Below are 56,577 nucleotides of genomic sequence, written 5' to 3'. Positions count from 1 at the left end.
GTAGCCCCAGAAGATGGGCGTAACGAAAAACAGGACGCGGTTCATCAGACCAAGGGCAAAGCGGAAGTCTTTGAACACCAGCGTGACGCTGCTGAGAAGGAAGGAAACCAGCACATCCACAACCAGAATCAGGAGATAGGAGAGCAGCATGAAGCCGATTGCGGGAAGACCGCCAACGATAACCAGGACAAGGCTTAGAAAGAAGGTCGCTATGAAATGGCGTGTGAGACGGTCGACGGTACACCATACGAAGAAGTCGACAAGCGACCAGGACGGACGCTCCAGATGCACCCTCTGGGTCCTGAATTGATCGGCACCATCGCCCAGAAGCATCGAGAACCATTGCCATATCCAATAGCCCGCGCACAGGTAAAGCAGATAGTCCGTTGCCTTGCCTTCAGATGAACTGAACACGAGAAACAGGAACAGCACGACAAAGCTGACCGATATCGGTTGCCAAAGCACCCCGATCGTTGTGCCTGAATATGCCCCTTTCAGGCTCAGGAAAGAAGCGCTGGCAAACTTAACAAGCCGCATGACAGATTGTTTCAACTCTTTTGGCCCACGTATTGTTCTCGATATAGGTTCGCGCCTTCGACAAAAACGTCTGCCGCGAGAACGTGGACAGGTACCTGTCCATCTCTTCGGATAGGCTTTGCTCCTCGGATATCGTGAATCCAAGATCATTCTGCTCCACGATCTCTCCTATCTCCGTATCCTTGAAAGCCACCACAGGCATGCGTTTCGTGACGTAGGACATGATTTTCACAGGAAAGGCGCTCTTGATATAAGGTATGGGCTCCATCAATATGCTTCCAAAGAAAATCCTGCCATCTGGCTGAAATTCATGATCAAAATTCTTGTCGAACTCAATTGAAGCACCGCTCTGACGCACTGCTTCTTTGAAAGCAGGCATCATACCATCAAACTCTTTTCTTCTTATATAGAAAACCTGTTCAACACCGCCTTCCAGAGACCAGAGCAATTGCCGCGTGAGGTCGTAGAAGGGACCAAGACCGCCCGTATAAACCAGAACAGCCTGGCAGTTGGCAGGCTCATTCTGTTCATCTCGATAATTCAGAGCCGCATCCTCAAATCCCGGCGGCAGCAGAATACAGCTGGAAGGTTCAATTCCGGCCATCTTCGCGACGCTCATCGTCGGCAGCGCGAGCGTGAGCATAGGGTTTTCTTTCGCTAACTTGATGCGCTTTTGCGTCTGAATACGTGAGGATGCATATCTACGTATATTTTTATTCACAGAAAGATAATACAAAGAAGTAAGAGAATGATAATCTGAAAGGAAATTCACAACAGGAATTTCCATTTCCTTGATTTTATTATCAACCTCCTCATCAAAAGACGTATAATTCGATCCATGCTCTACATACGCGAACACGCCATCCTTGGATTTTATCTCCTTCAGGATGGAAGCCGCTGAATCTCCAATATTGAAAACCGGCAGAATGCTCGTCTTGATATCGAGCTCCCGGTAGATTTCCAGCGTGCGTTTCTGACGAGCCCCTTTGATGTCTCTCCGGCCTTCAAGGAGATGAAGGATATTTGCCTTAGAGACAAAGACCGGAGCCGTGCGGATTGTATCCGCCTCATCCGCTGCTTCTCCCTTCAGGGCCTCCACATAGCTTGCCGACCTCTGAGACCATGCGAATGTGTTTGCCCAGGCCAAAAGCTGTTCGTCTTTCGCTGCATTTCCAATGCAGCTGCGGATGGAGGTCCACAGATCTGAAAAATCGCCATAAGGGCAGGCATGCCCGTAGCGATAACCATCCGTCACGTCGCGGTAGCCTGGAATACCCCAGTAGACGGCAGGTTTCCCGCGCGCGAAACACTCCAGCAACGTAACGCCATAGCTCTCATATTCGGAGAGATAAAGCCCCCCGAGGGAGCCATCCAAAAGCGACGCCAACTCTGCATGAGTGGCAAAATCCAGGAACTGAAACCGGTCTGATACCCCCCTGTCTCGTATCAGCCCCTCCAGTTTTGACCTGTACCCGTCGCCCTCGCCTACAAAGACAAAACCGACATCAAGCCGCCTGAGCTCGTCCTTGTACTCGTCGACAAATTCAATGATGGTCTCGAAACCGTAGATCCATTTGAAATATTTTGCGGTGACGAAATACTTCTCAAATCGGACAACCGACTTGCTCACACGGGCTGGTTCAAACCAGATATCTGCAATTCCGAGGTTCCGAACATAAATTCTGGCGCTGTCCGCCTTGAAGAGCTTTGCCTTCTCAGCAAGATAGACGGATGGGCAAATCACGCTGCCGAATTTGGATATGGAACGCGCCATGTCCGCATCCCTGCCCACATGGAACAGAATTTCGGTCCCAAGGCAGACAAGGGCCTTCCGCTCCATGGGCGCATCGATGTCCGCAACAAACTGCCCATAAACGGCGGCAGATATCGCAATGTACCTGGAATAGCCTCCCCGCATGCGCTCTGCCTTCGCGAAGAGCGCCCCCAGAGAGCGCTCGAACACGGTTTCAGGAGCGATTATTCTTGTATTGATTTCCCCATAACGCCGGGACAGGTCTTCACACCCACACCCGTCAAGACTGACAAGGGAGCACTGAATCCCATTCAGATGCAGTGAGAAAATTATATTGAAAGTGTGAACTGACTTCGCATTTCCGAAAACCAGAAACTCTTTAACGGGGCCGTTGCTCACGCGTTTCTTCCTCATTTCAGGCCACTGGACCGAGGCGCTGCGCTCCCCCACGCCCTCACGTCAACCTCTTCCAAAAGGTGGGGCATGCTGGCGGATGCCTAGCAAGAGTCTTCACAACTCGCAACCAGATGCCCCTTGGCACATCAACCTGCAGTTTGATCGCACAGCAGAAAAGCGCAGCTTCATGAAGAGATGTGGGTGTTTCACCTACGCAGCTCTTAAGCTGCCACATCAAGACAATTTCACGCGAGGCAACAACCTCCCCTCCTGAAAAAACAACCCAAGATTGATCCCGGCAATTTCTTATCCGATCGCCCCCTTGATTTGCGCTCCTAAAAAGCCCAATCACGGAGCGCAATTCACATCGCAACACAGCTTCGACACAATAGACTGTTACTTCTCCGCGTGACAAAGAGCTCCTTCCGGACTGAAACAGGGAACGCCTGTTTCACGACCTTCACTCCTTTTCACATCACCCCCACCTCTTGAAACGCGTTGCAATCTAAAGTTAAACCGTCCGCGACGATTCACCCATCAGGGAAATACCTATGAACCTCCTTGAAAAACTGCGATCCAAGTCCGCACGCATCGGCATCATCGGACTGGGATATGTCGGCATTCCACTCGCAGTACGCTTCAGCGAAATTGGCTTCGGGGTACTCGGCTTCGACATCGATCAGGAACGTGTCTCAACGCTGAACGCTGGCAAGAGTCCGATCGAGCACATCGCTTCCAGCGACATTACGCAGATGGTGGCGAACAAGTTCGAGGCCACGACAGATTTCTCGCGCATTGGCGAGGCCGACGCGATCATCATCTGTGTCCCCACTCCGCTCAGCAAACATCGCGAGCCCGATCTCTCGTTCATCACCGGGACGATGGAGACAATCGCTCCTTATATCCGCAGCGGGCAGGTCATTTCGCTTGAAAGCACAACGTGGCCCGGAACTACGGAAGAGGTTCTGAAGCCGTACCTGACAAAACGCGACTTCCAGGTCGGCACAGACATTTACCTTGTCTACTCGCCCGAGCGCGAAGATCCCGGCAACCCGAACTTCACGACACGCACCATTCCCAAGGTTGTGGGCGGCACGACGCCGCAGTGTATGGAAGTGGGACTTGAGCTTTACGGACATGCAGTTGATCGCGTTGTACCGGTAACCTCGACGCAGGCCGCAGAGCTAGTGAAGCTGCTGGAGAACATTCACCGCGCCGTGAACATCGGTCTGGTCAACGAGATGAAGACCATCGCCGACAGAATGTCCATCGACATCTATGAAGTCATCGATGCGGCGGCCACGAAGCCGTTCGGCTTTACGCCCTACTATCCCGGCCCGGGCCTCGGCGGCCACTGCATCCCGATTGACCCTTTCTATCTGACCTGGAAAGCGCGTGAATTTGGTCTCAACACGCATTTCATCGAGCTTGCAGGCGACACCAACCGCAACATGCCCGCCTGGGTCGTCGGAAAGGTCGCAAACACGCTGAACGACCGGCAGAAGGCACTCAACGGCGCACGCATTCTGGCGCTTGGCATTGCCTATAAGAAAGACGTTGATGATGTGCGTGAATCCCCGTCCATCATGGTCATGGAGCTGCTGCGCGACAAGGGAGCGCTCGTGGACTACTCTGACCCGCATGCTCCGACATTCCCGAAGATGCGCGAGCACCACTTCGACCTCTCTTCGGTGGAGCTTTCTCCCGAAACGCTGGCATCCTATGACTGTGTCGTCCTGCTGACCGACCATTCGGAATTCGATTACGAGATGATTCTGAAGCACGCTCCTGTTATCGTCGACACAAGGGGCAAATATCGAGGCAGTCACGACAGCGTGGTCAAGGCCTGATCAGGTCGGATCACGGGCGGGCAAACCGGAAAGCCGGCTCGTTCATCGGGCCGGCAGAGACCAAACGATGAAAATCGCACATCTTACGTCTGTCCACCCGCGCCGTGATACGCGTATCTTCTGGAAACAATGCAAGAGCTTGGCAGCCCACGGCCATGATGTATCGCTGGTCGTGGCCGATGGGTTGGGACCAGAAGTCCATGGCGACATTCGCATCCACGATGTCGGCGCGTCTTCCGGCCGTGTCAGCCGTGTTCTCGGTTCCGCCCGACAGGTCATCAGACGCGCTTCAGAACTCGACTGCGATGTCTACCACCTGCATGACCCTGAGCTGCTGCCCTTCTCTCTCGGACTCCGGCGCAGAGGCAAGGTCGTCTACGACGCTCACGAGGACCTTCCTGACCAGATCCTCGACAAGCCCTACATAAACAGCAGTTTGCGCAAGCCGCTCGCGGCGGCGACGCGTGTCACACTCGAGCTTCTGTGTCGCAGAATGAATGGCGTGATCGCGGCGACCCCGCACATCGCCGGAAAACTGAAGAATGCGGGGATAGAGGCCGTAGACGTCAACAATTTCCCGATCATCGAAGAATTCAGGGGGCCGGACGGTGATGCAGCACAGAATGCCGCGATCTCCTATGTCGGCAGCATCAGCAGAACCCGTGGCACCATCGAAATTGTCCGAGCCTTCGAGCTGACAGGATCCGCAGCGGTCCTGAACATCGCGGGACATTTCCCCGACGACATTCGCTCCGAAGCGGCCGGGCTCCCGGGATGGGAGCGCGTCAACCTGTTGGGCTTTCTCGATCGCTGCGAAATCGAGAGCCTGCTGGCCAGATCTCTTGCAGGTCTCGTCACGCTGCACCCCACGCCAAGCTACCAGCGCTCATTGCCGGTCAAGATGTTTGAATATATGGCCGCTGGGATACCGGTCATTGCATCGAATTTCCCTCTTTGGCGCGAGATCATGGATGCGAACGATTGCGGGATTTGCGTCGACCCGCTTTCCCCCGATCAGATCGCCGGCGCCATCGACAGACTGGCAGGCGCCCCGGATGAGGCACGCCGCCTTGGCGCCAACGGCCGCAAGGCCGTGGAAGAACTCTACAATTGGAAAAGGGAAGAGAAAAAGCTGCTCGGTCTCTACGAAACCCTCAATGGGTGCGCGTAAACCGGGCTGCACAGGATGGGTTGTTGAGCTATAGCTTCCAATCATAGCAGCGCAATCACGCCGCGCTTTTTTTTACAAATGGCAACGGCCTTTTCACTCAGGACTTACAGGAGATTTCATGCCATCGATCGCCCACGTAGGCTACGGTTACTGGGGCAAGAACATTGCCCGCAACCTGGCCGAACTTGGCCACCTCAAGGCCGTGGTAGACCCCAATCCCGCAGCAGCGGAGAAGGCTGCCGAGGCGCTTGGCGTGACGGCCGCTTCACTGGATGAGGTTCTTGCCGCACCGGACATCGACGGGGTTTCCATCGCCTCGCCTGCGGAGATGCATTTTGCCCATGCCGCTGCGGCGCTGAAGGCTGGCAAACACGTATTCGTGGAAAAGCCGCTCGCTCTTAAAACGGCTGATGCGGAGAAACTCTGCGCTCTGGCTGAAGAGAAAGAGCGCATCCTGATGGTCGGGCACCTTCTGCAGTACCATCCGATCTATGTGAAGCTGCGCGAAATGGTGGAGAAAGGCGAACTCGGTCGCGTGCTCTACGCCTATTCCAACCGCATGTCTCTGGGCAAATTCCGTACGGAAGAGAATGTGCTCTGGTCCTTTGCGCCACACGATCTCTCGATGCTTCTTGGCCTTTTCGATGAAGAACCATCTCATGTATCGGCACAGGGCAATGTGTCATTCACCGAGGGCGTCGCCGATATGGTGACGGCACAGATGCACTTTCCCGGCGGTGGAAGCGCACATGTGCAGACCTGCTGGATGCATCCGTTCAAGGAACAGCGCCTGACCGTCATCGGCGAAAAAGCCATGCTCGTGTTCGAAGACAGTCATCCGGTTTGGGAAGAAAAACTCAGGCTCTACCGGCACGGTTTTGACAGGAGCGGGTCAGTGCCTGTTCCGGAAAAAGCCGAGGTCGAATATGTGCAGGTCGATCGCGCCGAACCGCTGAAGAACGAGTGTCAGCACTTCGCGGACTGCATCGCAAACAACGCCACTCCAACCACGGATGGCGAAGAAGGACTGCGTGTGCTGCGGGTTCTGGCAAAGGCCGAAGCAGCACTTCAGGAAAACCTGGCACACCAGAAGTTTGTAGGTTCAGAGCAATGAGCAAGGAAGCATTTGTACATGAAAGCTCCTATGTCGACGACGGCGTTTCGCTCGGCGAAGGAACCAAGATCTGGCATTTCAGCCACATTCTCTCAGGAACCCGTATCGGGGAATCCTGCTCAATCGGCCAGAATGTGATGATCGGACCCGACGTCTCGGTCGGCGACAATTGCAAGATCCAGAACAACGTCTCGCTCTACAAGGGCATCCATCTCGAGGACGATGTTTTTTGTGGTCCGTCCTGCGTCTTCACGAACGTGATCAATCCGCGCGCATCGGTTGAGCGAAAAGATGAATTTCGCGCAACAATCGTAAAGCGTGGCGCAACCATCGGCGCAAATGCCACCATCGTCTGTGGCAACGAGCTGGGCGAATACTGCCTTGTGGCGGCAGGAGCCGTTGTCACGAAATCCGTTCAGCCACATGCGCTTGTTGCCGGTGTGCCGGCGCGCCGTATCGGTTGGGTTTCGCGCTCGGGAGAAATTCTCGACGATACGCTGACCTGCCCGAGAACGGGTGAGCGCTACATGGTCAACGATGAGGGCAACCTCATCATGGCCCCCTGAGCAAACCAGCTCAGACTACCGCGTGCTCCTGTCGGCGCCCTGGATTGCTTCAAGGTAGTTCCGGGCGATCCGGCCATAGTCATGCACCTCGGCGGCATAGGCACGGCCTCGCTGTCCGATCTCCGCCCGTTCTTCTGCGGTCGCAGTCTCAAGCGACATGATGGAACGGGCGATATCGGACGGTTGGTCGCTCCCCGTTACAATCCCGCATCCTGCTTCCGACACCGGGTCATGAGAGGCTTTCAAAGGCAGGATTATCGGCAGGCCTGCCTGCATGAAATCCATGATCTTGTTGAAGCTGATCCCGTATCGATAAACGCCCGGAATGTTCCGTGCGCCTGCATACCCGACGTCGGAATTCTGTATCAGCCACATGGCCTCGTGATACGGCACCGTCGGGAAGAATGCGACGTTGCTCAGCTGCAGATCATCGGACTGTCGCTTGAGCGCCTCTGTGGCCCCGCCCTCACCGACAAGCAGAACGCCAATTTTCCCGGCATTTCCATCCCCATTCAAGACGGATACCGCATTCAGCAGACGGTCTAGCGCGTTTGGAATGCCCTGCGCGCCGGGATGAATCAGGATGAGACGCCCCTCCTTCCGCCAGGTTTCCAACTGCGCACGCGCAGCCACACCTGAAACACTGGACGGCGCTTTCGCCTCGCCGGCTCCGGGGTTGGCTCCATTCGGCACGTAAACACAGGGCGGTGGTTTTCGAACCACCTGCTTCACATGTTCGCGCGCGCCCGCCAGCAACGTCCCCACAAGGTCCGAGACCCTGTAGGCGAAACGCTCTGTCACGCCACACAACAGAACGAAGGGGTGCCAAGGGCTTGTTCCGTTGATTTCAACGACGGAGAGCGGCCAGAGATCCCGGATCTCGAAAACCAGCTTCGCCTTGTAACGGCGCGCCAGCCACCAACCAGGAAAGATTGCGAAGGGATGAGGTGATGATACGATCACAACATCCGGCGCAGCCAGGTCGGACCGTGCTCGAAGGCGGAAGGCCGAGACACAATAGTCCGCCATATTCAGAACGCGGCCTACACCATTCCCACTGTAGCGCCGCGCCCGCAGACCCACATATCTAACCCCATCAACTCTCTTGTCTGAAGGAAGAGGCTCTGGCGTTTCCAACTGGTGATGATATGCGGCCACGAAAACGGTTGTCTCGTGCCCTTCTTCGGCCCACGCCTTTGCCAGATGAAAGGCGCGCATGAACTTTCCAATACCGGGGCCGCCTGCATAGTGATTCAAGTACCAGAGTTTCATGCCAGGAAACCGACCTCTTCCGCGCAACCATCCACTGATACCGGCATCTTCTTCGCCTTTCCTGAAGGTTTGTGGGGCAACACTTCGGGAATCAATGGATCAGCCGTCTTTCCCTCTCGTTAGTCGATCTCTGCAAATAAGTCAGTGCTACCGCGAACGCGCGCTTGCTGGTGTCATATTCGCGGTCTAAACACGCACGCATCCGAACCACGCGCCTTCACCCAGCGTCGCTGCGGTGGGCAGACGTAAAACCCCGCTTTTGGAGACCTCACAGAGCATGTCCATAGCATTTATCGATCTTCCGGCACAGCAGGCCCGGATTCGTACACGCCTCGAAAGCGCTATCGCGCGCGTTCTGGATGAAGGTGCCTACATCATGGGCCCTCAGGTAAAAGAACTTGAGAGCCAGCTGGCCCAGTTCTCCGGCGCAAAACACTGCCTTTCCTGTGCCAACGGAACGGACGCCCTTCAGCTTGCCCTTATGGCGCTGAAGATTGGCCCCAACGATGCTGTGTTCGTGCCGTCTTTCACATTTGCTGCGACCGCTGAGGTGGTGCCCTATGTTAACGCGACGCCGGTGTTCGTCGACTGTCTTCCCGACACCTTCAACATGGACCCTGAAAGCCTGAAGCGTGCAATCCTCCACGCGCGCTCCGAAGGTCTCAGGCCAGCCTGCGTGATCCCCGTCGATCTGTTTGGCCTTCCCGCCGATTACGATGCAATCATGGCGATTGCCCGCGAAAACGACATGTACGTCATCGGCGACAGCGCGCAGGGTTTCGGCGGCATGTACAAGGGCCGGATGACCGGTTCGATCGCCGACGTCACCACCACGTCCTTCTTCCCGGCAAAACCGCTCGGATGTTACGGAGACGGCGGCGCAGTCTTCACCGACAATGATGAAGTCGCATCCCTGATCGAGTCGTACCGCGTCCACGGCAAGGGATCGCACAAATACGACAATGAGCGCATCGGCTTGAACAGCCGTCTGGACACCATTCAGGCAGCCATCCTGATTGAGAAGCTTGCTCTCTACGCAGAAGAGATCGAGAAGCGTCAGGTGGTAGCGAAGACCTATAATGAAGCCCTGTCCGCACACTACGCGGTTCCGGTCGTTCCGGAAGGCCTCGTCAGCGTCTGGGCCCAGTACACATTGCTTCTGGCGTCCGAGGCTGACCGGGCTCCGCTGCAGGCGCGTGCAAAGGAAGCGGGTGTCCCCACCGCGGTCTACTACCCGCTGCCTCTGCACCAGCAGACGGCATATAGCGCGTTCCCGCAGGACCCGGCTGGCCTGAAAGTGAGTGAAGACGTAGCAAAGCGCGTGCTCAGCCTGCCCATGCACCCCTATCTGGAGCGGGACACGCAGGAACACATCATCTCGGCAATTACCCCGTAATTGCCGGGCTTCTGCCTCGTCGTTTCGAACGAAACGGAGCCAGCTGCAAGTTTGTTCAACTGGTGAGACTTGAAGAGAAAATGCAAAAGCTGCGCGTCGAAAGGCGCGCAGCTTTTTGCCTAAAGCGCAGTGAACTTTTTGCAGCCCCCGCATAACTAATCAGAATTGGGTTTCCAGAATTCCAGGCCCCGCCGCCTCAGGCGCACATGGCCCTGAGGGCGGCTTCGTCGACCACTTCCACCGTGCGCGTGTTGGCCAGGCGGACGAGGCCCTTGCTCTTGAACTTCGAGAAAGTGCGCGAAACCGTTTCGATGGTCAGGCCCAGATAATCGCCAATATCGGTGCGTGACATGGGAAGCTGCACCTCGCGGGCATTGTCCTGACGCTCCATCATGTCGAGAAGGAAGGCGGCGACGCGTTCGGCGGCGTTCTGCCGGCCAATCACCAGAAGATGCTCCTGCGCACGAACGAGCGCACCCAGAGCGGCGTCCAGCGTCTGGCGCCAGTTGCCTTCATTGGCAGGCTGACGGAACACGCGAATGCCAGCCGGGCCAACGGCTTCAGCAAAGAAATGATGATGGCCGTCGGCTTCGAAACCGAACACTTCGCCCGCCACATGGAAGGCGCTGATCTGACGGCGACCGTCCGACAGGAGGCGATAGAGGCGAACCGCACCGAACTCGACCTGATAGAGCGCATTGGCGCGCTCGCCCTGCGCATAGACCTCTTCATTGGCCTCGAAGAAGGCAATCTGGTGCGGCTGGTCGGGAGAAAACGACGCAGGCGCCGGGCGCGCCTCGGCAAGACGCTGATGCCCCCGGAAAGGAGCTGTCGGTGCGTGTGCGGTTGCGGCCTGTGCAAACATGGGTGCCTCCGTCGTTTGGATGCTCCATTACTGCCGCAATGCCCGCACGCGCGAAATTCGGTTTTGTCCCTACGGGATTCTACGTAGCGCCTCTCAGATCGCGATGCCGGGCCTGCTCCAGAAGGTCGTGAACCGCGTTGACGACGGCGCTCCCAAGGAGCGGTTTTTCTATGGTTCTTATGTGCCCGGCCTGCGGCATCTCATCCAGCGTATCGGCCAGAAGAACGAGTGGCCCGGCCCCGCCAAGCAGCCGTTCAAGCGGCACCTTCATGTCGGCAAGGACTTCATGATCCACAATCGTGCAGGCAGCCGTGCGGCGCAGCCGTTCAACCTCTTCCAGATTGCGCGGCACGACAACGTCGTACCCCTCCGATTCAAGCATGAATCGCAGTGACAATCGAAAGGCTGAATCGGGCGCCACCACGAGAATCATTGCATGCACATCCCGGCATCTCCTCACTGCCGGGCAACGCAAATCAGTCACCGCGGCAGTGTACAATCTCTGCCGTCGGTCGCCATCGTGCTTTGCGTTGGATCAAAACGCCCAGTGAAAGGCGAAATCAGTCGACCGGATCACCGGCCTGCAGGACCATGCGAACCAGTTCCGGCAGGTTTCTGGCCTGCATCTTGGACATCACATTGGCCCGGTGAACCTCGACCGTGCGCGGGGAAATATCGAGTTCAAAGGCGATCGTCTTGTTGGGCATGCCCGCCACGATCCGGCGCATCACCTGCTGTTCGCGCTCCGAAAGCTGCTCCACCCGTCCCCGCACCAGCGCCGCATCGGCGGCGGCGGGCGGCCGCTTGTCGAGTTCGCAGATCGCGCGGGAAAGCGCCTCCATGAGCGTGTCGTCGGAGAACGGCTTTTCGATGAAGTCCAGCGCGCCCGCCTTCATCGCCTCGACCGCCATCGGCACGTCGCCATGGCCGGTGATGACGATGGCCGGCAGCATGGCGCCGTGCTCGTTCAGCCGCTGCAGAAGCTCGACGCCGCTCATGTCTGGCATTCTCAGATCGGTGATCAGGCAGGCACTCTGCAGCCCGGGCGCAACCTTGAGAAAGGCCGTTGCCGATTCATGCACCCGCGCCACATGCCCGGACATGGTGAGCAGAAAAGCCAGCGATTTGCGCACCGGCTCTTCATCATCAACGATATGGATCACCACATCATCAGGCATTCTGCAATTCCTGCTCTTCCATTGCGGGCAGCGTGAAACGGAATGTCGTCCCCTCGCCCGAACTCACGATCAGTTTCAACATGCCGCCATGGGCCTCGGCAATCCGCTTTGAGATCGCAAGCCCCACGCCCATGCCGCCCCTCTTGGATGAGACAAACGGCTTGAAAAGGTTCTCGGCGATCTCCTCGGGAACTCCCGTTCCCGTATCGGACACGTCAATGTCTATGGCATCGCCTTCCTCGTTGAAAGCCACGGTCACCTTGAGCTCGCGACCGTCACTCTCGCGCATCGCCTCCATGGCATTGCGCATGAGATTGATCAAGATCTGCTGTATCTGCACCCGGTCCACGAAAACCCTGCCAAGCCCGGCTTCGAACTCGAAGACGGTGTGCACGCCGAGCTCGCGTGAGCCCATCAGGGCGAGTGCGGCGGCCTCCTCGACCAGTTTTTGCAGGTCTTCCGGGTGCTTCTCGCTCTCACCACGCGAGACGAATTCACGCAGATGACGGATGATCTGTCCGGCATGAAGCGACTGCCGCGCCGTCTCTTCCAGCGCATCGCGCATGCGCTCGGCCACGGGGTCATCCAGATCGTTCAGGAGCCGCTTGCAGCCCTGCACATAGTTGGAGACGGCCGAAAGCGGCTGATTGAGTTCATGCGCCAGGGTCGAGGCCATTTCCCCCAGCTCGTTGAGGCGGGCAAGACGCGCCAGTTCCGCCTGCACCTCTTCCATCTGCGCTTCGGTTTCCGCACGCTCGGTCAGGTCACGGATGAAACCGGTGAAGAAGGTGCGCCCGCCACTCTTCATCTCGCCAACAGCGAGCTTCATGGGAAAGGTGGAGCCATCCTTGCGCTGACCGACGACCACGCGGTCGATGCCGATGATGCGGCGTTCACCCGTGGTCTTGTAGCGCTCGATATAGCCGTCATGCTGCCCGCGATAGGGCTCGGGCATCAGCATCTTCACATTGTTGCCGCGCGCCTCGTCTTCCGTATAGCCGAACTGGCGCACTGCAGCGCGGTTGAACGACACCATCGTTCCCTTGTGGTCGATGACCACGGTGGCGTCTGGAACCGTGTCGAGAATGGAGTTCAGATGCGCGTCGCGCGCCGCAAGCTGCTGGCGCACCAGCTTTCCCGCATCTTCGGCGTTGAAATAGGCAGCGCCCACATGGGCGATAAGGATAAGAAAGGCGATGAGCGCGGCAAACACGGGAAGCGAGAGCGGCAGCGTGTCCACGACGCCGACCAGCGCCACGGCTCCGGCAACCAGCGCCACTGCGACAATTCCGGCAACACGCCCGCCAAGGATCGCGGCGTAAAGCGCCGTGAGCGATGCAAGGAAGATGATCCAGATGCCGCTGAACGCCGGCCCCATCCACAGGCGGGCGGCCAGAAGGATCAGACTGCCGCCCATGGCAACGACATAGCCCGGCACCCCGGTGCGGCGCGCCGGTTCAGCAATATCGAAATCGTGACCCAAGATTGCCCCTTCCGCAACGGGTTCGTTTGTGGTGCGCATTATTTCCGCACGTGCGTGTCACTGCAAGCCTCGGCCATGGCACAATTGCCAACTGTTTGATCCAGCGCAAAGCGCACTGTATCGTAACGGGTGATAGTCTCCGATTAATGTTTGGAGTCGGAAATGAAACGCTTGTCCCAGAAAATTGAAACGCATGCCAAATTGATGGGCAAGATGATGGACCGCTGCGATGTGGATTTGCAGCGGCTCGCTGCCGATCGCCTTGGCCTGACGCTCGCCTCGGCCGTTCGCACCTGCGCCCGCTGCCGCAATGCCGATTCCTGTCAGGGCTGGCTGGCGGCAACTGCCGGAGAAACAAAACGCCAGCCGCCGTCCTTCTGCCCGAACGCAGTTCTCTTCGATAAAATGACACGCCTTGAGGAAGAGCCTCAGGACGAACGCCTCGCCCTGAGCAGCGCCGGGCTGTAGAGCAGCGCAAACCCGAGAAACGCGATCATCCAGGCCGTTCCGGAAATGTGAACCCAGGCCAGTCCCGGCTCGAAAGCAGCCCAGACGCGCACGATTGCGGCCACGCAGACAGCACCGAAGATCACGCCTCCCGCCAGTCCGGCCTTCAGCATGCGCCCGGTGTGCCCCAGCGTCGCGCGCATCATGACCGCCAGCGTCATCGCGCCAATGGCGCCGCCGCCGAGCGCATGAAACCCGGCGGCCTGCGGCACGCTCTCGGGCAACAGCGCCGAGAGCGCCAGCAGCCCGAGACCGAAGGGCACGAAGGCATAGGCGATGTGCAGCATGAGCACCAGCGCGTCCCGCACGGTGCGCTCACCGGCCCAGCGCGTCAGGCGCACGGCCTGCGAGACTGCGGCGATTGCAAGCAGAACGCCCGTCAGCAGCGCCTCGGGCAGAAACACCCACAGGGTAAGCGCCGCCGTTGAAACGACGAGCGACGCGACGTCATATTGCCCGAACGGCACGGGCAGACGCCCGGGATTTTCGCGCACCAGCCAGTTGCGGGTGAAGCTCGGAATGATGCGCCCGCCGATGATCATGATCAGGACAATGGCCGCGCCAAGGCCAAGCCGGCGGCTCACATCGGAGATCCCGGCCGTCTGCACCTCGACATGAAACAGGATGTTGGCGAGCAGAAGAACCGCGAGCGGCATCAGCACCTTGAGATTGCGCCAGTTGCGGCCGGCAACGATTTCGCGCACAGCCGCCAGCGTCAGCGCCACGAGAAACGCATTGTCGATGATGGCGGCCTCCCACCATCCAAGCGATGCGGAATAATAGATGGCCACCCGCCCCGCGATCCACAGCGCGACCAGAACCGCGAGCGGCGTTCCCTGCACGGGCAGCCGCCCGGTCCAGTTGGGAATGGCCGTGAGCAGAAAGCCGGCGACGACAGCCGCCAGAAAGCCGAACAGCATCTCGTGCACATGCCAGTCGACCGGCAGGAAAAGGCTGCGCGTTTCAAGAAGCCCCATATAGATGGGCAACCAGGCGAGAATGGAGAGGCCCGAATAGGCTGCACCCAGAAGGAAGAAGGGTCGAAACCCATAGGACAACACCGCCGGCCCCTCATAGGCCCGCAATCTCGGTACAGCCATCGCCAACTCCTGAAAAGGTAGGGCCGGACGGATGCTTCCCCCATTCCGTCCGGCCGGCTGCTGCGTCGACGCTACCGGACTGGCCGGTGCGCACCGCCGCTGGTTGTCGCAGCAGCATCTCATGAAGAGCCGTTGGATATCCTTTTGGGTGGCTCTCTGAGTGTTTTTCTAGCGGCTTTCGCGCCGCGAGAATTTGCGCTAGCGCAAAGACGGTCTAAAAAAAGCGCGATTTTGAACGCGGAGTTGCAAATGCCGGGCCTCGACCCTTCGCTGATTGCCGATCTGCCGAGCTTTTCGGGGCTGGAGCGCCGGGAGCTGGAGACGCTTCTGGGCTATGCCCAGCCCCTGCGCTTTTCCGAAGGCGCGACAGTCTTCGCCCAGGGCGATGAAGCGGAATCGTTTTACGTCCTGCTCGATGGCCACATTCGCGTGGTTCGCTCAACGCCCGAGGGGCAACAGGTGATCGTGCGCTATATCAGCGTCGGCGAACTGTTCGGCATCGCAGCCGCCCTTGGCCGCAGCACCTATCCGGCGTCCGCAGTCGCCGCAGCAGAATGCGTGGCGCTCGCCTGGCCCAACGCGAAATGGGACGAACTGACCGCACGCTTCCCCTCGCTTGGCGCGAACACCTACAAGACCGTCGGCGGCCGTCTGCAGGACGCGCACACGCGCGTTGTCGAAATGTCGACCGAGCAGGTCGAGCAACGGGTGGCCCATGCTCTCCTGCGCCTCGTCAAGCAGACCGGACGCAAGACCGCCGAAGGGGTGGAGATCGATTTTCCGATCACCCGGCAGGACATCGCGGAGATGACCGGCGCGACGCTGCACACGGTCAGCCGCGTCCTTCAGGCATGGGAGAAGGACGGCATCGTTCGCGGTGGCCGCAAGCGTGTCGTGGTGATCAGCCCGCACCGCCTGCTCCTGAAAGCCGAGGCCCGCAAGGAGAGCTAGGGTCAGGACCCGTCAGCCCTCCGTGATTGCCAGTTCCAGCTCACGCGTGAACGCCTTTTCGTCGATGCCATGTTCCTGGCAGGCGTCGCTCACCGAATGAAACGCAGTGATCGGGCACCCCACGCACAGCATGTGATGGCGCAGCATCACCGCGACCGTGTCCGGCCAGTGCGCCATGATCTCCTCAAGCGTCATCCCGGCACGCAAATGCGTCTGTCGCATCGTCGCCTCCTCCAGACCGAAACATCCTCCACTCAGGCATTCAGCTCGATGGCTTCGACACGCAGGATAGAGGCCTTCGGGCCACGGTTCATTGCGCTGACGCAACAAGCCGCGCGTCGGTCACACGGCAGCAGAGTGGCGCGCGCCGCCACGCTTCAGATACTGGTCGAACAGCGCAGCCGTCGAACGCACCAGCGGCCGCGCCTCGTCGCGCAGGCTGAAGGTGCCGCCATCTTCCACCAGTCCGGCCTCTTCATCCGCCTGACGCGCCTCGCTCACGATCCGCCGCCCGCATTCGCCGAATAGCCGGATCGCCTCTTCGCCCGAAAAGGCGAAGTCGCACATGAGCCGCTCGATCACCCAGGCCCGCGCCTGATCCTCGTCGCTGAGCGCGATGCCCCGCGCCGTGGCCAGACCGCCTTCGCTGACGATGCGCTCGTAATTCGCAGTCGCCGGCGTGTTCTGCGCATAGCCCTGCGGCAGGCGCGACACCGATGAAGGCCCGAGCCCGATCAGCGTCCGGCAGGCATCTTCCGTATAGCCCTGAAAATTGCGGAACAGCCGCCCTTCCCGCGCAGCCACCGCCAGCGGATCATCCGGCTTTGCGAAATGATCGAGCCCGATCACCTCATATCCGGCCTCGCGGATGATGCGCGCCGTTTCCTGCTGCTGCGCAAAGCGCTCTTCCGGCCCCGGAAGAAACGCCTCGTCGATCATCGTCTGGTGCTTCTTGAACCAGGGCACATGCGCATAGCCGAAAAGCGCGATGCGATCCGGCGAAAGCGTCAGCGCCTGCCTGATCGTATCGGCCACGCTTTCAAGCGTCTGGTGCGGCAGGCCGTAGAGCAGGTCCAGATTGACCGAATGCACGCCGCGCGCGCGAACGCCATCCACAACGCCCCTGGTCTGTTCAAAGGTCTGCTCGCGATTGATGGCCGTCTGCACCTTCGGGTCGAAATCCTGCACGCCAAGGCTGGCGCGCGTCATGCCGATGGCCGCAAACGCGTCGAACCGCGCATCGTCCATATCGTTGGGATCGAGTTCGACACTGATCTCCGCATCATCGGCGAAGTTGAAGGCGTCTTTCAGCGCCGCGCCCAGCCGCAGCACGTCTTCGGGCCGGAGCATGGTGGGCGAGCCGCCGCCGAAATGGAGCGCGCGGATGCGCCCATTGCCATCCAGCACGTTTCCCACAGTCTTTATTTCACTAAGGAGCGCGTCCAGAAACGCCGCGACCGGCTCGTAACGGCGGGTCATTTTCGTGTGGCAGGCGCAGAACCAGCACAGCCGATCACAAAAAGGGATGTGTACATAGAGCGACACGTCGTCGCTGCTGCCCGTCTGTTGCAGCCATCCACGGAAGGTTTCTGCGCCGATTCCTGCATGGAAATGCGGGGCCGTCGGATAGCTCGTATAGCGCGGAACCGCTTCTGAATAACGGGTTGCCGGCACTGTCCCGGTGATCTGTTCGCCTGCGCGCTGCATGTTGACCATCCCTCATAATGAACGGAAACTGTTTTTCATGGCTGGGGGCGCGCAGCTTTGACGCAGATCAAGGCAGTTCGGTTCCCGTTAAGAGATGCGTTGAATGTGGGAATCGGGGAACGGATTCCCGCGAGCTTTTCTGGATTGGGGAAACAGCAATGAGATTTGGCACCGAGATCGTATTGGTCGGCCTGGCTGCTTTTGCAGCTCTGGCCGCTGCGGGTCTGGCGCAGGATTCAGCTTTTCAGGCCCATATGTGGGTTCTGTTCTTTGTCCTGCTGGGATCGGCGATCGTGTTGATGCGCAACACCAGCTTTGCGCCCGAGGGCGCGGCATCGATACCGCTCAAGGCCGACACCGACGGCTATATGGACGGTCCGATACGGTACGGCGTCATCGCAACGACATTCTGGGGCGTTGTCGGCTTTCTGGTTGGCGTCATCGTGGCGCTCCAGCTTGCCTACCCGGATTTGAACATCGAACCGTGGTTCAACTTCGGCCGCACCCGGCCGCTGCACACCTCGGCCGTTATCTTCGCCTTCGGCGGCAACGCGCTGATCGCCACCTCGTTCTACGTGGTGCAGCGTACGAGCCGGGCGCGCCTCTTTGGCGGCAACCTGGCCTGGTTCGTGTTCTGGGGCTATCAGCTCTTCATCGTCATGGCGGCAACCGGCTATCTTCTGGGCATCACCCAGAGCCGTGAATACGCCGAGCCGGAATGGTATGTGGACCTGTTCCTCACCATTGTCTGGGTGGCGTATTTCATCGTCTTCTTCGGCACGATCATGAGGCGCAAGGAGCCACATATCTATGTGGCCAACTGGTTCTACCTGTCCTTCATCGTGACCATCGCGATGCTGCACATCGTGAACAACCTTGCTGTTCCCGTTTCGCCCTTCGGTTCCAAGAGCTACTCGCTCTTTGCTGGTGTTCAGGACGCACTGACCCAGTGGTGGTACGGCCACAACGCGGTGGGCTTCTTCCTGACCGCCGGCTTCCTCGGCATGATGTACTACTTCATTCCGAAGCAGGCCGACCGTCCGGTTTACTCCTACCGTCTGTCGATCATTCACTTCTGGGCGCTGATCTTCCTGTACATCTGGGCCGGTCCGCACCACCTGCACTACACCGCCCTGCCCGACTGGGCGCAGACGCTGGGCATGGTCTTCTCGATCATGCTGTGGATGCCGTCCTGGGGTGGCATGATCAACGGTCTGATGACGCTTTCGGGCGCATGGGACAAGCTGCGCACCGACCCGATCATCCGCATGATGGTTCTGGCCGTTGCCTTCTACGGCATGTCCACCTTCGAAGGTCCGCTGATGTCCATCAAGGCCGTCAACTCGCTGTCGCACTACACTGACTGGACCATCGGTCACGTGCATTCCGGTGCGCTCGGCTGGGTCGGCATGATCACCTTCGGCGCACTCTACTATCTGGTTCCGAAGCTGTGGCACCGCGAGCGTCTCTACTCGCTGCGGCTCGTCACCTGGCACTTCTGGCTCGCCACCCTCGGCATCGTGGTCTATGCGGCCGTGATGTGGGTCTCCGGCATCCAGCAGGGTCTGATGTGGCGCGAGTACGACTCTCAGGGCTTCCTGGTCTACTCCTTCGCCGAAACCGTGGCTGCAATGCACCCCTACTACGTGCTGCGCGCACTTGGCGGCGTGCTCTTCCTGCTCGGTGGCATCGTCATGGCCTACAACCTGGCCATGACCATCCTCGGCCACCAGCGCGAGGAAGAGCCGATCGGCGGCACTGTCGTACAGCCCGCAGCCACCATTCAAAACGCCGGTTAAGGAGCCCACACGATGGCATTGCTGGACAAACACAAGATCATCGAAAAGAACGCCACACTGCTCCTGGTGGGATCGTTCCTCGTGGTTACCGTCGGCGGCATCGTCGAGATCGTGCCTCTCTTCTATCTTGAGAACACGATCGAGAAGGTGGAGGGCATGCGCCCTTACTCGCCGCTGGAGCTGGCCGGACGCAACATCTATGTCCGTGAAGGGTGCTACACCTGTCACAGCCAGATGATCCGTCCGTTCCGCGACGAGGTGGAGCGTTACGGCCATTACAGCCTGGCGGCGGAATCGATGTACGATCACTCCTTCCAGTGGGGATCGAAGCGCACGGGCCCGGATCTGGCCCGTGTGGGTGGCCGCTACTCCAACGAGTGGCACGTCGACCATCTGATCGAGCCGCGCTCCGTGGTGCCGGAATCGATCATGCCGAGCTACGCCTTCCTCAAGGACACCCCGCTCGAGATCAACGATTTCTCGACCGAGCTCATCGCCAATCAGCGCGTGGGTGTGCCCTACACGGAAGAAATGGTGCTCAACGCCAATGCGGACATTCGCGCCCAGGCTGATCCGAATGCGGATACGTCCGGGCTCGAAGAACGCTATCCCAAGGCCGTTCTGGGTGACTTCGACGGAAACCCCAACGCGCTGACGGAGATGGATGCGCTGATCGCCTATCTGCAGATGCTCGGCACGCTGGTTGATTTCTCAACCTACGACGAAACGGCCGGATATCGGTGAGGAGGATAAATCATGGAAGCCTATACAGCGCTCCGACAGTTCGCAGATAGCTGGGGCCTACTGGCCATGACCGTCTTCTTCATCGGCGTGGTCATCTTCGCCTTCCGTCCCGGAAGCAAGAAGAGCGCCGAAGAAGCCGCACGCATCCCGCTTAAGGACGATTGAGATGAGTGAGAAGAAAGATATCGACGAGGTTTCCGGCGTCTCGACCACCGGCCATGAGTGGGACGGCATCAAGGAACTCGACAACCCCATGCCCCGCTGGTGGGTCTGGACCTTTTACGCCACCATCGTGTGGGCGATCGGCTACACCGTCGCCTACCCGGCATGGCCGCTGGTCAGCTCCGCCACCCAGGGCGTTCTGGGCTATTCCAGCCGCAGCGAGTTCTCCACCACCATGGACGTGGTCTCTGCACAGCAGGCCGATCTGCGTCAGGCCATCGCCGACAAGTCGCTTGAAGAGATTCTCGCCGACGAGACGCTGCGCCGCTTTGCGACCGCAGCAGGCGACGCCGCGTTCAAGGTCAACTGCTCGCAGTGCCATGGCTCGGGCGCGCAGGGTTCTGCCGGTTATCCGAACCTCAATGACGATGACTGGCTTTGGGGCGGAGACATCGAATCGATCCACCAGACCATCGCGCACGGCGTGCGCTTTGCTGGCGACGATGACACCCGCTTCGGCGAAATGCCGGCCTTCGGCGACATCCTGAGCGCTGACGAGATCCGTCAGGTGGCCGCCCATGTGGTGTCCTTCACCGGAACGCCGTCCGACCCGGCGCTGGCCGAGGCCGGTGCACAGGTCTTCGCCGACAACTGCGCTTCCTGCCACGGCGACAATGGCCAGGGCGACATCACCTTCGGTGCGCCGAACCTGGCCGATGCGATCTGGCTCTACGGTTCCAGCGAGCGGGAAATCGCCGCGCAGGTGCGTCAGCCGAAGCACGGCGTCATGCCAGCCTGGCAGGCCCGCCTTGGCGATCCGACGGTCAAGCAACTGTCCGTCTACGTCTACTCCCTTGGTGGCGGCCAGTAGCCGCAGCGCCATACGGAAAGCAAAAACCCGGCCATCTGGCCGGGTTTTTTGTCGCAGCGACGTAACGTCGACTTTCCCTGCGCGCAAAAAGGGCTTTGATCGGGATCAATGCACTGGTGCACCCTGAGAGACTAGAAATTTCAATACCGAGCAGTCTGCGAGCCGCCGAATGACCCTTGTTACGAACAATGCAGCCAGCAACGACGTCGAACGACTTGATGCCGAAGCTGTAAACTCCGCCGGCAAGCGGCAATCGCTTTACGCCGCGCGCAAGAAGATTTTCCCCAAGCGCGCCTCCGGGCAGTTCCGGCGGTTCAAGTGGCTGATCATGCTGGTCACGCTGGGCATCTATTACCTGACGCCCTGGATTCGCTGGGATCGCGGCCCCTACGCACCCGATCAGGCCGTGCTCGTGGATCTGGCCAATAGGCGCTTCTACTTCTTCTTCATTGAGATCTGGCCGCAGGAATTCTTCTATGTCGCGGGCCTGCTCGTCATGGCTGGCATCGGGCTCTTCCTGATCACCTCCACGGTGGGACGCGCATGGTGCGGCTACACCTGCCCGCAGACGGTCTGGGTCGACCTCTTCCTCGTGGTGGAGCGCGCCATTGAGGGCGACCGCAATGCGCGCATCAAGCTTGATGGCGCGCCCATGTCGGTCAACAAGCTCGGCAAGCGCTTTTCCAAGCACCTGATATGGCTTCTGATCGCGGTGGCGACAGGCGGTGCCTGGGTGTTCTACTTCGCCGACGCCCCGGCCCTGCTCATCGACCTCGTGACCGGTAAGGCGGCCCCCGTCGCCTACATCACCATCGCCGTTCTGACCGCCACCACCTATGTGTTCGGCGGCCTGATGCGCGAACAGGTCTGCACCTATATGTGCCCGTGGCCGCGCATTCAGGCGGCCATGCTCGACGAAAACTCGCTGACCGTCACCTACAATGACTGGCGCGGCGAACCCCGCACCCGCCATGCGAAGAAGGCTGCGGCAGCCGGTCAGACCGTTGGCGACTGCGTCGACTGTAACGCCTGTGTGGCGGTCTGCCCGATGGGCATCGACATTCGCGACGGCCAGCAGCTCGAGTGCATCACCTGCGCGCTGTGCATCGACGCCTGCGACGGCGTGATGGACAAGCTGGGTCGCGACCGTGGTCTCATCTCCTATGCGACCCTTTCCGACTACAATGCCAACATGGCGCTCGCCACCGCCGGCGGCGCCGACGCGATCAACCCCGACCGCGTGCGCAACGAAAACGGTCGCCTGACCGACAAGGTCGCGCATTTCCGCTGGAAGAAGATTTTCCGCCCGCGCACCTTCGTCTATTTCGGCGCGTGGTCGCTGGTCGGTCTCGCCATGCTCTACGCCCTCCTGACCCGTGACCGGCTGGAAGTGAACGTTCTGCACGACCGCAATCCGCAATATGTGCTTCTGTCCGACGGCTCCGTGCGCAACGGCTACACGGTCAAGCTCCTGAACATGATCCCGGAACCGCGTGTAATCGTGCTGTCGCTCGACGGCCTGCCGGGTGCTACAATGAACGTGGTCGGCCTCGATCAGGCGGAAGGCCGCTCGGCCTCCGTGCCCGTGGAGCCGGATCGCTTGCGTGAAGTGCGCATTTTCGTCACCCTGCCTGCGGACCGTCTCGACGAGGCCGGCGAAAGGTTCAGCTTTGTTGTTGAAGACAAGGCCAGCTTCGAGAGCGACGTTTACCGGGCCAGCTTCAACATTCCGGAGGCCTCACGATGAGCAGCGCACAAAAGCAGAAAGTCTTCACCGGGTGGCACATGCTCGCCATCATGATCGCTTTCTTCGGCGTCATCATCGCGGTGAACCTGACCATGGCCTTCTACGCCAATTCGAGCTGGACCGGCCTTATCGTCAAGAACAGCTATGTGGCGAGCCAGACCTTCAACGAGCGTGCAGCAGAGGGCCGCGCGCAGGCCGCACTCGGCTGGAACGGCGACCTCATCGTTGAGGACGGCGCGATCACCTATCGCCTGACCGATGCCAGCGGCAGCCTGATCCCGCTCGACGGCGTCAAGCTGATCATGCACCGTCCCGTGACGGCGGACGAAGACACGACGCTCGAGCTTGAGCGCCGCCCCGATGGCGCTTTCGGCGTCGACCATGGTCCCGGTGACGGCACCTGGGTCGTCAGCATCACCGCCGAAGCCGGTCTCGACCATCCCTATCGCGACGTGCGTCGCATCGTCATCAAGGACGGAGCACTGAGATGAGCTGTTGCGCCCCCGGCACCGAAATGGCGCTGGAAGCGGAACAGGCCCGCGATGCCGGGCCGCGTTCGGAAGAAATCCTTCTCGCCAGCCGCACCGTCGGCGAAGGCGTGAAGCAAACGGATCTTTCCGTGCCCGGCGTCCATTGCGGTGCTTGCATTCAGACAATCGAGAGCGCGCTCGGCAAGCTTGACGGCGTTGTCGGCGCGCGCGTCAATCTCTCCACCAAGCGCGTCAGCGTGAAATGGCGCGATGGCGAACTGCCGCCCATCATCGATACGCTGAACAGGCTGGGCTACGCCGCCCACCTGTTCGACAGCGTCGAATCCGGCAAGGACCCCGTCCTGTCGCAGCTGATCCGCGCCGTGGCGATCTCCGGCTTTGCCGCCAGCAACATCATGCTTCTGTCCGTGTCGGTCTGGTCCGGCGCGGAAGACAGCACGCGCGATCTCTTTCACTGGCTCTCCGCGCTGATCGCCCTGCCCGCGCTCGTCTTTGCCGGCGGCATCTTCTACAGCTCCGCCTGGAACGCGCTGCGCCACGGGCGCATGAACATGGATGTGCCCATCGCGCTCGGCGTATCGCTTGCCTACGGGCTCAGCATCTACGAGACCATCAACAGCGGCCAGCACGCCTATTTCGATGCCTCGGTCTCGCTCCTCTTCTTCCTTCTGATCGGACGCACGCTCGACCACGTGATGCGCGAACGCGCCCGCACCGCCGTGAAGGGGCTTGCCCGCCTTGCTCCACGCGGCGCGCTGGTCGTCGCCGAGGATGGCGGTCGCGATTATCTTCCGCTGCAGGAAGTCACACCCGGCATGAAGCTGGTCGTCGCCGCTGGTGAACGCATTCCCGTCGACGGCGTGGTCATGACCGGCGCTTCGGAGCTGGATTGCTCCATGGCCACCGGCGAAAGCGCGCCCCAGCCGGTCAAGCCCGGCTCGGATGTGCGCGCCGGCATGCTCAACCTCACCCAGCCGCTGGTGATGGAATCGACCGCCACCGCCGACACCTCCTTCCTTGCCGAAATGATGCGCCTCATGGAGGCGGCCGAAGGTGGCCGCGCGCATTATCGCCGGCTGGCAGACCGCGCCTCTGCACTGTACTCGCCGGTGGTCCACGCCACCGCCTTCATCACCTTTCTGGGCTGGATGGCGGCCAGCGGCGACTGGCATCGCGCAATCACCATCGCCATTGCCGTTCTCATCATCACCTGCCCCTGTGCGCTTGGCCTTGCCGTGCCGATCGTTCAGGTCGTCGCCGCCCGCCGGCTGTTTGAAAACGGCATCATGGTGAAGGACGGCGCGGCCATGGAGCGCTTCGCCCAGATCGACACCGCCGTGTTCGACAAGACCGGCACACTCACGCTCGGTATTCCCGAATTGCGCAATCTGGCAGACATCGACCCGCAGGTTCTCGCCATCGCCGCCTCCGTGGCCTCCCACTCGCGCCACCCCTTCTCCCGCGCCATTCTGCGCGCTGCGGGTTCGGCCCGCGCAACCACCGCCTTCGACAGTGTCGAGGAGGTGCCGGGCCTTGGCATCGAGGCGCGCTCCGGCGACACCGTCTGGCGACTTGGCCGCGCGGGCTGGTCGCTTGGCCGCGAAGATGCGCATGAGAATGACGCCGGCGGCACCGTCCTTTCGCGCAATGGCGAAGAGCTGGCCGCCTTCCGTTTCGAAGACCGGCTGCGGCCCGACGCGAAGAAGGCCGTCGCCTTCCTCCAGAAGAATGGCGTCAGCATCGAGATCATCTCCGGCGACAGCGAAGAACAGGTCCGCGACATTGCCGAGAAACTCGGCGTCGAGCGTTTTCAGGCGGGCGTCCTGCCCGGTGAGAAGCTTGACCGGATGCGCGCGCTCGCAGCCGAAGGCCGCAAGGTTCTGATGGTTGGCGACGGGCTGAACGATGCGCCGGCACTTGCCGCGGCACACGTCTCCATGGCTCCGGCCACGGCAGCCGACATTGGCCGCAACGCCGCCGATTTCGTGTTCCTGCGCGACAACATGCTGGCCGTGCCGCTCGCCCGCGACGTATCGCGCCGCGCCGGCCGCCTGATCCGCCAGAATTTCGGCCTGGCCATCATCTACAACCTGCTGGCCGTTCCGATCGCCGTGCTTGGCTATGTCACGCCACTCGTGGCGGCGGTCGCCATGTCGCTGTCGTCGCTGATCGTCATCGGCAATGCGCTGCGCCTGCGCACCGACAGGCGTCTTGTCGGACCGACGGAAGCCAAGGCCCCGACACAGGGCCACAACGCGCCCCTAGCCGAGGCTGCGGCATGACCAATCTCGTCATTCTCATTCCGATTGCCCTCTTCCTTGGCGCAGTCGGCCTTGCCGCCTTCCTCTGGTCGCTCAAGAGCGGCCAGTACGAAGACCTCGACGGAGCAGCGGAACGCATCCTGTTCGATGATGACGACAGCCCGGACGATCCGCCGAACAACGCGAAAGACGGGAAGAAACGCTGATCCCTGCAAGACAGGCAGACACAAAAAACGGCCGCGCTCCCTCAGGAAGCACGGCCGTTTTTTTGAGTTCGATTACCGGCTCGGCAATTGCGCAAAAAACGCTAGCGCACCACCAGAACGGAAATGGATGCGTGCCGCACAACGCGCGCGGCATTCGGCCCGATGAGGTAATCCTCCGGGCTTGGGCGCGAAGCCGACAGCACAATCAGATCCGCCTTCACTTCACCCGCATAGCGCAGGATCTCGCGATAGATCGATCCATGGCCGACAATGTGCCGATGCTTGATTTCGTCGGGCACATATTTCTTCGTGAACTCATGCAGCGCCTCATTGGCGTGCTGGATCGCGTCATGCTCATGCCCCTTGGGAAAGAAGCCGCCGACGATGGACATGCCGTAATCGGGCACGACCGTCATCACATGCAGGCGGCTACCGAAGGTGCGGGCGTAATCGACCGCTGTTTCCAGCGTGCGCACCTCCCCCTCGGCATGCCCCAGATCGATGGAAACGAGAATGTCCTTATACATGGATCCTAATCCTTTCAGGCTTCTGCCGAACGCGGCGCACCGGCTTTCGGATTGCCGGTCAGCGTGCCCCCGCGGCGGCGCTGCAGGAACATGACCAGCGCCAGCAGAAGAGCGGCCGGAAGATAGAAGATCTCGCGCGGCATGCGCCCTTCGTCGCTCACCTCGACTGAAGTGATCTGAACCGGCTCGTCGGCATAGAAATCGAGGCTCGCAAGCGTCTTGCCGGCGAGGCTGTTCATGTCGAACGGCTCTTCCAGAAGCACCCGCTCCCCGTCGATCTGTGCAACCAGCCCGGTCGCTGCCTCGAAGCGGGCTTCACCCGGCTCGCCCGCAGCCCCCAGATTGAACGCCATGGTGCGCTCGTCGATCTCGTCGGGATTGTCGAAGTTCGGCCCGCGGATCGTGAAGCGGATTTCCGCATCATCGGGCTCCTCGGCAACCGCCTCGAAGATCTTCGTCGGTTCGGTTTCGATATAGGGCGGCTGAACCAGATCCAGGAAGAAACCCGGACGCAGCAGCATGAAGGTGACGAGCAACAGCGCCGCCGACTCCCAAAGCCTGTTGCGCGCCATGAAGAAGCCCTGCGTCGCAGCCGCAAAGATCAACATGGCGACGGTCGCCTGAATGGTCACCCAGATCGCGCCCGCCCAGCTCACATCGATCAGAAGCAGATCGGTGTTGAACACGAAGATGAAGGGCAGCAGCACCGTGCGCAGCGAATAGAAGAACGCCGTGAAGCCGGTCTTGATCGGATCGCCGCCCGAAACGGCCGCAGCCGCAAAGGAAGCTAGCCCCACCGGTGGCGTCACATCCGCCATGATGCCGAAGTAGAACACGAACATGTGCGCGGCGATGAGCGGGATCAGAACGCCATTGGCGGCGCCCAGCTCCACGATCACCGGAGCCATCAGCGAGGAGACCACGATGTAGTTCGCCGTGGTCGGCAGGCCCATGCCCAGCACCAGACTGATCAGCGCCGTGAAGACGAGGATCAGCAGGATGTTGCCGCCCGACAGGAACTCGACGAACTCGGCCATCACCTGACCGATGCCCGTCAGCGTGACCGTGCCGACGATGACGCCGGCTGCCGCCGTGGCGCAGGCGATGCCGATCATGTTGCGCGCGCCGAGGATGAGGCCGACCACCAGATCGTCGAAACCTTCCTTGAAGGCCGCCCGCTGGTCTGCGCTTTGCAGACCACGGAACAGCGCCTTCAACGGTTTCTGCGTGACGATGATGACGATCAGCAGCAGCACCGCATAGAAGGCCGAGAGACCGGGCGACTTGCGCTCGACCATCAGCGACCAGACGAGCACGAAAAGCGGCAGAAGGTAATGCAGACCGGTGCGGATAACCTCGCCCGGCAGCGGCAGTTCCACCACCGGCGCATTCGGGTCGTCCATCTCCAGATCCGGCGATTTGGCCGCATACCAGATGAGCGCCACATAGGCGATCAGCAGGGCTGCCATCAGCACCGGCGCCGAGAGGTTCGGCAGCATGAACTTGATGAAGTTGATCGCGTAGTAGATCACGCCAATCAGAATGACGATGGACGAAATGACGATGCCCGAGCGCATCAGGGCCACCAGGGCCGGGTGCGACTGGCGCTTCTCAAGCACCGGCATGTCTTTCTTCACGGCTTCCAGATGCACCAGATAGAGCAGCGCAATATAGGAGACCACGGCCGGCAGGAACGCGTGCTTGATCACCTGCAAATAGGGAATGCCGACATATTCGACCATCAGGAACGCGGCCGCGCCCATGACGGGCGGCATGATCTGTCCGTTGACCGAACTCGCCACCTCGACGGAGCCCGCCTTTTCCGGCGAGAAGCCGACGCGCTTCATGAGCGGAATGGTGAAGGTGCCCGTCGTCACCACATTGGCGATGGAGGAACCCGAAATCAGACCGGTCATCATCGAGGCCAGAACCGCCGCCTTGGCCGGTCCGCCACGCAGATGGCCAAGCAGCGCAAAGGCGAGCTTGATGAAGAAATTGCCCGCGCCCGCCCGGTCCAGCATCGAGCCGAACAGCACGAACAGGAACACGAAGGCCGACGAAACGCCCAGCGCCACGCCGAACACGCCGTTCGGCGAGAGCCACATCTGGTCCATGGCGCGGCTGAACGAAGCGCCGCCCCAGCGGATGATGTCCGGCACGAAGGTTGACGAGCCGAAGAAGACGTAGAGCAGGAAGACAATGGCGACCACGGCGAGCGGTGGCCCGAGCGCGCGGCGCGTCGCTTCCAGCAACAGCACCATGCCGATGCCCGCCACCACCAGATCCTGTGTGATCGGGAGGCCGGGCCGCTGCGAGAGGTCGCGGTAGAAAACGAAGATGTAGAGCGCACAGCTTGCCGCCACGATGGCGAGCACCCAGTCGCTTACGGGAATGCGGTTTCGCGGGCTGGAAGCCAGCGCCGGAAACGCCATGAATGCGAGAAACAGGCCGAATGCCAGATGGATCGCGCGCGACTGCGCATCGTTTAACACCAGCGGCAGGCCGGTCATGCTGGTCAGTGTGAAAGGCAGGGGCGACGCGATGTAGAGCTGGAAAAGCGACCAGCAAAGCGCAACACCGGCAATGATATAGCCGGCAGTGCCTTCGGGATCGCGCGCACCGGTATCGGATGACGCAACAAGATCCTGAAGTTCGTCGTCATTCAGTGGCGCTGAATTCTTGCCAGCGGTTTCAGGTTTCGTCGCCATGCGCCATCCCCTCTTGATGCGTTTTCTTCATTGGGAAAAGAAGGGCGCCCGCATGGCGGGCGCCCCTTTTTTTAAACCGGCTTATTTGAGCCAGCCTTTTTCCTTGTAGTAGGCTTCTGCGCCCGGATGCATCGGGGCGGAGTTGCCCTGATTGACCATGCTCTCAGGCGTCAGGTTGGCAAGTGCCGGATGCAGCGCCTTGAAGGCGTCGAAGTCCTTGAACACGGCGTCCACGAAAGCAGCCACAACGTCATCGGGAACATCAGCCGAGGTCACGACGGTCGCGCCAACACCGAAGGTGTTCACGTCATTGTCGGTGCCGCGGTACATGCCGCCCGGGATCGTCGCCTTGAAGTAGTAGGGGTTGTCGGCAACGAGCTTGTCGACTGCCTCACCCTCGACAGCCACGATCACGCTGTCACAGGTCGTGGTGGCTTCCTGAATGGCGCCGGCCGGGTGACCAACCGTGTAGGCGAACGCATCGATGTTGTTGTCGCACAGTGCGGAGCTCTGTTCGGCCGGGGCCAGCTCTGCAGCAACGGCGAAGTCCGAGTTCGTCCAGCCCTTTTCAGCGATCAGCAGGTCCATGAGGGCGCGCTGGCCCGAACCCGGATTGCCGATGTTCACGCGCTTGCCCTTGAGGTCGTCAAAGGAGGCAATGCCTGCTTCCTTGCGCGCCACCAGGGTCAGCGGCTCGGCATGCAGCGAGAAGACCGAACGCAGCTTGTCGTGTGCGCCGCCGTCGGCGAAATTGGCTTCGCCCTTGTTGGCATTGTACTGAACGTCAGACTGCACGACGCCGAATTCCAGGTCGCCGCCCTTGATGGCGTTGACGTTGAAGACGGAACCACCGGTCGACTCGACCGAGCAGCGAATGCCCGTCTCGCGACGGTTCTGGTTCATCAGGCGGCAGATCGCGCCACCAACCGGATAGTAAACGCCCGTCACGCCGCCAGTGCCGACGGAAACGAAGCGCTGCTCCTGGGCGCTGGCCGTCCCGGTCGCCAGCGAGCCGAGCATCGCGGCCGCGAGGCCAAAACCGAGAATGCGATGAGGTTTCATAGTGCGTCTCCCTAATGAAATGATGCTTTACGCATACGTGCACGTCGAAAGATGCTGTGGTCGGTCCGGACCGAACAACCGCAGCCGGGCATTGCGTGCGAGATGCCCGGCAAAGCGCGGCCCGCAAAGACCTGACGTGAAGCGTTAAACGCCCCCCGTCGCGAGTCAATGGCTCGGACGCGCAATTTGCAATTTGCTATGACTGAAATCTGTGTCAACGCCATTAGCGCGCAAAACACAAACTTCTGTTTTTCCTGCGGATTATTTCTTCCTCCTCCGTTTACGTAAAATTACCCTGTAGCCGCGTCCACCGCCTCTCCGAGCCGCTCGACAATCGTGTCCGCGACGGCCCTGTCGATGATGAAGGGCGGAGCCAGCAACACGTGGTCGCCGCGCGTTCCGTCGATCGTGCCGCCGGACGGGTAGACCATCAGGCCGCGTTTCATCGCTTCTTTTTTGACCGCTGCATGGACCTTGCGCGCCGGTTCGAACGGCTCCTTCGTCCCGCGGTCGGCCACCAGTTCGAGACCGAGGAACAGGCCCCGCCCGCGAATGTCGCCCACATGGGCGTGGTTGCCGAAACGCGCTTCAAGGCGCTCGCGCAGATACGCGCCCATCTCGCGCACATTGGCGAGAAGCCCGTCGCGCTCGATCACGTCCTGAACGGCCAGCGCGGCGGCGCACGCCATCGGGTGGCAGATATAGGTGTGGCCATGCTGGAACAGGCCCGACCCTTCCGCAAAGGCGTCGAAGATATGCTGCCCCAGAAGCACCGCGCCGATGGGCTGATAGCCGCCGCCGAGTCCCTTGGCGATGGTCAGCATGTCCGGTGCAATCCCGTCCTGCTCGCAGGCATGCATGGTGCCCGTGCGTCCCATGCCGCACATCACCTCGTCAAGAATGAGCAGGACGCCATAACGGTCGCAGATCTCGCGGATGCGTTTGAAATAGCCGCTCACCGCCGGCACGGCGCCCGCCGTGGCCCCGACCACCGGCTCGGCGACGAACGCCATCACCGTGTCCGGCCCCAGCGCGTTGATCCTGTCTTCCAGCGCCTGCGCCGCGCGAAGGCCATAAGCCTCTTCGCTCTCTCCGGCGTCCTGGTAGCGATAGGCGTAGCACGGGTCGATGTGGTGCGTTTCGATCAGGAGCGGCCTGAACGGTTCGCGCCGCCACTCATTGCCGCCGGTCGCCAGCGTGCCCAGCGTGTTGCCGTGATAGCTCTGCCTACGGGCGATGATCCTGCGCCGCTGCGGCTCGCCCTTCTCCACGAAATACTGGCGCGCCATCTTCAGCGCCGCCTCGTTGGCCTCCGAACCGCCAGACACGAAATAGGCATGGCTGATGCCCTCGGGCGCACCCGCAATCAGGCGATCCGCGAGCTGTTCGGCCGGCTCGTTGGTGAAGAAGCTTGTATGGGCATAGGCGAGCGTCTCCGCCTGCTTTTTCAGCGCATCCACCACATCGGGGTGACCATGGCCGAGGCACGAGACGGCAGCGCCGCCACATGCGTCGATATAGGCATTGCCCGCCTCATCGAAGAGTTCGACGCCACGGCCGCCTTTGGCGACCGGCAGTGAGGCATGGATCTGACGATGCAGAATGTGTGTCATTTGGGTTTTCCAGAACGATGCGCACGCGGCGCGGGATCGAGCAAATGGGTGTTGAGGGTGGAAAGCAGCGCTTCGGTCTTTGCGATTTCCGCGAGCGCCTCCTCGCCTCCTTCGCCAGCAACGAGCGCTGCCAGAATTTCGGCGGCCGCGAAGGCCGGCGTCATCGTGTGCAGAAAGGACGGGCTCTCCGTCGAAACGATCACGCACTGGTCTGCAAGGCTGGCGAGCGGTGAAACGGCACTGTCCGTCAGCGCAACCACGGTCAGCCCCAGCGCCCGTGCGCTGGCCGCCGCTTCCACCGTCGCCCGTGTGTAGGGCGCAACCGTGGTCACGAAGAACACGTCCTCGGCGGTCGCGTGGCGCAGCTTGTCGAGCCCTGCCCCGTTCACATGGTCGAGCAGATGCGCCTTCTCGCCGAGAAAGGTCATCGAATAGGTGAAATGCGCCGCCACCGCGTGGCTCGAGCGCAGCCCGAAGCAATAGATGCGGCGCGCTGCGGCCAGGGTTGCCGCAGCGCGCGCCAGCGCTTCCAGCGTGCCGGCGTCAGCGAGATTGCCAAGCTGGGCCGCCGTCTGCGCGGCGATATCGCGCGCCAGCGCATGACTCCCGCCCTGCCTCTGCCTGGCAACCTGCTCCCCCGCCTTGCCGGCAAAGCCGAGCGCCTGTTCTTTCAGCGCCTCGCCGTGAAGCTGGCGCAGTTCGTCGTAGCCATCAAAGCCGAAACGCTTCGCAAGCCGCGTCATCGTCCAGGGCTGAACGCCCGCACGCCGCGCCTGCTCGCGCATGGAAAGCAGCGCCACATCGCCCGGATTGTCGAGAATGTAGCGCGCCGCCGCGCCAAGCTGGCCCGGCAGGTCTTCAAAGGATTCCGTAATGCGGTCAGCAAGTGTGGCGCGATCCATGATGGCTCATCCTAGACGGGCGCTTCAGCGTATGCAACAAGTGTTGCAAGTTGATATTAAATGCTTCAAATGGAGTATTCCGTGAGCGCATCTGCAAACGCCCATCGCGCCGCCATCGCCGTCGCCCCCAATGGTGGCCGCCGCACCCGCGCGGACCATCCGGCCCTGCCGCAGACATCCGCCCAGTTGGCCGAAACCGCAGCCGCCTGCCTTGAAGCCGGTGCCGCCATGATCCATTGCCATGTGCGCGATGAAGAAGGCCGTCACATCCTTGATGCCGATGCCTATCGCGACGCCATCGCCGCCATCAGGAAGGCTGTCGGCGACCGTCTGGTGATCCAGATCACCACCGAGGCCGTGGGGCGCTATGGCGTGCGCGAGCAGATGGATGTGGTGCGCCTGGTGCGCCCGGAGGCGGTATCGCTCGCCCTGCGCGAACTGGTGCCCGACGTCTCGCACGAAGAGGAGTTTTCAAAATTTCTCTCCTTCATGCGCGCCGAGAACATCGCCCCGCAGATCATCCTCTACCACCCGGAAGAGGCGCTGCAGCTCAAGCGCATGATGGCGCACGGCCTCATCCCCTTCCCCGACATTCCGGTTCTCTACGTGCTCGGCCGCTACACGGAAGGCCAGCGCTCCGATCCTGCCGATCTCCTGCCCTTCCTTGACGGGACCATGCCGGATTTCGCGCATTTCATGCTCTGCGCCTTCGGCCCGCGCGAGGCCGCCTGCGTCACTGCGGGCTGCCTTCTGGGCGGCCATGCCCGCGTCGGCTTCGAGAACAATCTGCAACGCCCCGATGGCGGGATCGCGCCGGACAATGCGGCCCTCGTTTCCAGTGTCGCTGCATCCCTCACCGCGCTCGGCACGCCGCTCGCAACGGCCGATGGCCTGCGCGAAAGCTGGGGGCTCGGCGCGCCGGCAATCGGCCGCTGAGGCTTCGCCTCATCTCCGGTGGACGCGGGACAGACGCGCCATTACATGTGGCGCGTCTGAATTGCCTTTCTGGAGTCTCTAAACATGGCGATCCGCATCAAAGCGAAAACCTACGGTCCCTTCACCACGGCCATCGGCCCTGGCAAGGTCATCAATGTCGACACCGCGCCGAAGCAGAATGTCGCCATCACCTCGCCCTCCACCGAAGAGGCCGGAACGCCGGTGGACTTCATGATCTCCGCGCTCGGCGCATGCCTTGCGCTCTCCTTCCACCATGCCGCGCAGGAAATGAAGATCGAAGTCGGCACGGTTTCCGTGGAAGTAAGCGGCAAGAAGGCCGAGGATCTGCCCGACCGTATCGGCAGCTACGCCGCCACCGTCTCGCTCGACACCATGCCCGACGAGGCGCAGTGCGAAGAGCTCATCAAGCGCGCCAAGGCCCGCTGCACCGTTTCCAACTCGCTGAACGGTCCCGTCGAAATGACGATGGCCGGCTAACGCATCGGCCCGAAAATCGGAATCGATTTTCGGAAAGCACGATGCGTAGGTTCAACAGGTTAGAGCGTCCTTTGTGCGTCCGAATGGACGCACGACGCTCTGGGATCAGAACCCAAGGCCGTTTCGATCTTCCGATCATTGACGACGCCGCGCCCTTCTCCCATACAGAAGCCGCCTAACGGCAAACCATGGGAGGAGAGCATATGCGCTTTGTGCGGGTAAACGGCGTCGTCATTCATCACGAGGTCAGGGGAACGGTCGGCAAGCCCGTTCTGGTCTTTTCCAACTCGCTGGGAACAGATTTCCGCATCTGGGATGGCGTCGTCGCGCGGCTTGAAGCCGACTACCGCATCGTCCTCTATGACAAGCGCGGCCATGGCCTTTCCGAGGCCACGCCGCAGCCCTATGCGCTTGCCGATCACGTCGATGATCTGGCCGCCCTGCTCGACCATCTGGACATTTCCGGAGCCACCATTATCGGCCTTTCGGTCGGCGGCATGATCGCCCAGGGCCTCGCCACCTGGCATCCGCATCGCGTGTCGCGCCTTGTGCTCTGCGACACCGCCCACAGAATCGGCAATGACGACCTCTGGAACAACCGCATCGAGGCGGTGAACACGAAAGGCATTGCCGCCATCTCGGACGGCATCCTCGAACGCTGGTTCACGCCCGCCTTCCGCTCGCCGGACAACGCCGATTTCATCGGCTACACCGCGATGCTCACCCGCACCACGGTCGACGGTTATGCCGGCACCGGCTTTGCCCTGCGCGACGCCGACCTGACGGAATCGACAGCCACCCTGAAACTGCCCACCCTGTGCATCGTCGGCGATCATGATGGCTCGACCCCGCCCGATCTGGTGCGCACGCTTGCCGGGCTCATCGAAGGCGCACGGTTCGAGATCGTGAAAGACGCCGGTCATCTGCCCTGCATCGAGCAGCCCGAGAAAACGGCCGCACTCATTGCAGACTTCCTGCGCAGCACCGCGCCCGATGCCTGAACATTTCCCAACGGGCGATATGCCGCGCTGCATTTGCCCACGCCGCACGGCAAACTGGTCACTTCAGATGACGAGAGGACTTTGAATGAGCGACACCGTAAAGATCACCCGGGACGATGGCATCGCCGTCCTCACTCTGGACAATCCCCCGGTCAACGCGCTCGGCCATGCGCTGCGCGCGCCGCTCTTCGAAGCGCTGCAGCAGGCAAAAGCCGATGACGCCGTTCAGGCCATCGTCATCACCTGCGCAGGCCGCACCTTCATCGCCGGAGCCGACATTTCCGAATTCGGCAAGCCGCCGAAGGAGCCGAGCCTTCCCGACCTGATCGCCATGCTCGAAAGCATCGACAAGCCCACCGTGGCCGCCATCCACGGCACCGCGCTTGGCGGCGGTCTCGAACTGGCGCTCGGCTGCCACTACCGGGTGGCCGAAAAGAGCGCCATGATCGGCCTTCCCGAAGTCAATCTGGGCCTCATCCCCGGCGCCGGCGGCACGGTGCGCCTGCCGCGCCTGGTCGGCCCCGAAGCGGCGCTGAAGATGATCGTCTCCGGCAAACCCATCGGCATGGACGAAGCGGTGCGGCTTGGTGCGGTCGACCGGCTGGCCGAAACGGACCTTGTTGCAGAAGCCATCGCATTCGCCCGCGAGAAGGCGGCCTCCGGCAACGCACACCCCCACATCCGCGCACGCGCCGAAAAGCTCGCCGTCGACCTCGCCGCCTTTGACGAAGCGGTCAAGGCGGTCACGAAGAAGGCGCGCGGCCTCACCGCCCCGCACACGGCGGCCGAAGCCGTCCGCAACGCCATCACCATGGAGTTCGACGCAGCACTCGACCGCGAGCGCGAACTCTTTCTGGAGCGCCGCGACAGCGCCGAATCCGCCGCCCAGCGTCATCTCTTCTTCGCCACCCGCGAAGCCACCAAAGTGCCCGGCGTCGGTCGCGAGACCGAGGCGCGCAAGATCGCCCGCGCGGGCGTCATCGGTGCAGGCACGATGGGTGCGGGCATCGCCATGGCGCTGGCCAATGGCGGCATTCCCGTCACCATTCTGGAGATGAACGAGGACGCCATTGCGCGCGGTCTCGCCCATGTCGAGAAAACCTATGCCGGGTCGGTCAAGCGCGGGTCCATCGCGCCTGAAGAGAAGGAAGCGCGGATCGCGCGCATCTCCGGCACCACCGATTATGCAGACCTTTCCGACTGCGACATCGTCATCGAAGCCGTGTTCGAGGACATGGGCGTGAAGCGTCAGGTCTTCACCGCGCTCGACAGCGTGCTGAAGCCCGGCGCGATCCTCGCCTCCAACACCTCCTATCTCGACGTCAACGAGATCGCGGCCACCACGAAGCGTCCGCAGGATGTGGTCGGCCTTCACTTCTTCTCGCCCGCCCACGTCATGAAGCTTCTGGAGATCGTGCGCGGCGACGAGACCGCGCCCGAAGTCATCAAGACCGCGCTGACCCTTGCCCGTAAAATCGGCAAGGTTCCGGTCGTGGTCGGCGTGTGCAATGGCTTCGTCGGAAACCGCATGCTTGCCGCCCGGCGCGAGCAGAACGAAGACCTTCTCCTCTCCGGCGCAACGCCCGAGCAGGTCGATCGCGTGTTCACCGATTTCGGCTGGCCCATGGGGCCGTTCCAGATGGTCGACCTTGCCGGCCTCGACATCAGCTGGAAGCACCGCCAGTCGCTCGGTCTCACCGCCCCCATCGCCGACACGCTGTGCGAAGCGGGCCATTTCGGCCAGAAGGCCGGACGCGGTTTCTATCTCTATGAGGAAGGCTCCCGCACGCCGAAGCCTGATCCCTTCGTTCAGGAACTCATCGAGAAGAAGGCTGCGGAACTCGGCGTCGAACGGCGCGAGATCAGCGCGGACGAGATCACCGAGCGCACGCTTTACCCGATGATCAACGAGGGTGCGAAGATCCTTGAGGAGCGCATTGCCGCCCGCGCCTCCGACATCGACGTGGTGTGGGTCAATGGCTACGGCTTCCCGGTCGCCAAGGGCGGCCCGATGTTCTGGGCCGAGCGCTTCGGCATCAGGACAATCGTCGAACGGCTGGAGCACTGGCATCAGAAGACCGGCAACCCGCTCTTTGAGCCTGCACCGCTGCTTCGCCAGCTTGCATTGACCGGCGGAGGCTTTGCCGACCTCGCATAAGGCGGGGTCGCACCCTATATTCGACGCCAAACGAAACAGCGGAACGAGACAGTATGGACATTCGTCAGATTTCAGAAGAGTACGCCGTCGCCGCGCAGATCACGGCGGAAGACATCGCGACCGTGAAGGCAGCCGGTTTCAAGAGCATCATCTGCAACCGCCCCGAGGGCGAGGAAGCAGGCCAGCCCGCAGTCGAGAGCATCGCCCGCGCTGCAGAAGAGGCGGGGCTCTCCTTCCGCCATGTGCCGGTGGTTTCCGGCGCCATGACAATGGACGACGTGACCGACATGGCAGCGGCTCTGAAAGAGCTTCCCGGCCCGGTTTTCGCCTATTGCCGCAGCGGCGCGCGCTCGGCAAATCTCTACGGCATCATCAAGGAACGCGGTCTTTAAGAAGCGCCGCCCGGACGTGATTGATCGCTAAAAAAAGCGGGGCCCGTTTCCGGCCCCGCTTTTTTGTGTCCTCAATAAAGCCAGCGCAACATGAACAGCGATATCGCCGGGAACAGCGTCAAGAGCGCCACCCGCAGAATATCGCTCATCACGAAGGGCAGAACACCGCGATAGGTCGCCGAGATCGGCGTGTCTCTCGCCATGGAGTTCAACACGAACAGGTTCATGCCCACGGGCGGCGTTATCAGCCCCACCTCCACGACGATCAACACCAGAATGCCGAACCAGATCGCGAATTCTTCCGCGCCCAGCCCGAAATCCAGAACCGTGACGATCGGGAAGAAGATCGGAATGGTCAGCAGGATCATGGACAGCGAGTCCATCACGCAGCCGAACACGAGATAAAGCAGCAGGATCAGCGTCAGCACCATCCAGGGGCTGTAGCCCTGCTCGCTCACAAACGCCGCCATCTGCTGCGGCACCTGAGCCAGCGCCAGGAACGAATTGTAGAACCCAGCCCCCAGAACGATGAAGAAGATCATCGCCGTGGCGGTTGCCGTCGCAAGGATTGATTCCACGAAGGTTTCGCGTGTCAGCCCGCCATTGATGAGCGCGATCAGGCCCGTGCCCGCCGCCCCCACCGCAGCGCCTTCCGTCGGCGTGAAGACACCCAGATAGATGCCGCCCACAACCGCCAGAAACACGATCAGCACCGGCCATACATCGAGAAGCGCCCGCATCCGCTCCGAATAGGGCGCACGCTCGCGCGTGCCAGCGGAGTCGGGCCAGAGCCGCACATAGATCGAGATGGCGAGCATGTACCCGACAGCAGCCAGAACACCCGGCACGAGGGCCGCAACGAACAGTTTCGCGATGTTCTGCTCGGTCAGGATCGCATAGATGACGAGGATCACCGATGGCGGGATAAGAATGCCGAGCGTGCCGCCGGCCGCCAGCGTGCCCGTGGCGAGCGCGCCCGAATAGCCGTAGCGCCGCAGCTCCGGCAGCGCCACCTGGCTCATCGTCGCCGCCGTCGCCAGCGACGAGCCGCAGATCGCGCCAAAGCCGGCGCATGCGCCCACCGCCGCCATGGCCACACCACCGCGCCGGTGGCCCATCCATGTTTCAGCCGCCTTGAACAGCGCCCGCGACATGCCGCCCAGCGTTGCAAACTGCCCCATCAGCAGGAACAGCGGAATGATGGAAAGCGAATAGCCGGAAAAGGTCGAATAGGTCTCGTTCTTCAGCTTGGCGAGCACCGGCGTGACATTGCCGAACACGATCCAGCTGCCGCCGAGCCCGCACAGAAGCATGGCGAGACCGATGGGCAGACGCAGGAAGATCAGAAGAAGCAGTAACGGAAAGGACCAGAGCCCGATTTCAAGATTGGTCAATGGACACTCCCCTGCCCGAGCCCCGGCGTCGGCGTTCCGGCCCTGAATTCACGATAGCGGACGAAGACCATGTAGATCGACACGATCACCGCGATGACAGCCGCCACCAGGCAGGCCGCATAGGGCCACCACAGGGGAAACTGGAGAATGAAGGTGGTTTCGCTGTAGCTCAGCTTGTCGATCATGCCGTAATAGAGCTGGCGGGCGATCAGCACCAGAACCAGCGTCATGATGATCTCCGTCACCAGATCGATCACATGGTTCACGCTGCCCGGCAGGAAAGCGGTGAAAATGTCCACCGTGGCATGACCGCGATTGAGCTGGCACCAGGGCAGAAAGGCAAAGACGGCAAAGCCGACGCCGGCCTGCACCAGTTCAAAATCGCCCGGCACGGGGCCGAGCCCGAAGCGCACCAGCGCGCGGCCGGTAATGCTGGCGACCGTCATGACGATCACCGCCACCAGAACGATCCCGCCCAGAATGGCCATTGTCCTGGCCAGCCAGACAATGATGCTCGATAGTCTCATGCGCCTTCCCGTCTCCCGTGCCGTCGCACGTCCAGTCCCACGTGCCGTCGCACGTCCAGTGCCGCGTGCCTTCCCATGGCGTTCCCACTCATTCTTGTACCTTTTCGGCTTGCACCTTTTCGGCCTTGCACCTTTTCGGCCTTGTACCTTTTCAGCCTTGTACCTTTTCAGCCTTGTACCTTTTCAGCCTTGTACCTTTTCGGCAGGGTCCGATGACGTTAGCCAGCCACTTCTTCCCACGCAAGCGCCCGAACGCCTGCGGAGCCGGAGCCCGCCGGTTCCCACCGGACCGATGCAAAGTTGAAAGATCGGATCGTCTCGCCCATGCCGAAGCGGCGAGACCGTTCAGAAAAGAGGCGGACCGCAGGGGCCCGCCTCGGTTTCATGGCCTCAGGACCTTACTGACCGGTGTACTGGTCGATCAGGGCGCGGGCTTCATCGATCAGCTTCTGACCGTCGATGCCCTTCTCCTTCATTTCCTCAACCCACTGGGCATAGACCGGCTCGGCGGCCTTCTTCCAGGTTTCGGTGTCCTCGGCGCTGATCTGGATGATGTTGTTGCCGCGATCCACCGCGATCTGGCGGCTCGGACCATCGGCCCCTGCCTGCGTGCTGCCGGCAAAGGCTGCAAATTCCTGACCGGAATTGTCGTCGATCACCTTTTTCAGGTCGTCGGGCAGGCTGTCATACTTCGCCTTGTTCATCGCCAGAACGAAGGTCGTCGTATAGAGCGCCTGATCGCCGCCAAATTCCGTGTGGTTGGAAACGAGCTCGGGCACCTTCAGCGCCGGCGTCACTTCCCAGGGAATGACGCAGCCATCGATCACGCCCTTGGAGAGCGATTCCGTGATCTGCGGCACCGGCATGCCCACGGGCGTCGCGCCCAGCTGGCCAAGAAGCGAGTTGATGATGCGCGTGGGGGCACGGATCTTCATGCCCTTCAGATCGTCGAGCTTCTCGATCGGCGCCTTGGAGTGCAGCATGCCCGGACCGTGAACCCAGACACCCAGCACATGCGTGTCCTTGAATTCCGTGTCCTTCATGTATTTTTCGTACAGATCCCAATAGGCGCGCGAGGTCGCCTCGGCATTGGTCATCATGAAGGGCAGTTCGAACACTTCCGTGGAGGGGAAGCGGCCCGGCGTGGAGCCCGGCAGCGTCCAGACGATATCAACGATGCCGTCGCGCGCCTGATCGTAAAGCTGCGGCGGCGTGCCGCCGAGCTGCATGGCGGGATAACGCTCGATCTTGATGCGCCCGCCCGAATCCTTCTCCACCTTGTCGGCCCACGGGTCGAGCACCAGTTTCGGCACATTCGCCTGCGGCGGCAGGAACTGGTGCAGCCTCAGCGTCACCTCCTGCGCGAACGAGGCCACCGAAGCGCCCACGAGCCCGCTTGCCGCCACGGCAGCCGCCAGGGCTAATTTTCTCACGGAAAATGATTTCATGCTTCTCCTCCCGATTGCATGGTCAAAGCGCCAGCGAACGCTTCGTATCGTCATTTACGGCTGATGCGTCTCCGCCCGAAGAACTCCCTTTCTTCGCGGGGTGGCCGTCACGCCAAGTATCCTCTGGAAACGCGCCCTCCGTCCAGCCGTGACTTTAGTGGAAATTATGTAACAATAAAGAGGAAAATCTCACAAGATTCGTAACGCAAAGCACTTTCAGAGCGGCAGCGCACCGGTTTCCTTCAGGGTCTCCAGAACAATGGCGCTTTTCACATGCTGCACCGAATCATGCGGCAACAGCACGCCATTGACGAAATTGGAAAGCGATTTGAGGTCGGGCGTCACGACCTTCAATATGTAGTCCATCTCGCCGGTCAGCGCGTGCGCCTCCTGCACTTCGGGCAACCGCGCAAGCAATTCGCCGAAACGGCGGGCATTGTCGGGGTTGTGCGTGGCGAGTGTTACGGTGATGATGTTGACCAGCGGAAAGCCCAGCCGGTCACGATCGAGCATCGCGGCATAGCCGCGAATATAGCCCTCTTCCTCCAGTCGCTGCCGGCGGCGCGAGCATTGCGAGGGCGATAAGTTTACCCGTTCCGATAAGTCATTGTTGGTGAGCCGGGCATCGACCTGCAAGAGGGCTAATATCTTGCGGTCATATCCGTCGATACGCGCTTCAGCCATGCAATTCTCCTCCAACATGCACGATCCACGCGCTCTTGTCACAAAATGCGCCCCAGAATGCAAGCCGCTTGCAGGCCACTCCGCCTAAAATGCCCCATGCGTTGAAAAACGCGCGCATTTTCCCAATTCAGGAGGAGTTATTCCATGGGTCCGTTCCCCCACGACGCACCGCCCCCGGAAATCACGAAGGAAAACCCGGCCGGCACGGACGGTTTTGAATTCGTCGAATTCGCCCATTCGGAGCCGGAAAAACTCGCCGATCTGTTCACCAAGATGGGTTACACGGAAGTGGCCCGTCACAAGACGAAGAAGGTCTCCGTCTGGCGTCAGGGCGACATCAACTACATCGTCAATGCCGAGCCCGGCAGCCACGCCATGCGCTTCGTCGACGAGCATGGCCCCTGTGCACCGTCCATGGCCTGGCGCGTGGTCGATGCGAAGCAAGCCTTCGATCATGCGGTTTCCAAGGGCGCAGAGCCCTATGAAGCCGACGACAGGACGCTCGACGTGCCGGCCATTGTCGGCATTGGCGGCTCGCTGATCTACTTCATCGACGCCTATGGCGACAAAGGCTCGGCCTATGAGGCCGAATTCGACTGGCTGGGCGAGAAGAACCCGCGCCCGGAAGGCGTCGGCTTCTATTATCTCGATCACCTCACCCACAATGTCTATCGCGGTAACATGGACAAGTGGTGGGACTTCTACCGTGAGCTCTTCGGCTTCACGCAGATCCACTATTTCGACATCGATGGCCGCATCACCGGCCTCGTTTCCCGCGCGATCACCAGCCCCTGCGGCAAGATCCGCATCCCGCTCAACGAGTCCAAGGACGACACGAGCCAGATCGTCGAATATCTGAAGAAATACAAGGGCGAAGGCATCCAGCACATCGCAGTCGGCACCGACGGCATCTATGATGCTACCGACAGGCTTGCCGACAACGGCCTGAAATTCATGCCCGGCCCGCCCGAGACCTATTACGAGCGCAGCCATGATCGCGTGCAGGGCCATGACGAGCCCATCGAGCGCATGAAGACGCACGGCATCCTGATCGATGGCGAAGGCGTGGTGAATGGCGGCATGACCAAGATCCTGCTGCAGATCTTCTCCAAAACCGTCATCGGCCCGATCTTCTTCGAGTTCATTCAGCGCAAGGGCGATGAAGGCTTCGGCGAGGGCAATTTCCGCGCCCTGTTCGAGAGCATCGAGGAAGACCAGATCCGCCGCGGCGTCATCAAGGTCGACGCCGCCGAATAGGCGCTACGTCAGATGCAGGCTGCACCGATTGCGGCCCGCAGGAAGCGGAAAAGGGGCAGGACCGGGAAACGGCCTGCCCCTTCTCTCATGCGCCTGTCAGGCGCTGCCGCGTGCGGCTGCCAGCACCTTGCGGATCGTTTCCAGATCGCCCACCTGATTGGCCAGAAGCAGCACCAGCTTCGCGTTCAGCCGCGCGCTTTCCTCAAGGCTGAGCCCCTCATGCGCCGCCATCAGGGCCGCATAGAAATCATCGCCGTCAGCCCCCAGCCGATCACGGCCGATATCCGTTCTGTCCATCGTCATTCCCTCCCCATCGCATGGGTCATGGCGGCGGCGATCTCATGGGCGTCGGGCTGCCTGAACACCGCCGCCACATGCTGGTCGGGCCGCAACAGATAAAGCCGCCCCGCGCCATAGCGTGCCACAACCGCCCCCGCGCTGTCCTCGACATGCTCCACACCGTCCACCGCCGAAGCGCCGGGTTTCGTCACCTGCACCACATGCAGCCCCGCAGGCAGGCCGATGGGCGGATCGCAATCGACCGCCAGAAGCACGAAACCGCCGCCCGCCTCGCCGAGCAGCCAGGACGCCCTGCCTTCCACGCGCACCGGCGCATCGGCCATCGCTTCGCCCGGCGCAAGCGGGCTCTCGCCATCCCACGCCGCCTGCAATGTGCAGCCGGCCAGCGAGCACGGTTTTGAAAGCCGGCCCGAATTCACCAGTCGCCGCGCAAAATCATGCTCCTGCGAAAGCTCCAGAATGCTGTCGCGGAAAATGCGCTCCATCGCGCTCTTCGGCGTCATGAACGAAGTGGAACGCGCCGAGTTCAGGATGTTCTCATCCGCCCCGTGAACGCGCTCCTCGTCATAGGTCTCGATCAGCGAGGCCGGAGCCTCGCCCTGCACCACCAGCGCCAGCTTCCAGCACAGATTGTCGATGTCCTGAATGCCGCCATTGCCGCCCCGCGCGCCGAAGGGCGACACGATATGCGCGCTGTCGCCGGCAAAGATCACGCGATCATGCACGAAGCGCTCCAGCCTGCGGCACTGGAATGTGTAGACCGACACCCAGTCGAGCTCGAATTTCGAGTGCCCGATCACCTTGGCGATGCGCGGGATCACATTCTCCGGCTTTTTCTCTTCGTCCGGATCGGCGTCCGGGCCAAGCTGCAGATCGATGCGGTAAATATCGTCCGGCTGCTTGTGCAGCAGCGCCGACTGCCCCTTGTGGAATGGCGGCTCGAACCAGAACCAGCGCTCGGAGGGAAAGTCCGCCTTCATCTCCACATCGGCGATCAGGAAACGCTCCTCGAACACCTGCCCCGCAAAATCGAGCCCCATCATGCCGCGCACGGGCGAGCGCGCGCCATCACAGGCGATCACCCAGGCCGCGTCCATCTCGTAAGCGCCATCAGGCGTTTCCACCTGAAGGCGCACATCGCTGCCCTTCTGCTCAAGTCCGGCAACACGGTTCTTCCAGCGCAAATCGATCAGCTCGGGAAAGTCGGCCGCCCGCTCCACCAGATACTGTTCGACGTAATATTGCTGCAGGTTGATGAAGGCCGGCATCTTATGGCCTTCCTCCGGCAAAAGGTCGAAGTTCCACACCTCGCGGTCGCGGTGGAACAGCCGCCCCACCTTCCAGGTCACGCCCTTCTCGACCATCCGTTCGCCAACGCCCAGCCGGTCGAAAATCTCCAGCGTGCGTTTTGACCAGCAGATCGCCCGGCTGCCCACCGACACGACATCATTGTCATCGAGCACGACGACGGGAACACCGCGCTGCGCAAGGTCGATGGCGGCGGCAAGCCCCACCGGCCCCGCGCCAATGATGGCGACCGGATATTGCCCGACATGCCCTTCGGCGAGTTCAGGCGGCGTCGCGTAGGGAAAGGGACTGTACTCGTAACGCGGCATTGGATTTCACCCTCCCTTGCAGCCGCTTCTCCTCAAAAAAGAAGCGGCTCAAACCTCTTCCAGTGCACGACCCTCAACTCCGGTCATGAAGTCGGTGGTCATGAAAAAACAGCGCCAGCGCTGACGCCCCCTTCTCCCCGCAAGCGGGGAGAAGGTAAGGATGAGGGGCGAGCGCCATCGGCAATCAGCAGATGCGCGGCAAAACCAGTCTCAATCAGGTCGCCGCCAGCCCCTCATCCCCAGCCCCTCATCCCCCTGCCGGGACCTTCTCCCCGCAAGCGGGGAGAAGGAAGCCGACATCGCGAGTGGCGCGCGTCCTCCAAACGTCGCGCCGTCCCGCTTCATCACGTCATCCCTGCAGCGCGTCCCACATTTCGCGGTCACGTTCTGCCGTCCAGATGCGCGGCGTATCGATGCCCAGCGCTTCGTCATAGGCGCGCGCCACGTTGAACGGCAGGCAATGCTCGTAGATCGCATAGTCGGAGAATTTCGGATCGCACACCGCGCGGCAGGCGTCCCACGCCTCCTTCAGCGTGCCACCGCCCTGCGCCACACGGGCCACCGGCTGATAGGTGGACATCACGAAATCGCCCGTCAGGTCGAGCGCTTCGTTGACCATGCCCTGCCCCACCAGCGCGTCACCGCGTCCCGGTGCGATGGCGTCCAGATCGAAAGCGCGGATTTCCTCCAGCGTCGCCGGCCAGTCGTGGAAATGCCCGTCACCGCAATAGCAGGCCGAGTGGTACTCCACGATATCGCCGGTGAACATCACATTGGCGTCCGGCACGAACGCCACGATGTCGCCCGCCGTGTGAGCGCGACCAAGGAACATCAGATCCACCCGGCGCTTGCCCAGATACACCGTCATCGACTGCGAGAAGGTGGTGGTGGGCCAGGTCAGGCCGGGGATCGATTCATGCCCCTGGAACAGGCGCGGGAACCGCACGAATTCCGAATCCCAGTCCTCCTTGCCACGCTCCACCACCATCGAGCGCGCCTTGTCGCTCATGATCACGGTCGGGGCCTGATAGGCCGATGCACCAAGCACGCGCACCGCGTGATAATGCGTCAGCACCAGATGGCTGATCGGCTTGTCGGTGACGGAGCGCACCTTCTCGATCACCTTTTCGGCGAGGCGCGGCGTTGCCTGCGCCTCGATCACCATCACCGACTCGTCGCCAATGATGATGCCCGAATTGGGATCGCCCTCGGCGGTGAAGGCCCAGAGGTCCCGGCCGATCTCGTCAAACGAGATCTTCTTTTCGGTCAGGTCGCCTGCGGATGCGAATTGCTTGGCCATTACGCGCCTTTCTCGTATTTCTGAACCGTCTGCTCGATCGCGCCGAAGATCGAATGGCCATCGCCATCCTTCATCTCGATGCGCACCGTGTCGCCGAAGCGCATGAAGGGCGTCGACGGCTTGCCGTCATTGATGGTCTCGATCATGCGGATTTCGGCAATGCAGGAATAGCCCACGCCACCGGCGTCAACCGGCTTGCCGGGGCCGCCGTCGAGCTTGTTGGATACCGTGCCCGAACCGATGATCGCACCCGCTCCGAGCGGCCGCGTCTTTGCCGCATGCGCCACCAGCGTCGGGAAATCGAAGGTCATGTCGACGCCCGCATCGGCCCGGCCGAACGGCTTGCCATTGTAGTCCACGCAAAGCGGCAGCGAGAGCTTGCCGCCGTTCCATGCATCGCCCAGCTCTTCCGGCGTCACCGCCACCGGCGAGAAGGCCGAGGACGGCTTCGACTGGAAGAAGCCGAACCCCTTGCCGAGTTCGGCGGGGATCAGGCCCCGCAGCGAAACGTCGTTCACCAGCATCACCAGCCGGATCGCCGCTGCCGCCTCTTCCGGCGTCGCGCCCATCGGCACGTCATCGACAACCACGGCGATCTCGCCTTCCATGTCGATGCCATAGGCTTCATCCGCCATCACGATCGGGTCGCGCGGGGCCAGAAACGTGTCGGAGCCGCCCTGATACATCAGCGGATCGGTCCAGAAGCTTGCGGGCATTTCCGCACCGCGCGCCTTGCGCACCAGCTCCACGTGATTGACGTAGGCCGAACCGTCCGCCCACTGATAGGCGCGCGGCAGCGGCGAAAGCGCATCATGCTCATGGAAGCGCTCTGCCGGCACCGAGCCGTGATCCAGGCTTTCGGAAAGAGCTGCCAGATGTGGCGCGATCCGGGACCAGTCATCGAGCGCTGCCTGCAGCGTCGGCGCAAGAAAGGAAGCGTCCGTGCAACGGGTCAGGTCGCGCGAGACGACGACCAGCTTGCCGTCGCGCGTTCCGTTCTTCAGCGTAGCGAGTTTCATGCAATGTCCTTTATGCGTTGGGGAAGACGCGCAATCGGCGCAGGTCCACCGGACCAACGCCGATCATATCGCCTGTGGTCGCTCTGGTCGATCAGGACCAGTCGCCCTCCGGCGTTCCGTTGAAGCGCTTCTTGAGGTCCTTCCAGCAGTCGATGTAATCTTCCTGCAGTGTGTCGGTCTCGGCCGCATAGCGCGTGAGGTGCTGCGGGAACCGGGTTTCGAACATGAACGCCATGGTCTCTTCCAGTTTCACCGGCTTCAGTTCCCCATGGCTGGCCTTCTCGAAGCCGAACGTGTCCGGCCCATGCGGCAGCATCATATTGTGCAGCGATGAGCCGCCGGGCACGAAACCCTCTTCCTTGGCGTCGTACTGGCCTTTGATCAGGCCCATGAACTCGCTCATGATGTTGCGGTGATACCAGGGCGGGCGGAACGTGTGTTCGGCCACCATCCAGCGCGGCGGGAAGATCACGAAATCGATATTGGCCGTGCCCTCCTCACCCGACGGCGCGGTCAGCACCGTGAAGATCGACGGGTCGGGATGATCGAACAGGATCGCTCCCACCGGCGAGAAGGTGGACAGGTCGTATTTGTAAGGCGCGTAATTGCCGTGCCATGCCACCACGTCGAGCGGCGAATGGCCGATCTCCGTCACATGAAACTGGCCGCACCATTTCACGAACAGCCGGCAGGGCGTTTCCTTTTCCTCATACCAGGCGACCGGCGTCTTGAAGTCGCGCGGATTGGCCAGGCAGTTCGCGCCGATGGGGCCGCGATCCGGCAGGGTGAATTTCGCGCCGTAATTCTCGCACATATAGCCGCGCGCCGGCCCGTCCATCAGCTCCACCTGGAAAACCATGCCCCGCGGCAGAACCGCCAGTTCGCCGGGCTGGATCTCGATGATGCCCATTTCGGTCTTGATGCGCAGACCGCCTTCCTGCGGCACCAGCATCAACTCGCCATCGGCGTTGAAGAAATAGTCATCCACCATAGACGTGTTGAAGGCGTAGACATGGGCCGCCATGCCGGCCTGCCCCTGCGCGTCGCCCGCCGTGGTCATGGTGTGCACGCCCGACAGGAAATCGGTCTTCTCGTTCGGGATCGGCGTCGGGTCCCAGCGCAGCTGACCGAGCGCAAGCTGGTGATCGTTCACATTGGGCGCAGACTTCCACTCATCGAAGCTGACCGCCGTAAAGCGGCCGGTGTGCCTCACGCTCGGGCGAATGCGATAGAGCCAGGACCGCTCATTGGTCCCGCGCGGCGCGGTGAAGGGCGAGCCCGAAAGCTGTTCTGCATAGAGCCCGTAAGCGGGCTGCTGCGGCGAGTTCTGCCCCTGCGGCAGCGCGCCGGGCAGGCTTTCCGTTTCAAAGTCATTGCCGAAGCCCGGCATGTACTGGACGGTCATTCATTCCTCCATGAAGTCGGGGAAGCGACGAATTGGTTGCAACCGTAACCATGGCGAATGTAACTATCAACGGCACCAGAGCATCGGCCCGAAATTCGGAAAACACGATGCGCGGGTTCAACAGGTTAGAGCGTCCTTTCTGCGTCCGAATGAATGCACGGCGCTCGAGAGGGAAACATAAGGAGAAACCGCCGCACATGACCACGTCCGTTCCCCCGCCCGGCTTCCCCCGGAACGCAACCGACCGCACCATCCTCGCACTGGAGGCTTTTCTGCCCTATCGGCTCACGCGTCTCACCGATGCGATCAGCCGCAAATTCTCGCAGGCCTATCGCGCACGCCTCGGCCTGACGCGGCCCGAATGGCGCACGCTCGCCACGCTCGGCCAGTTCGGCACCATGACCGCGACCGATATCGGCGCGCATTCTTCCATGCACAAGACCAAGGTGAGCCGCGCCGTCGCCTCGCTGGAAGAGCGGCGCTGGCTCCTGCGCGAGCCCGACGCGCAGGATCGCCGCGTGGAGCGCCTGACCCTCAGCAGGGTGGGCCAGAAGGCCTATGAAGACATGGTGCCCGTCGCGCACGGCTTCGAGACGCGGCTTCTCGCCCGCATGGAGCCGGAAGAGCGCGCAGCCCTTCTCACCGGCCTTGAAGCCCTGGAGCGCGCCGCGCTGGAAGATTAGAGCAATTCCGGACGGAGAACCGGTTCCCGCTTTTTCTGGAATTGCTGCAACGGCGCTACCAGCTCATCACCACCTTGCCGGCCTCGCCCGAACGCATGGCGGCGAAGCCTTCGCGGAAATCGTCTGCGGCAATGCGGTGGGTGATCAGGTCGCGCACGTCGAGCCGCGTCTGAACCAGCGCGATCATCTTGTACCAGGTCTCGAACATCTCGCGCCCGTAAATGCCCTTCAGGTGCAGCATCTTGAAGATGACCTTGTTCCAGTCGATCTCGAAACCCGCCGGCGCAATGCCCAGAATGGCGATCTTGCCGCCATTGTTCATCACGTCGATCATGTCGCGGAAGGCGGGAGCCGCACCCGACATTTCAAGCCCCACATCAAAGCCTTCCGTCATGCCGAGCTGGCGCATCACCTCCGGCAGCGTTTCTTCCGCCGCGTTCATCGTGTGCTGCACGCCAAGCTTTCTGGCGAGCTCCAGCCGGCCCGGATTGATGTCGGTGATGACCACCTTGCGCGCGCCCACGGCCTGCGCCACCAATGCGCCCATGATGCCGATGGGGCCTGCGCCCGTCACCAGCACGTCCTCGCCCACCAGGTCGAAGGAAAGCGCGGTGTGCACCGCATTGCCAAGCGGATCGAAAATCGCCGCGATCTCATCGGGAATGTTGTCGGGGATCGGCACCACATTGTGCTGCGGCAGCGCGATGAACTCGGCGAACGCACCCGCGCGGTGAACGCCCACGCCCAGCGTGTTGTGACACAGATGCCCACGCCCCGCCCGGCAGTTGCGACAATGGCCGCACACGATGTGCCCCTCGCCGGAAACCCGCTGGCCGGGCTTGTATTCCGTCACCGCCGAGCCAACTTCCGTCACCTCGCCGACGAATTCATGGCCCGTCACCAGCGGCACCGGAACGGTGTTCTGCGCCCACTCGTCCCAGTTCCAGATATGCACGTCCGTGCCGCAGATCGCCGTCTTGCGCACCTTGATGAGCACGTCGTTCGGCCCGATCTCGGGCACGGGAACACGCTCCATCCAAAGGCCCTCCTCGGGTCTGGATTTAACGAGCGCCTTCATCATGTTGGACATCGTCGACTATCCTTCCAGAGTGTTTGGGTGGCCGTCCTTCCCCCCGCCTGCGGGGAGAAGGTGCCGGCAGGCGGATGAGGGGCCTGCGCCCACCTTCAAGACAAGCAATTCCAGGAAAAGCGGAAACCGGTTATCCGTCCGGAATTGCGCTAAAACGCTCTAAGCGATCACCCCAAGCTCACGCCCGATCTTTCCAAACGCCTCCACCGCGCGATCAATATCTGCGCTCGAGTGCGCGGCAGACATCTGCGTGCGGATACGGGCAGCCCCCTTCGGCACCACGGGGAAGGAGAAGCCGATCACATAGATGCCCTCCTCCAGAAGCCGCGACGCCATCTTCTCGGCAAGTGCTGCATCGCCCAGCATCACCGGGATGATCGGGTGATCAGCACCCGCAAGCGTGAACCCCTGCTTTTCCATGCCGGCGCGGAAGCGCGCCGCATTGTCATAGAGCTTCTGGCGCAGGCCGGCCCCGCCCGCCACCATGTCGAAAACCCTGAGCGAGGCCGCCGCGATCACCGGGGCCAGCGTGTTCGAAAACAGATAGGGCCGCGAGCGCTGGCGCAGCCAGTCGACCACTTCACCCTTGCCACATGTATAGCCGCCCGAGGCCCCGCCCAGCGCCTTGCCCAGCGTGCCCGTCATGATGTCGACCCGGCCTTCCACGCCGCAATGCTCCGGCGTGCCGCGTCCGTTCTCACCCACGAAACCGACCGCATGGCTGTCATCCACCATCACCATCGCATCGTATTTTTCCGCCAGATCGCAGACCGCGCCCAGATTGGCGATGATGCCATCCATGGAAAACACGCCATCCGTGGCGATCAGCCGGAAGCGCGCGCCCTCGGCTTGCTTCAGACATTCCTCCAGCGCGCCCATGTCGTTGTTGGCGTAGCGATGGCGCTGCGCCTTGCACAGCCGCACGCCATCGATGATCGACGCATGGTTGAGCGCATCCGAAATGATCGCATCCTCCGGCCCGAGCAGCGTCTCGAACAGGCCCGCATTGGCGTCAAAGCATGAGGAATAAAGGATCGTGTCCTCATAGCCCAGAAAGCCGGAAATCTTCGCTTCCAGTTCTTTGTGCTCTTCCTGTGTGCCGCAGATGAAGCGCACCGAGGCCATGCCGTAACCATAGCGGTCAAGCGCCGCCTTCGCCGCCTCGCGCAGCTCCTCATTGTCGGCAAGGCCCAGATAATTGTTGGCGCAGAAATTCAGCACCCTCTGCCCGCCGCTCTCGATCTCGGCCGACTGCATCGAGGTAATGACCCGCTCGCTCTTGTAGAGCCCGGCCTCCTTCAGGCCATCGAGTTCTTTGCGTAGATGGGAGAGGAAAGACGCGGTCATGAATGCCTCGCTCTGGGGTGGGAGGGACTGGCTTCTCTTCCACTACTACAGAGTGACGCCGCTTTCGACCATGGACAATTCTGCATTGCTTTTCCGTCGGACCGCGAAGCTCGACAAAGGTGTCGACGTCCGCCCCTCACCCCTCACCCCTCACCCTCTCCCCGCTCGCGGCGTTCCCGTGCCTTCACCCTCATCCTGAGCTTGTCGAAGGGCGGGGGTGAAGGCTTGCACCCGCGCTTGCCGCTGGAGCCCTTTCATGCCGCCTTCGCCCTTCGACAAGTTCAGGATGAGGGCTGCGCCGGTTCCCCCAACCTCCCAAACCACCCGCAACAAAAAGGGCAGACGCCCAAAGCGCCCGCCCCTTCTCAAACTCTCCCGACAGGGCGCTCCGCTCACCGCCGCGCGCCTGCCCTCACAATCGCATCAGAAAAACGCCTGCAGGCCCGTCTGCGCACGGCCGAGGATCAGCGCGTGAACGTCATGCGTGCCCTCATAGGTGTTGACCGTCTCCAGGTTCTGCGCGTGGCGCATCACATGGTACTCGATCTGGATGCCGTTGCCGCCATGCATGTCGCGGGCTTGCCGCGCAATGTCGAGCGCCTTGCCGCAATTGTTGCGCTTCACGATGGAGATCATCTCCGGCGCCATCCGGCCCTCGTCGAACAGCCGGCCAACGCGCAGGCTGGCCTGAAGGCCGAGCGCGATCTCGGTCTGCATGTCGGCGAGCTTCTTCTGGAAGAGCTGCGTCTGCGCCAGCGGCTTGTCGAACTGCTTGCGGTCGAGACCATACTGGCGCGCGCGGTGCCAGCAGTCTTCCGCCGCGCCCATCGCACCCCAGGAGATGCCGTAGCGCGCACGGTTCAGACAGCCGAACGGGCCGCTCAGCCCCTCGGCATTCGGCAGAAGCGCGTCTTCGCCCACTTCCACGCCGTCCATCACGATCTCGCCGGTGATCGATGCGCGCAGCGAAAGCTTGCCGCCGATCTTCGGCGCGGAAAGGCCCTTCATGCCCTTTTCAAGCACAAAGCCGCGGATCTTGTTGCCGTGCGCGGCAGACTTCGCCCACACCACGAACACATCGGCGATCGGCGAATTGGAGATCCACATCTTGGAGCCGGTCAGGCGGTAGCCGCCGTCGATCTTCTCCGCGCGCGTCTTCATGCCGCCCGGGTCCGAACCCGCATCCGGCTCGGTCAGGCCGAAGCAGCCGATATACTCGCCGGACGCGAGCTTCGGCAGATATTTCTGCTTCTGCTCTTCCGAGCCATAGGCGTGGATCGGGTACATCACCAGCGAGGACTGCACGCTCATCATGGAGCGATAGCCGGAATCGATGCGCTCCACCTCGCGCGCCACCAGGCCGTAGGACACATAGCCGGCGCCCACGCCGCCATACTCCTCCGGCACCGTCACGCCCAGAAGGCCGGCCTCGCCCATTTCGCGGAAGATCGCGGCGTCGGTTTCCTCGTTCATGTAGGCGTGCTCGACGCGCGGCGCGAGCTTGTCGGCGGCAAAGGCGGCCGCAGCATCGCGGATCATGCGCTCTTCATCGGTGAGCTGGTCTTCCATGAGGAACGGGTCGTCCCACACGAAATTCGATTTCGAGGATTTCGACGCGGCTTTGGCCTGTGGTGCTTCCATATTCATATGTGCCTTCCTGATGCGGTTGCGCTCTCTCGACGCCTGACTGGAGCATACAGCATCCTATGCGAAACTGCTTCAAGCTTAAAATGATTTTTTGGAAGAGGATGGTGACGGGAGGGGATGGATTGAGGTGGGGGCTCGAACGGAGACATTCACCATGAGACACGGCACACCAATAAGCCAAACCGCCTGCGCGGTGTTTCACGCCCCATCCCACCCCGCGCCTTCGTCATCCTCGGGCCTGCCCCGGGGATCCATGCCGGTCGGTCTAAACCCGCCGCAACGGCCATGGAATGGATCCCCGGATCAAGTCCGGGGTGACGCAGGGCAGGAAGCGCAATAACCCACACAGCCCTCATCCTGAGCTCGTCGAAGGGCGAGGGCGACATGGAGAGCGGCGGGGAGCGCATGGTGCATGCCTTCACCCCCGCCCTTCGACGAGCTCAGGATGAGGGTAAAGGCACGGCGATGCCGCGCTTGCCACCCTGCAATTCGACACCTCTCACTCGCCTGCATGGTCCTTCACACGTGCAGGTGAAAATGAAACTGTCCCCCTTCGTCATCCCCGGGCCTGACCCGGGGATCCATGCCGGTCGGTTGAAACCCGCCGCAACGGCCATGGAATGGATCCCCGGATCAAGTCCGGGGTGACGAAGGAGCGAGTGTGCAGGTTAGACCCCACCGCCTGCGCGCCCTTCTCCCCGCGAGCGGGGAGAAGGTGAGGATGAGGGGCGGGCGGCAAGCGTTTAAAATGAAATGAAGGCGGGACTGATCATGCGTCCCCACACTCCTTCGTCATCCTCGGGCCTGACCCGAGGATCCATGCCGGTCGGTTGAAACTCGTCACAACGGTCGCGGAATGAAACCCGGGTCAAGCCCGGGGTGACGCAGGGCAGGAAGCGCAATAGCCCACACAGCCCTCATCCTGAGCTCGTCGAAGGGTGAGGGCGACATGGAGAGCGGCGGGAAGCGCATGGTGCATGCCTTTACCCCCGCCCTTCGACGAGCTCAGGATGAGGGTAAAGGCACGGCGATGCCGCGCTTGCCACCCTGCAGTTCGGCACCTCTCACTCGCCTGCATGGTCCTTCACCTGTACAGGTGAAAATTAAGCTACCCCACTCCTTCGTCATCCTCGGGCCTGCCCCGGGGATCCATGCCGGTCGGTCGAAACCCGCCACAACGGTCATGGAATGGATCCCCGGATCAAGTCCGGGGATGACGAAGGCGGAGGGCAGTCGCGGAAGCTCCCTTTAAAGGAAGTTCACCTTCCCCGTGGCAATGTCATAAATGCCCGCAGCGGCCTTGAGCTTGCCGGCCGCATAGAGGTCGCCGAGAATCGGGCCGGCCGTCTGCGCCCTCTCCGCGTTTAGCGTCGCATTGCGCGCCGTCGCGGTCGCCAGCAGGTCCTCCGGCTCTGCCGCCATGGCGTCGTAGACCGCAGGGCGAATGGCGTTCACGAGGCTCGGCAGATGGCCGGGCGGCAGGGTGTTGTCCTGAATCGCCTGGATCGTGGCGTCCACCGCGCCGCAGGCCGTGTGCCCCAGCACGAGGATCGTCTTGATGCCGAGAACGGCCGCCCCGTATTCGAGGCTCGCCAGCCCGTCCTCATTGATGAAATTGCCCGCCACGCGAATGACGAAAAGCTCTCCCGGCCCCTGATCGAAGATCAGCTCGGGCGCAACACGGGAATCCGCGCAGCTCACGATGGCCGCGAAGGGCTGCTGCCCCTGCGCGCGGCTGGCGCGGCCCGCCGAATGATCGGTGTTGATGGGCTGGTTGGCCACATAGCGCGCATTGCCGTCCATGAGGCGCTGCAACGCCTCGTCGGGTGAGACCGGCGCTGCCGCGCCGGTTTCGGCGGATGCACGCGCGGCAAGCGGTGCAGCCATTGCAAGAGCCAGACCGCCTGTCAGCAGCCCACGACGGCTAAGAATTCCAGAGTCACAATTCACGCACATAATTCAGTCGCTTTCTAAAGTTGACCCAACGTAAAGCCGTATATCTCAAAACTTACCTGATCACTCGATTTATGTTTACACTTCTAACAATTTACATCTTCTTCCCCTGCGGGCCGCAGGGGCCGCCCTTTCCGGCCCACGCGCTCCCTCGCCCCGCCCCGCCCCGACACAAGTGCTGGAAAGCGGTGCGGCGTCTCTTCTCGCCACCTCCGAATCCCCGTAAAATCGCCCCCATGACTGCAGCCTCCCACACCATTCGCCAGCTAAACGACACCGTGATCAACCAGATCGCCGCAGGCGAGGTGATCGAGCGGCCGGCGAGCGTCGTGAAGGAGCTGGTGGAAAACGCACTCGACGCCGGCTCCACCCGCATTGAGGTGGCGACCGCCGGCGGCGGGCTTTCGCTGCTGCGCGTCACCGACAATGGCGGCGGCATCGCGCATGACGAGCTGCCGCTCGCCGTCTCGCGCCATTGCACGTCGAAGCTCACCGACGACATTCACGACATTCGCTCGCTCGGTTTTCGCGGCGAGGCGCTGCCCTCCATCGGCTCGGTGGCGCGGCTTTCCCTGCGCTCGCGCCCGGAAGGGGCCGACAGCGCCGCCGAGATCGCCGTGGAAGGCGGGCGCGTGTCGCCGGTCCGGCCCGTGGCGGCCAATCGCGGCACCACGGTGGAGGTGCGCGATCTCTTCTTCGCCACGCCTGCCCGGCTGAAATTCATGAAGAGCGAGCGCGCCGAGACCGCCGCCATCACCGAGGTGGTGAAGCGCATGGCGCTCGCCTTTCCCGAGGTGCGCTTCACCCTGACGGGCTCCGACCGCAACACGCTGGAGCTGCCCGCCGTGCCGGCCGATGGAGAGGGGCTGCTGCGCCGCATCGCGCAGGTGATGGGCAAGGATTTCTCCGAGAACACGCTGCCCATCGAGGCCGAGCGCGAGGGCGTCGCGCTGTCGGGCCATGTGTCGATCCCGTCATTTTCG

51 protein-coding genes (2 of these 51 running past the window's edge) are annotated in these 56,577 nt (G+C 61.7%); 23 read left to right on the top strand and 28 right to left on the bottom strand.

Annotated features, from left to right (window positions below):
* Both ACRTG1_RS07335 and ACRTG1_RS07330 read right to left on the bottom strand, forming a co-directional pair.
* On the bottom strand, positions 1 to 537 hold the 5' portion of the coding sequence (locus ACRTG1_RS07335; protein WP_297558343.1) for a hypothetical protein. The gene continues 207 nt to the left of window position 1, outside the view; 537 of the gene's 744 nt are visible here — the first part of the coding sequence; the start codon lies at positions 535 to 537; its stop codon lies off the left edge, out of view.
* Positions 524 to 2,689, bottom strand: a complete 2,166-nt coding sequence (locus ACRTG1_RS07330; protein WP_432515990.1) for a glycosyltransferase — start codon at positions 2,687 to 2,689, stop codon at positions 524 to 526. The genes ACRTG1_RS07335 and ACRTG1_RS07330 overlap by 14 nt, the downstream gene beginning before the upstream one ends.
* Before the next feature lie 548 nt (positions 2,690 to 3,237).
* Between ACRTG1_RS07330 and ACRTG1_RS07325 the strand changes: the two genes are divergently transcribed.
* From ACRTG1_RS07325 to ACRTG1_RS07310, 4 genes are all read left to right on the top strand, one after another.
* Positions 3,238 to 4,536, top strand: a complete 1,299-nt coding sequence (locus ACRTG1_RS07325) for a nucleotide sugar dehydrogenase (protein WP_432515989.1) — start codon at positions 3,238 to 3,240, stop codon at positions 4,534 to 4,536.
* Between the two features lie 67 nt (positions 4,537 to 4,603).
* Positions 4,604 to 5,707, top strand: a complete 1,104-nt coding sequence (locus tag ACRTG1_RS07320; protein WP_432515988.1) for a glycosyltransferase family 4 protein — start codon at positions 4,604 to 4,606, stop codon at positions 5,705 to 5,707.
* Positions 5,708 to 5,825: 118 nt separating this feature from the next.
* Positions 5,826 to 6,821: a Gfo/Idh/MocA family protein gene (locus ACRTG1_RS07315; protein ID WP_432515987.1), complete on the top strand. Its 996-nt coding sequence runs from the start codon at positions 5,826 to 5,828 to the stop codon at positions 6,819 to 6,821.
* Positions 6,818 to 7,387 (top strand): acyltransferase, encoded by a 570-nt coding sequence (locus ACRTG1_RS07310; protein ID WP_297558355.1) that lies wholly within the window; start codon positions 6,818 to 6,820, stop codon positions 7,385 to 7,387. Before ACRTG1_RS07315 ends, ACRTG1_RS07310 begins: the two co-directional genes overlap by 4 nt.
* Positions 7,388 to 7,402: 15 nt before the next feature.
* Here the strand turns inward: ACRTG1_RS07310 and ACRTG1_RS07305 are convergent, their stop codons facing one another.
* Complete coding sequence (locus ACRTG1_RS07305) at positions 7,403 to 8,659, bottom strand: glycosyltransferase family 4 protein (protein WP_432515986.1); 1,257 nt, start codon at positions 8,657 to 8,659, stop codon at positions 7,403 to 7,405.
* A gap of 277 nt (positions 8,660 to 8,936) precedes the next feature.
* On the opposite strand from ACRTG1_RS07305, the gene ACRTG1_RS07300 reads away from it, so the two are divergent.
* Positions 8,937 to 10,055, top strand: coding sequence for a DegT/DnrJ/EryC1/StrS family aminotransferase (locus ACRTG1_RS07300; protein WP_432515985.1), 1,119 nt, complete (start codon positions 8,937 to 8,939; stop codon positions 10,053 to 10,055).
* A gap of 196 nt (positions 10,056 to 10,251) precedes the next feature.
* On the opposite strand, the gene ACRTG1_RS07295 is transcribed toward ACRTG1_RS07300, so the two are convergent.
* From ACRTG1_RS07295 to ACRTG1_RS07280, 4 genes are all read right to left on the bottom strand, one after another.
* Positions 10,252 to 10,920, bottom strand: a complete 669-nt coding sequence (locus tag ACRTG1_RS07295) for a helix-turn-helix domain-containing protein (protein WP_113154379.1) — start codon at positions 10,918 to 10,920, stop codon at positions 10,252 to 10,254.
* Positions 10,921 to 10,999: 79 nt separating this feature from the next.
* Positions 11,000 to 11,302: a hypothetical protein gene (locus ACRTG1_RS07290; protein WP_222473822.1), complete on the bottom strand. Its 303-nt coding sequence runs from the start codon at positions 11,300 to 11,302 to the stop codon at positions 11,000 to 11,002.
* Between the two features lie 178 nt (positions 11,303 to 11,480).
* On the bottom strand, positions 11,481 to 12,098 hold the full coding sequence (gene fixJ / locus ACRTG1_RS07285) for a response regulator FixJ (RefSeq protein WP_432515984.1): 618 nt from the start codon (positions 12,096 to 12,098) through the stop codon (positions 11,481 to 11,483).
* On the bottom strand, positions 12,091 to 13,515 hold the full coding sequence (locus ACRTG1_RS07280) for a PAS domain-containing sensor histidine kinase (protein ID WP_390881194.1): 1,425 nt from the start codon (positions 13,513 to 13,515) through the stop codon (positions 12,091 to 12,093). Before ACRTG1_RS07280 ends, fixJ begins: the two co-directional genes overlap by 8 nt.
* Before the next feature lie 216 nt (positions 13,516 to 13,731).
* Here ACRTG1_RS07280 and ACRTG1_RS07275 point away from each other — a divergent pair, with 216 nt between their 5' ends.
* Positions 13,732 to 14,049, top strand: a complete 318-nt coding sequence (locus ACRTG1_RS07275; protein ID WP_206544758.1) for a DUF6455 family protein — start codon at positions 13,732 to 13,734, stop codon at positions 14,047 to 14,049.
* Here the strand turns inward: ACRTG1_RS07275 and ACRTG1_RS07270 are convergent.
* Entirely contained in the window at positions 14,010 to 15,188 is a 1,179-nt protein-coding gene (locus tag ACRTG1_RS07270; RefSeq protein ID WP_299938995.1) for an NnrS family protein, read from the bottom strand. The genes ACRTG1_RS07275 and ACRTG1_RS07270 overlap by 40 nt on opposite strands.
* Before the next feature lie 249 nt (positions 15,189 to 15,437).
* Here ACRTG1_RS07270 and ACRTG1_RS07265 point away from each other — a divergent pair, with 249 nt between their 5' ends.
* On the top strand, positions 15,438 to 16,139 hold the full coding sequence (locus ACRTG1_RS07265; RefSeq protein ID WP_113154375.1) for a Crp/Fnr family transcriptional regulator: 702 nt from the start codon (positions 15,438 to 15,440) through the stop codon (positions 16,137 to 16,139).
* A gap of 12 nt (positions 16,140 to 16,151) precedes the next feature.
* On the opposite strand, the gene ACRTG1_RS07260 is transcribed toward ACRTG1_RS07265, so the two are convergent.
* Both ACRTG1_RS07260 and hemN read right to left on the bottom strand, forming a co-directional pair.
* The gene (locus ACRTG1_RS07260) at positions 16,152 to 16,361 is read right to left on the bottom strand and encodes a DUF1858 domain-containing protein (protein WP_432515983.1); all 210 of its coding nucleotides are present in this window, start codon (positions 16,359 to 16,361) and stop codon (positions 16,152 to 16,154) included.
* A 120-nt stretch (positions 16,362 to 16,481) separates the two neighbouring features.
* Positions 16,482 to 17,846, bottom strand: coding sequence for an oxygen-independent coproporphyrinogen III oxidase (hemN, locus tag ACRTG1_RS07255; protein WP_206554367.1), 1,365 nt, complete (start codon positions 17,844 to 17,846; stop codon positions 16,482 to 16,484).
* A gap of 158 nt (positions 17,847 to 18,004) precedes the next feature.
* Here hemN and ccoN point away from each other — a divergent pair, with 158 nt between their 5' ends.
* The 8 genes from ccoN (at position 18,005) to ccoS (ending at position 26,127) form a co-directional block, all read left to right on the top strand.
* Positions 18,005 to 19,645: a cytochrome-c oxidase, cbb3-type subunit I gene (gene ccoN, locus ACRTG1_RS07250; RefSeq protein ID WP_113154373.1), complete on the top strand. Its 1,641-nt coding sequence runs from the start codon at positions 18,005 to 18,007 to the stop codon at positions 19,643 to 19,645.
* Between the two features lie 12 nt (positions 19,646 to 19,657).
* Complete coding sequence (gene ccoO, locus ACRTG1_RS07245) at positions 19,658 to 20,389, top strand: cytochrome-c oxidase, cbb3-type subunit II (RefSeq protein ID WP_113154372.1); 732 nt, start codon at positions 19,658 to 19,660, stop codon at positions 20,387 to 20,389.
* 12 nt (positions 20,390 to 20,401) lie between these two features.
* Entirely contained in the window at positions 20,402 to 20,554 is a 153-nt protein-coding gene (locus tag ACRTG1_RS07240; protein WP_113154371.1) for a cbb3-type cytochrome c oxidase subunit 3, read from the top strand.
* A gap of 1 nt (position 20,555) precedes the next feature.
* The gene (gene ccoP, locus ACRTG1_RS07235; protein ID WP_206544753.1) at positions 20,556 to 21,422 is read left to right on the top strand and encodes a cytochrome-c oxidase, cbb3-type subunit III; all 867 of its coding nucleotides are present in this window, start codon (positions 20,556 to 20,558) and stop codon (positions 21,420 to 21,422) included.
* A 169-nt stretch (positions 21,423 to 21,591) separates the two neighbouring features.
* Positions 21,592 to 23,169 (top strand): cytochrome c oxidase accessory protein CcoG, encoded by a 1,578-nt coding sequence (gene ccoG / locus ACRTG1_RS07230; protein ID WP_113154369.1) that lies wholly within the window; start codon positions 21,592 to 21,594, stop codon positions 23,167 to 23,169.
* A complete protein-coding gene (locus ACRTG1_RS07225) occupies positions 23,166 to 23,660 on the top strand; it encodes a FixH family protein (protein WP_113154368.1) in 495 nt (164 codons plus the stop codon). Before ccoG ends, ACRTG1_RS07225 begins: the two co-directional genes overlap by 4 nt.
* Positions 23,657 to 25,942, top strand: coding sequence for a cation-translocating P-type ATPase (locus tag ACRTG1_RS07220; protein ID WP_432515982.1), 2,286 nt, complete (start codon positions 23,657 to 23,659; stop codon positions 25,940 to 25,942). The genes ACRTG1_RS07225 and ACRTG1_RS07220 overlap by 4 nt, the downstream gene beginning before the upstream one ends.
* Positions 25,939 to 26,127, top strand: a complete 189-nt coding sequence (gene ccoS / locus ACRTG1_RS07215) for a cbb3-type cytochrome oxidase assembly protein CcoS (protein ID WP_206993822.1) — start codon at positions 25,939 to 25,941, stop codon at positions 26,125 to 26,127. The genes ACRTG1_RS07220 and ccoS overlap by 4 nt, the downstream gene beginning before the upstream one ends.
* Positions 26,128 to 26,228: 101 nt before the next feature.
* Here the strand turns inward: ccoS and ACRTG1_RS07210 are convergent, their stop codons facing one another.
* The 5 genes from ACRTG1_RS07210 to ACRTG1_RS07190 all read right to left on the bottom strand — a co-directional run bounded on the left by ACRTG1_RS07210 (position 26,229) and on the right by ACRTG1_RS07190 (position 32,939).
* Entirely contained in the window at positions 26,229 to 26,654 is a 426-nt protein-coding gene (locus ACRTG1_RS07210) for a universal stress protein (RefSeq protein WP_206544749.1), read from the bottom strand.
* Between the two features lie 14 nt (positions 26,655 to 26,668).
* A complete protein-coding gene (locus tag ACRTG1_RS07205) occupies positions 26,669 to 29,362 on the bottom strand; it encodes a TRAP transporter permease (protein WP_206544748.1) in 2,694 nt (897 codons plus the stop codon).
* An 81-nt stretch (positions 29,363 to 29,443) separates the two neighbouring features.
* A complete protein-coding gene (locus tag ACRTG1_RS07200; RefSeq protein WP_206547175.1) occupies positions 29,444 to 30,424 on the bottom strand; it encodes a TAXI family TRAP transporter solute-binding subunit in 981 nt (326 codons plus the stop codon).
* Between the two features lie 290 nt (positions 30,425 to 30,714).
* The gene (locus ACRTG1_RS07195; RefSeq protein WP_206554371.1) at positions 30,715 to 32,037 is read right to left on the bottom strand and encodes an aspartate aminotransferase family protein; all 1,323 of its coding nucleotides are present in this window, start codon (positions 32,035 to 32,037) and stop codon (positions 30,715 to 30,717) included.
* Complete coding sequence (locus tag ACRTG1_RS07190; protein ID WP_113154361.1) at positions 32,034 to 32,939, bottom strand: MurR/RpiR family transcriptional regulator; 906 nt, start codon at positions 32,937 to 32,939, stop codon at positions 32,034 to 32,036. Before ACRTG1_RS07190 ends, ACRTG1_RS07195 begins: the two co-directional genes overlap by 4 nt.
* Positions 32,940 to 33,008: 69 nt before the next feature.
* On the opposite strand from ACRTG1_RS07190, the gene ACRTG1_RS07185 reads away from it, so the two are divergent.
* The 5 genes from ACRTG1_RS07185 to ACRTG1_RS07165 all read left to right on the top strand — a co-directional run bounded on the left by ACRTG1_RS07185 (position 33,009) and on the right by ACRTG1_RS07165 (position 37,924).
* Positions 33,009 to 33,875: a 3-keto-5-aminohexanoate cleavage protein gene (locus ACRTG1_RS07185; protein WP_432516008.1), complete on the top strand. Its 867-nt coding sequence runs from the start codon at positions 33,009 to 33,011 to the stop codon at positions 33,873 to 33,875.
* A gap of 84 nt (positions 33,876 to 33,959) precedes the next feature.
* Positions 33,960 to 34,373 (top strand): OsmC family protein, encoded by a 414-nt coding sequence (locus ACRTG1_RS07180; RefSeq protein ID WP_113154360.1) that lies wholly within the window; start codon positions 33,960 to 33,962, stop codon positions 34,371 to 34,373.
* Positions 34,374 to 34,576: 203 nt separating this feature from the next.
* Positions 34,577 to 35,374 carry a 3-oxoadipate enol-lactonase gene (gene pcaD / locus ACRTG1_RS07175; RefSeq protein ID WP_113154359.1) on the top strand — a complete coding sequence of 266 codons (798 nt, stop codon included), beginning with the start codon at positions 34,577 to 34,579 and terminating at the stop codon, positions 35,372 to 35,374.
* An 85-nt stretch (positions 35,375 to 35,459) separates the two neighbouring features.
* Positions 35,460 to 37,532, top strand: a complete 2,073-nt coding sequence (locus ACRTG1_RS07170; protein WP_432515981.1) for a 3-hydroxyacyl-CoA dehydrogenase NAD-binding domain-containing protein — start codon at positions 35,460 to 35,462, stop codon at positions 37,530 to 37,532.
* A gap of 53 nt (positions 37,533 to 37,585) precedes the next feature.
* Positions 37,586 to 37,924 (top strand): TIGR01244 family sulfur transferase, encoded by a 339-nt coding sequence (locus tag ACRTG1_RS07165; RefSeq protein ID WP_113154357.1) that lies wholly within the window; start codon positions 37,586 to 37,588, stop codon positions 37,922 to 37,924.
* A gap of 71 nt (positions 37,925 to 37,995) precedes the next feature.
* Here ACRTG1_RS07165 and ACRTG1_RS07160 read toward each other — a convergent pair whose 3' ends face one another.
* The 4 genes from ACRTG1_RS07160 to ACRTG1_RS07145 form a co-directional block, all read right to left on the bottom strand.
* The gene (locus ACRTG1_RS07160; protein WP_113154356.1) at positions 37,996 to 39,318 is read right to left on the bottom strand and encodes a TRAP transporter large permease; all 1,323 of its coding nucleotides are present in this window, start codon (positions 39,316 to 39,318) and stop codon (positions 37,996 to 37,998) included.
* A complete protein-coding gene (locus ACRTG1_RS07155) occupies positions 39,315 to 39,845 on the bottom strand; it encodes a TRAP transporter small permease (RefSeq protein ID WP_113154355.1) in 531 nt (176 codons plus the stop codon). Before ACRTG1_RS07155 ends, ACRTG1_RS07160 begins: the two co-directional genes overlap by 4 nt.
* A gap of 398 nt (positions 39,846 to 40,243) precedes the next feature.
* Entirely contained in the window at positions 40,244 to 41,293 is a 1,050-nt protein-coding gene (locus tag ACRTG1_RS07150; RefSeq protein WP_206544743.1) for a TRAP transporter substrate-binding protein, read from the bottom strand.
* A 216-nt stretch (positions 41,294 to 41,509) separates the two neighbouring features.
* Entirely contained in the window at positions 41,510 to 41,977 is a 468-nt protein-coding gene (locus tag ACRTG1_RS07145) for an Lrp/AsnC family transcriptional regulator (RefSeq protein WP_113154353.1), read from the bottom strand.
* A gap of 144 nt (positions 41,978 to 42,121) precedes the next feature.
* Here ACRTG1_RS07145 and hppD point away from each other — a divergent pair, with 144 nt between their 5' ends.
* The gene (hppD, locus tag ACRTG1_RS07140; RefSeq protein ID WP_206544742.1) at positions 42,122 to 43,234 is read left to right on the top strand and encodes a 4-hydroxyphenylpyruvate dioxygenase; all 1,113 of its coding nucleotides are present in this window, start codon (positions 42,122 to 42,124) and stop codon (positions 43,232 to 43,234) included.
* Positions 43,235 to 43,330: 96 nt separating this feature from the next.
* On the opposite strand, the gene ACRTG1_RS07135 is transcribed toward hppD, so the two are convergent.
* From ACRTG1_RS07135 to hmgA, 5 genes are all read right to left on the bottom strand, one after another.
* Entirely contained in the window at positions 43,331 to 43,531 is a 201-nt protein-coding gene (locus ACRTG1_RS07135; protein ID WP_206544806.1) for a DUF2783 domain-containing protein, read from the bottom strand.
* A 2-nt stretch (positions 43,532 to 43,533) separates the two neighbouring features.
* Positions 43,534 to 45,150, bottom strand: a complete 1,617-nt coding sequence (locus ACRTG1_RS07130; RefSeq protein WP_432515980.1) for an FAD-dependent oxidoreductase — start codon at positions 45,148 to 45,150, stop codon at positions 43,534 to 43,536.
* 349 nt (positions 45,151 to 45,499) lie between these two features.
* A complete protein-coding gene (locus ACRTG1_RS07125; RefSeq protein ID WP_113154349.1) occupies positions 45,500 to 46,450 on the bottom strand; it encodes an MBL fold metallo-hydrolase in 951 nt (316 codons plus the stop codon).
* Positions 46,450 to 47,469 (bottom strand): fumarylacetoacetate hydrolase family protein, encoded by a 1,020-nt coding sequence (locus ACRTG1_RS07120; RefSeq protein ID WP_206544740.1) that lies wholly within the window; start codon positions 47,467 to 47,469, stop codon positions 46,450 to 46,452. The genes ACRTG1_RS07125 and ACRTG1_RS07120 overlap by 1 nt, the downstream gene beginning before the upstream one ends.
* 91 nt (positions 47,470 to 47,560) lie before the next feature.
* Complete coding sequence (gene hmgA / locus ACRTG1_RS07115; protein ID WP_206544739.1) at positions 47,561 to 48,874, bottom strand: homogentisate 1,2-dioxygenase; 1,314 nt, start codon at positions 48,872 to 48,874, stop codon at positions 47,561 to 47,563.
* Positions 48,875 to 49,071: 197 nt separating this feature from the next.
* On the opposite strand from hmgA, the gene ACRTG1_RS07110 reads away from it, so the two are divergent.
* Entirely contained in the window at positions 49,072 to 49,557 is a 486-nt protein-coding gene (locus tag ACRTG1_RS07110; RefSeq protein ID WP_206547164.1) for a MarR family winged helix-turn-helix transcriptional regulator, read from the top strand.
* 55 nt (positions 49,558 to 49,612) lie between these two features.
* Here ACRTG1_RS07110 and tdh read toward each other — a convergent pair whose 3' ends face one another.
* From tdh to ACRTG1_RS07090, 4 genes are all read right to left on the bottom strand, one after another.
* Positions 49,613 to 50,647, bottom strand: a complete 1,035-nt coding sequence (gene tdh, locus ACRTG1_RS07105; RefSeq protein WP_113154345.1) for an L-threonine 3-dehydrogenase — start codon at positions 50,645 to 50,647, stop codon at positions 49,613 to 49,615.
* Positions 50,648 to 50,806: 159 nt separating this feature from the next.
* Positions 50,807 to 51,994 (bottom strand): glycine C-acetyltransferase, encoded by a 1,188-nt coding sequence (locus ACRTG1_RS07100; RefSeq protein WP_432515979.1) that lies wholly within the window; start codon positions 51,992 to 51,994, stop codon positions 50,807 to 50,809.
* 423 nt (positions 51,995 to 52,417) lie between these two features.
* Entirely contained in the window at positions 52,418 to 53,641 is a 1,224-nt protein-coding gene (locus ACRTG1_RS07095) for an acyl-CoA dehydrogenase (RefSeq protein WP_390881183.1), read from the bottom strand.
* A 1,248-nt stretch (positions 53,642 to 54,889) separates the two neighbouring features.
* Positions 54,890 to 55,597 (bottom strand): carbonic anhydrase, encoded by a 708-nt coding sequence (locus ACRTG1_RS07090; protein ID WP_113154342.1) that lies wholly within the window; start codon positions 55,595 to 55,597, stop codon positions 54,890 to 54,892.
* Between the two features lie 233 nt (positions 55,598 to 55,830).
* Between ACRTG1_RS07090 and mutL the strand changes: the two genes are divergently transcribed.
* Positions 55,831 to 56,577, top strand: the start of a protein-coding gene (mutL, locus tag ACRTG1_RS07085) for a DNA mismatch repair endonuclease MutL (RefSeq protein ID WP_432515978.1). It continues 1,173 nt past the right edge of the window; the window shows 747 of its 1,920 coding nt (coding positions 1-747); its start codon is at positions 55,831 to 55,833; its stop codon lies beyond the right edge, outside the window.

The organism is Nitratireductor sp. PBL-C9, from assembly GCF_050877045.1.
Taxonomy (GTDB): domain Bacteria; phylum Pseudomonadota; class Alphaproteobacteria; order Rhizobiales; family Rhizobiaceae; genus Nitratireductor; species Nitratireductor aquimarinus.
This window is presented reverse-complemented; position numbering and strand designations above follow the sequence as displayed.

What these genes read in the sequence shown, in the direction of transcription:
- ACRTG1_RS07220 (WP_432515982.1), top strand. Translation starts at nt 23,657, where the DNA reads ATGAGCTGTTGCGCCCCCGGCACCGAAATGGCGCTGGAAGCGGAACAG.
- ACRTG1_RS07280 (WP_390881194.1), bottom strand. Translation starts at nt 13,515, where the DNA reads ATGGGCGGCAGTCTGATCCTTCTGGCCGCCCGCCTGTGGATGGGGCCG.
- ACRTG1_RS07185 (WP_432516008.1), top strand. Translation starts at nt 33,009, where the DNA reads ATGGAGTATTCCGTGAGCGCATCTGCAAACGCCCATCGCGCCGCCATC.
- pcaD (WP_113154359.1), top strand. Translation starts at nt 34,577, where the DNA reads ATGCGCTTTGTGCGGGTAAACGGCGTCGTCATTCATCACGAGGTCAGG.
- ACRTG1_RS07265 (WP_113154375.1), top strand. Translation starts at nt 15,438, where the DNA reads ATGCCGGGCCTCGACCCTTCGCTGATTGCCGATCTGCCGAGCTTTTCG.
- ACRTG1_RS07240 (WP_113154371.1), top strand. Translation starts at nt 20,402, where the DNA reads ATGGAAGCCTATACAGCGCTCCGACAGTTCGCAGATAGCTGGGGCCTA.
- hmgA (WP_206544739.1), bottom strand. Translation starts at nt 48,874, where the DNA reads ATGACCGTCCAGTACATGCCGGGCTTCGGCAATGACTTTGAAACGGAA.
- ACRTG1_RS07100 (WP_432515979.1), bottom strand. Translation starts at nt 51,994, where the DNA reads ATGACCGCGTCTTTCCTCTCCCATCTACGCAAAGAACTCGATGGCCTG.
- ccoG (WP_113154369.1), top strand. Translation starts at nt 21,592, where the DNA reads ATGACCCTTGTTACGAACAATGCAGCCAGCAACGACGTCGAACGACTT.
- ccoO (WP_113154372.1), top strand. Translation starts at nt 19,658, where the DNA reads ATGGCATTGCTGGACAAACACAAGATCATCGAAAAGAACGCCACACTG.
- ACRTG1_RS07130 (WP_432515980.1), bottom strand. Translation starts at nt 45,150, where the DNA reads ATGCCGCGTTACGAGTACAGTCCCTTTCCCTACGCGACGCCGCCTGAA.
- ACRTG1_RS07205 (WP_206544748.1), bottom strand. Translation starts at nt 29,362, where the DNA reads ATGGCGACGAAACCTGAAACCGCTGGCAAGAATTCAGCGCCACTGAAT.
- fixJ (WP_432515984.1), bottom strand. Translation starts at nt 12,098, where the DNA reads ATGCCTGATGATGTGGTGATCCATATCGTTGATGATGAAGAGCCGGTG.
- ccoS (WP_206993822.1), top strand. Translation starts at nt 25,939, where the DNA reads ATGACCAATCTCGTCATTCTCATTCCGATTGCCCTCTTCCTTGGCGCA.
- ccoP (WP_206544753.1), top strand. Translation starts at nt 20,556, where the DNA reads ATGAGTGAGAAGAAAGATATCGACGAGGTTTCCGGCGTCTCGACCACC.
- ACRTG1_RS07165 (WP_113154357.1), top strand. Translation starts at nt 37,586, where the DNA reads ATGGACATTCGTCAGATTTCAGAAGAGTACGCCGTCGCCGCGCAGATC.
- ACRTG1_RS07225 (WP_113154368.1), top strand. Translation starts at nt 23,166, where the DNA reads ATGAGCAGCGCACAAAAGCAGAAAGTCTTCACCGGGTGGCACATGCTC.
- ACRTG1_RS07290 (WP_222473822.1), bottom strand. Translation starts at nt 11,302, where the DNA reads ATGCTTGAATCGGAGGGGTACGACGTTGTCGTGCCGCGCAATCTGGAA.
- ccoN (WP_113154373.1), top strand. Translation starts at nt 18,005, where the DNA reads ATGAGATTTGGCACCGAGATCGTATTGGTCGGCCTGGCTGCTTTTGCA.
- hppD (WP_206544742.1), top strand. Translation starts at nt 42,122, where the DNA reads ATGGGTCCGTTCCCCCACGACGCACCGCCCCCGGAAATCACGAAGGAA.
- ACRTG1_RS07300 (WP_432515985.1), top strand. Translation starts at nt 8,937, where the DNA reads ATGTCCATAGCATTTATCGATCTTCCGGCACAGCAGGCCCGGATTCGT.
- ACRTG1_RS07150 (WP_206544743.1), bottom strand. Translation starts at nt 41,293, where the DNA reads ATGAAATCATTTTCCGTGAGAAAATTAGCCCTGGCGGCTGCCGTGGCG.
- ACRTG1_RS07145 (WP_113154353.1), bottom strand. Translation starts at nt 41,977, where the DNA reads ATGGCTGAAGCGCGTATCGACGGATATGACCGCAAGATATTAGCCCTC.
- ACRTG1_RS07270 (WP_299938995.1), bottom strand. Translation starts at nt 15,188, where the DNA reads ATGGCTGTACCGAGATTGCGGGCCTATGAGGGGCCGGCGGTGTTGTCC.
- ACRTG1_RS07180 (WP_113154360.1), top strand. Translation starts at nt 33,960, where the DNA reads ATGGCGATCCGCATCAAAGCGAAAACCTACGGTCCCTTCACCACGGCC.
- ACRTG1_RS07260 (WP_432515983.1), bottom strand. Translation starts at nt 16,361, where the DNA reads ATGCGACAGACGCATTTGCGTGCCGGGATGACGCTTGAGGAGATCATG.
- ACRTG1_RS07190 (WP_113154361.1), bottom strand. Translation starts at nt 32,939, where the DNA reads ATGGATCGCGCCACACTTGCTGACCGCATTACGGAATCCTTTGAAGAC.
- ACRTG1_RS07125 (WP_113154349.1), bottom strand. Translation starts at nt 46,450, where the DNA reads ATGGCCAAGCAATTCGCATCCGCAGGCGACCTGACCGAAAAGAAGATC.
- ACRTG1_RS07195 (WP_206554371.1), bottom strand. Translation starts at nt 32,037, where the DNA reads ATGACACACATTCTGCATCGTCAGATCCATGCCTCACTGCCGGTCGCC.
- ACRTG1_RS07200 (WP_206547175.1), bottom strand. Translation starts at nt 30,424, where the DNA reads ATGAAACCTCATCGCATTCTCGGTTTTGGCCTCGCGGCCGCGATGCTC.
- ACRTG1_RS07155 (WP_113154355.1), bottom strand. Translation starts at nt 39,845, where the DNA reads ATGAGACTATCGAGCATCATTGTCTGGCTGGCCAGGACAATGGCCATT.
- tdh (WP_113154345.1), bottom strand. Translation starts at nt 50,647, where the DNA reads ATGTCCAACATGATGAAGGCGCTCGTTAAATCCAGACCCGAGGAGGGC.
- ACRTG1_RS07310 (WP_297558355.1), top strand. Translation starts at nt 6,818, where the DNA reads ATGAGCAAGGAAGCATTTGTACATGAAAGCTCCTATGTCGACGACGGC.
- hemN (WP_206554367.1), bottom strand. Translation starts at nt 17,846, where the DNA reads ATGCAGCGCGCAGGCGAACAGATCACCGGGACAGTGCCGGCAACCCGT.
- ACRTG1_RS07170 (WP_432515981.1), top strand. Translation starts at nt 35,460, where the DNA reads ATGAGCGACACCGTAAAGATCACCCGGGACGATGGCATCGCCGTCCTC.
- ACRTG1_RS07210 (WP_206544749.1), bottom strand. Translation starts at nt 26,654, where the DNA reads ATGTATAAGGACATTCTCGTTTCCATCGATCTGGGGCATGCCGAGGGG.
- ACRTG1_RS07295 (WP_113154379.1), bottom strand. Translation starts at nt 10,920, where the DNA reads ATGTTTGCACAGGCCGCAACCGCACACGCACCGACAGCTCCTTTCCGG.
- ACRTG1_RS07135 (WP_206544806.1), bottom strand. Translation starts at nt 43,531, where the DNA reads ATGGACAGAACGGATATCGGCCGTGATCGGCTGGGGGCTGACGGCGAT.
- ACRTG1_RS07090 (WP_113154342.1), bottom strand. Translation starts at nt 55,597, where the DNA reads ATGTGCGTGAATTGTGACTCTGGAATTCTTAGCCGTCGTGGGCTGCTG.
- ACRTG1_RS07325 (WP_432515989.1), top strand. Translation starts at nt 3,238, where the DNA reads ATGAACCTCCTTGAAAAACTGCGATCCAAGTCCGCACGCATCGGCATC.
- ACRTG1_RS07305 (WP_432515986.1), bottom strand. Translation starts at nt 8,659, where the DNA reads ATGAAACTCTGGTACTTGAATCACTATGCAGGCGGCCCCGGTATTGGA.
- ACRTG1_RS07315 (WP_432515987.1), top strand. Translation starts at nt 5,826, where the DNA reads ATGCCATCGATCGCCCACGTAGGCTACGGTTACTGGGGCAAGAACATT.
- ACRTG1_RS07120 (WP_206544740.1), bottom strand. Translation starts at nt 47,469, where the DNA reads ATGAAACTCGCTACGCTGAAGAACGGAACGCGCGACGGCAAGCTGGTC.
- ACRTG1_RS07095 (WP_390881183.1), bottom strand. Translation starts at nt 53,641, where the DNA reads ATGAATATGGAAGCACCACAGGCCAAAGCCGCGTCGAAATCCTCGAAA.
- ACRTG1_RS07110 (WP_206547164.1), top strand. Translation starts at nt 49,072, where the DNA reads ATGACCACGTCCGTTCCCCCGCCCGGCTTCCCCCGGAACGCAACCGAC.
- ACRTG1_RS07320 (WP_432515988.1), top strand. Translation starts at nt 4,604, where the DNA reads ATGAAAATCGCACATCTTACGTCTGTCCACCCGCGCCGTGATACGCGT.